The sequence below is a fragment of the Vibrio hepatarius genome, assembly GCF_018860525.1.
GTDB lineage: Bacteria > Pseudomonadota > Gammaproteobacteria > Enterobacterales > Vibrionaceae > Vibrio > Vibrio hepatarius_B.
The window spans coordinates 1-57671 of sequence record NZ_JAHKPM010000050.1; the positions used below are offsets into that span (position 1 = coordinate 1).

At 43.1% G+C, this 57671-nt stretch carries 31 protein-coding genes (1 of these 31 running past the window's edge); 19 read left to right on the plus strand and 12 right to left on the minus strand.

The genetic code is table 11. The features are described from left to right. The coding region (locus tag KO511_RS14120) for a hypothetical protein (protein ID WP_215988055.1) at positions 1-701 on the minus strand (701 nt) is incomplete at its 3' end. Positions 702-1014: 313 nt separating this feature from the next. On the opposite strand from KO511_RS14120, the gene KO511_RS14125 reads away from it, so the two are divergent. The 5 genes from KO511_RS14125 (at position 1015) to KO511_RS14145 (ending at position 33288) form a co-directional block, all read left to right on the plus strand. Continuing rightward, positions 1015-12372, plus strand: a complete 11358-nt coding sequence (locus KO511_RS14125; RefSeq protein WP_215988056.1) for a ParB/RepB/Spo0J family partition protein — start codon at positions 1015-1017, stop codon at positions 12370-12372. Positions 12373-12566: 194 nt separating this feature from the next. Further along, positions 12567-16388 carry a putative adhesin gene (locus KO511_RS14130; RefSeq protein ID WP_215988057.1) on the plus strand — a complete coding sequence of 1274 codons (3822 nt, stop codon included), beginning with the start codon at positions 12567-12569 and terminating at the stop codon, positions 16386-16388. Positions 16389-16528: 140 nt separating this feature from the next. Next, entirely contained in the window at positions 16529-27127 is a 10599-nt protein-coding gene (locus KO511_RS14135) for a M91 family zinc metallopeptidase (RefSeq protein ID WP_215988058.1), read from the plus strand. A 160-nt stretch (positions 27128-27287) separates the two neighbouring features. Beyond that, entirely contained in the window at positions 27288-27692 is a 405-nt protein-coding gene (locus KO511_RS14140; RefSeq protein WP_215988059.1) for a hypothetical protein, read from the plus strand. Positions 27693-27912: 220 nt separating this feature from the next. Beyond that, positions 27913-33288, plus strand: a complete 5376-nt coding sequence (locus KO511_RS14145; RefSeq protein WP_215988060.1) for a hypothetical protein — start codon at positions 27913-27915, stop codon at positions 33286-33288. A 50-nt stretch (positions 33289-33338) separates the two neighbouring features. Here the strand turns inward: KO511_RS14145 and KO511_RS14150 are convergent, their stop codons facing one another. The 3 genes from KO511_RS14150 to KO511_RS14160 all read right to left on the minus strand — a co-directional run bounded on the left by KO511_RS14150 (position 33339) and on the right by KO511_RS14160 (position 35159). Then, the gene (locus KO511_RS14150) at positions 33339-33740 is read right to left on the minus strand and encodes a PPC domain-containing DNA-binding protein (protein ID WP_215988061.1); all 402 of its coding nucleotides are present in this window, start codon (positions 33738-33740) and stop codon (positions 33339-33341) included. A gap of 51 nt (positions 33741-33791) precedes the next feature. Further along, complete coding sequence (locus tag KO511_RS14155; protein ID WP_215988062.1) at positions 33792-34103, minus strand: DUF1496 domain-containing protein; 312 nt, start codon at positions 34101-34103, stop codon at positions 33792-33794. 153 nt (positions 34104-34256) lie between these two features. Further along, positions 34257-35159: a 1-aminocyclopropane-1-carboxylate deaminase/D-cysteine desulfhydrase gene (locus KO511_RS14160; RefSeq protein ID WP_215988063.1), complete on the minus strand. Its 903-nt coding sequence runs from the start codon at positions 35157-35159 to the stop codon at positions 34257-34259. A 408-nt stretch (positions 35160-35567) separates the two neighbouring features. Here KO511_RS14160 and KO511_RS14165 point away from each other — a divergent pair, with 408 nt between their 5' ends. From KO511_RS14165 to fabV, 3 genes are all read left to right on the plus strand, one after another. Beyond that, a complete protein-coding gene (locus KO511_RS14165) occupies positions 35568-36194 on the plus strand; it encodes a TetR/AcrR family transcriptional regulator (RefSeq protein WP_215988118.1) in 627 nt (208 codons plus the stop codon). Positions 36195-36252: 58 nt separating this feature from the next. Beyond that, a complete protein-coding gene (locus tag KO511_RS14170) occupies positions 36253-38544 on the plus strand; it encodes an acyl-CoA dehydrogenase (protein ID WP_215988064.1) in 2292 nt (763 codons plus the stop codon). Between the two features lie 176 nt (positions 38545-38720). Then, on the plus strand, positions 38721-39923 hold the full coding sequence (gene fabV, locus KO511_RS14175) for an enoyl-ACP reductase FabV (RefSeq protein WP_215988065.1): 1203 nt from the start codon (positions 38721-38723) through the stop codon (positions 39921-39923). A 90-nt stretch (positions 39924-40013) separates the two neighbouring features. On the opposite strand, the gene xthA is transcribed toward fabV, so the two are convergent. The 6 genes from xthA to dinG form a co-directional block, all read right to left on the minus strand. Continuing rightward, positions 40014-40820: an exodeoxyribonuclease III gene (gene xthA / locus KO511_RS14180; protein ID WP_215988066.1), complete on the minus strand. Its 807-nt coding sequence runs from the start codon at positions 40818-40820 to the stop codon at positions 40014-40016. Positions 40821-40892: 72 nt separating this feature from the next. Then, on the minus strand, positions 40893-42005 hold the full coding sequence (locus KO511_RS14185; RefSeq protein WP_215988119.1) for a cupin domain-containing protein: 1113 nt from the start codon (positions 42003-42005) through the stop codon (positions 40893-40895). Positions 42006-42025: 20 nt separating this feature from the next. Next, positions 42026-42184 (minus strand): pleiotropic regulatory protein RsmS, encoded by a 159-nt coding sequence (rsmS, locus tag KO511_RS14190; protein WP_215988067.1) that lies wholly within the window; start codon positions 42182-42184, stop codon positions 42026-42028. Position 42185: 1 nt separating this feature from the next. Continuing rightward, positions 42186-42734 (minus strand): primosomal replication protein, encoded by a 549-nt coding sequence (locus KO511_RS14195; protein WP_215988068.1) that lies wholly within the window; start codon positions 42732-42734, stop codon positions 42186-42188. After that, a complete protein-coding gene (locus KO511_RS14200; RefSeq protein WP_215988069.1) occupies positions 42731-43510 on the minus strand; it encodes a sulfite exporter TauE/SafE family protein in 780 nt (259 codons plus the stop codon). Before KO511_RS14200 ends, KO511_RS14195 begins: the two co-directional genes overlap by 4 nt. Positions 43511-43527: 17 nt before the next feature. Further along, positions 43528-45600: an ATP-dependent DNA helicase DinG gene (dinG, locus tag KO511_RS14205; protein ID WP_215988070.1), complete on the minus strand. Its 2073-nt coding sequence runs from the start codon at positions 45598-45600 to the stop codon at positions 43528-43530. A 517-nt stretch (positions 45601-46117) separates the two neighbouring features. Between dinG and KO511_RS14210 the strand changes: the two genes are divergently transcribed. Together KO511_RS14210 and KO511_RS14215 are read left to right on the plus strand one after the other, a co-directional pair. Then, the gene (locus KO511_RS14210) at positions 46118-47146 is read left to right on the plus strand and encodes a porin (protein WP_215988071.1); all 1029 of its coding nucleotides are present in this window, start codon (positions 46118-46120) and stop codon (positions 47144-47146) included. A 74-nt stretch (positions 47147-47220) separates the two neighbouring features. Continuing rightward, the gene (locus KO511_RS14215) at positions 47221-47886 is read left to right on the plus strand and encodes a DUF2057 family protein (RefSeq protein WP_215988072.1); all 666 of its coding nucleotides are present in this window, start codon (positions 47221-47223) and stop codon (positions 47884-47886) included. A 58-nt stretch (positions 47887-47944) separates the two neighbouring features. Here KO511_RS14215 and bioA read toward each other — a convergent pair whose 3' ends face one another. Next, on the minus strand, positions 47945-49222 hold the full coding sequence (gene bioA, locus KO511_RS14220) for an adenosylmethionine--8-amino-7-oxononanoate transaminase (protein WP_215988073.1): 1278 nt from the start codon (positions 49220-49222) through the stop codon (positions 47945-47947). Between the two features lie 123 nt (positions 49223-49345). Between bioA and bioB the strand changes: the two genes are divergently transcribed. The 4 genes from bioB to bioD are packed head-to-tail and all read left to right on the plus strand — an operon-like array spanning position 49346 to position 53016. Continuing rightward, positions 49346-50398, plus strand: a complete 1053-nt coding sequence (gene bioB, locus KO511_RS14225) for a biotin synthase BioB (RefSeq protein WP_215988074.1) — start codon at positions 49346-49348, stop codon at positions 50396-50398. Beyond that, complete coding sequence (locus tag KO511_RS14230; protein WP_252724386.1) at positions 50385-51530, plus strand: 8-amino-7-oxononanoate synthase; 1146 nt, start codon at positions 50385-50387, stop codon at positions 51528-51530. Before bioB ends, KO511_RS14230 begins: the two co-directional genes overlap by 14 nt. After that, the gene (gene bioC / locus KO511_RS14235; protein ID WP_215988076.1) at positions 51530-52333 is read left to right on the plus strand and encodes a malonyl-ACP O-methyltransferase BioC; all 804 of its coding nucleotides are present in this window, start codon (positions 51530-51532) and stop codon (positions 52331-52333) included. Before KO511_RS14230 ends, bioC begins: the two co-directional genes overlap by 1 nt. After that, a complete protein-coding gene (gene bioD, locus KO511_RS14240; RefSeq protein ID WP_215988077.1) occupies positions 52330-53016 on the plus strand; it encodes a dethiobiotin synthase in 687 nt (228 codons plus the stop codon). The genes bioC and bioD overlap by 4 nt, the downstream gene beginning before the upstream one ends. Before the next feature lie 65 nt (positions 53017-53081). On the opposite strand, the gene KO511_RS14245 is transcribed toward bioD, so the two are convergent. After that, on the minus strand, positions 53082-53249 hold the full coding sequence (locus tag KO511_RS14245) for a hypothetical protein (protein WP_215988078.1): 168 nt from the start codon (positions 53247-53249) through the stop codon (positions 53082-53084). 268 nt (positions 53250-53517) lie between these two features. On the opposite strand from KO511_RS14245, the gene htpX reads away from it, so the two are divergent. From htpX to KO511_RS14270, 5 genes are all read left to right on the plus strand, one after another. Then, on the plus strand, positions 53518-54378 hold the full coding sequence (gene htpX / locus KO511_RS14250) for a protease HtpX (protein WP_215988079.1): 861 nt from the start codon (positions 53518-53520) through the stop codon (positions 54376-54378). Between the two features lie 201 nt (positions 54379-54579). Next, positions 54580-54999 carry a nuclear transport factor 2 family protein gene (locus KO511_RS14255; protein ID WP_215988080.1) on the plus strand — a complete coding sequence of 140 codons (420 nt, stop codon included), beginning with the start codon at positions 54580-54582 and terminating at the stop codon, positions 54997-54999. Then, entirely contained in the window at positions 54996-55721 is a 726-nt protein-coding gene (locus tag KO511_RS14260; protein ID WP_215988081.1) for an SDR family NAD(P)-dependent oxidoreductase, read from the plus strand. Before KO511_RS14255 ends, KO511_RS14260 begins: the two co-directional genes overlap by 4 nt. Positions 55722-55734: 13 nt before the next feature. After that, entirely contained in the window at positions 55735-57015 is a 1281-nt protein-coding gene (locus tag KO511_RS14265) for an NAD(P)/FAD-dependent oxidoreductase (RefSeq protein WP_215988082.1), read from the plus strand. 1 nt (position 57016) lies between these two features. Next, positions 57017-57671, plus strand: partial view of a DUF1365 domain-containing protein gene (locus KO511_RS14270; protein WP_215988083.1) — the 5' portion only. It continues 125 nt past the right edge of the window; the window shows 655 of its 780 coding nt (coding positions 1-655); its start codon is at positions 57017-57019; the stop codon falls past the right edge of the window.

Sequence of the window (57671 nt, forward strand, 5' to 3'; positions counted from 1 at the left end):
AATTTTCCAGTTCCCAATTGATCATTGGGTAAAGGATAATTTTGGGGGAAACATGCCGCTTGATTGAAGTATTGGCTAATCGCCAAGTTTTGGCCCAAACCAAGGTAGCTAGTTGAAGAAAGAGTGAAATTTAGATTTCCTACGTTGACATTGAAAAGATCATCGCCTGTTTTCGTTTCATAGGTGATCTGAGTTGAAGCCCCGCCAAGATCCATAATACCCGTTGTTTCCTGGTTATTAGCAAAAGACCCATTGTAGTAGTTGGCGGTTAGCCAAGCATAAGCGCCTTCTGTTTGACCAGTGATTGTTTTAACTCTGATATCCGCATCAGGGAAGCGCTTGGCCAGTGCATCTTTGACTCTTTGATTAACCAAGTTTCTCTCGGTCGCTGAAATGGTTCGCATGCCAGCGGTAGAATAAAAGTACACGTTATCTGGAGTTGTTTTAGTTTCTACAAATAGGCTATCAATATAACTGTCTAAGTTTGCCTCTTTGATAGTTTGTACACCACCCTTGATACTTTGGTGTTTAATTTGTTCATCAATCACAGGTAGCCCTTGATCAGATGATGTGTCTTGGTGGTATTGATATTCGAATAATCTCGAGCCTGAGCTGCCTGCATCAATTACAAACGTACTTTCTGCTAGGGCAGATGACGATACTAATATTGCGACTAAAAAAGATAATTTTCTTATATTCATTAAAATACCTATTACTAAAATTTAACTACCTTGGAGCAAGGTATTACCGATATAACTATGATTTATTTTATAAAACCAACACCCATATGATAATTTCATCAAGAGTCGTTAAATATAGACATTTGGTCAGACCATAAATAACAAATCTCATATCGGCTTTTATCATATAAAAAATATGTTCGCTCACTGGCATATTCTCCTAGTAAATATATCAAATTCCGATTTTGTTACTTGCGCGTTTTATACGCTCTATCATCGTTTTGTTTGGTTATCTTTTTGGCAGTTTTCTCAATTGCAAATTAAGGATAATCCCGTGCCTAACGACTCTAAAGTGCTTGTGCCTTACAACGTTCTGAACACCTCTTCCGATCAAGTGACTCCGCTTCTTTATGCTGGCTCTGGCCTAACATCGATTGAAACCAACCGCGCTGCAAAATTCATAAAAGAAGCAGGGAAGCCATCTCGAGAAAGCCTTACCGGACCTTCAAGTTCCGGTCGCCTGAAAACTCAAGGCAGTCGCGATTTCAACTCCCAGAGAACGGATGGCTCAGCACAAGACGATGATGACATAGGTTCCCCAGGTAAGTTACGCCGCCATTATAATATCGTTTTGCCTGAATCTAAAATACCTGAAGAACTTAAGAAGTTCGATGAAGATGCAAAAAAAGAACAAGCTATAGCCTTTATTCATCAAGGCTTTAATAAGTCTGAAGTTGTCATTGACGATGAGAAGTTACAAAAACTTGAAAAGACAATTCATCAATTGAAACAAGTAAACACACCTAGAGGGATGTCTGATCTCATCCAAGATGCGGAGCAAATACTGCGGTTGGTGAAATCTGGGGTAGCTGGGTATCTTGCCGGAGGACAGGATGCCTCATGGGCACATGTAGTTATTGGGATGAGTGGAGAAGATAAAGCCAGTTTTGTTAAGCGCTTAGAGACCACGATAGACAGTGTTGAAATGGGGTTACGCTATATGGCGTTACATGGTTCGGATAACAATGAGGCCTTGTCCGCTTTATTTCAATCAGAGAACCCAATTAACATTCTGGAGCACATTGACGACCTGGAAAAGGCGAAGGAAAAGGCTGAGGATTATGCGAAAGTTCGTGCTTGGCAAACGTATTTTAACGGAAAGGGACAAACCTTTCCTGATGAATTTTATGACATTTTTAATCGTGCAGCAAAGATGCTTAAACAGGTTAGTCAGGAGGCGGTACAAAAGTTTGAAAATATCGATGTTGCTGACGTATCACAGAAAGTGGGTGAGCTGAACAAAGTAATAACGGATATTAAACTGGGTGAAAAAGAGGGTAAAGAACTTCAAATACCCAAAACTATGTTAGAGGCAGCAGAGAAATTTGCGCTAGACGTAGAGCGAGAGAGTCAATCAATCATTAAGACTTCTCGCGGGCAAGATGGTATTTCTGCAGCAAAAAAAATGCAGCGACGTATCAATGTTGGCATTGATGGTGTCCGGCTATCGCTTGAGGCGATGACGGCGTTAGATAAACTAGGCCGTCAGGTTAAAAGTGATGAAATACAAGATACCGATGTAATCAATGCTCTAAAACCAGCGGAGTCCAAGTGGTTAAAATCAATACGAAGCCATGAAATGCAGGCCGCTGGCGTGATTGATACCCTTAATGAAATGGAGAGCGTACTCAACGCTCAAGCGTATACACATAAAACTCTTGCAAAGGTTGGACTTAAGGAGTGGTGGGAAGTTCCGAGGAAGGAGTTTCGAAATAAAGCGCATGAAATGGATCGCGTTGTTTTTAAAATGCTCGCTACGTCTAGATTGGCCATTGATGTTAAGAAAAATGAGTATGGCCAAGGTGATAAGCCTACGAGTAAAACCAGTTTAGTTGATGATGTTAAAGAAAAGAAAAAAGAATATGTAACGAATATAGAGCGTTTTTTCAATGAGAAGTCTGCTCAGGCTTGGCAATTCGGGCAGGCGTTGTCGTTACCTTTTCGGAAATTGGAGAGTCAACCTAAAGAAGGACTCGTTCATTTAGCAGATAAGATAGCTTTGACCTCAGAGCAACGTGACGATGTTCAATATAGAGACCATAAGGTAAATAGTATTGCTCGTAGTGTCTATTGGCTTTATCAACAACCCGCGTTGAGGGTGCAATACGATTTTATTCCTTTGCTGACTACTGCACAAGAACTGAAGAAAGCTCATCCCAACGAGATTGCGTATTACAAAGATGAATATGCGAAAAGGCTTAGGGAAGCAGTAAATGCTGTAGATTACATATTAGTTGCAATAAATCAATTCCCCTTGGCGCTGGAGACAATTATTGAAACCCATGCTTTTTCCCTCTCCGACACAGACCTAAGTAAATTACAAAATAAAATAGGTGAATTGTCTGAACTGGAGGTAGAGCGATTAAAAATAAAGCATCGTCTTGAGGTGATTTCAGCCTTATCTTCCAAGGGTGGCAGTAATAAAGAAGCAGATCTTGAAGAGGTGATTCATCATACTCGCAAGATCGCTCGGTTAGGAGATGAGCTTATCAAAAAAGTGGGGAACCTGTCGGAGCGTGAAACTGGAAAAAGGTTAGATCCCTTCTCACGAAGGGCTAGAGTCGCCAAAGATTGGGGCATGTTAGCGTACAAATGCGCCCCCGAAAGTGAAGTGCCTACCGCCGAATCCCTTCGCAACCACTTAAAAGACAACGAAATGTTAGAAGGAGTCGTACCCGCAAATGATCCCGACGGTATCCTTTTCGCTACTAGGATGCATCAGGAATGGCTGGATGCTAAAGGCGATAAAACCATAATGCCTTTAAGCCCAGAGGAATATGCCAATCAAGAAAAGTCCTTTGCTGAATTTATTGTTAAGTGGGGGCAATCTCAGGTTACGCGAGGGGCTATATCTGCCACAGTGAATACTGGGCTTGACATCACTTCTGGCCTTATCGTCACCTTAGTAAAAGGGTCTGTGAAAGCAGGTATTAAAATCGCTATTGCATCGGTTAAAATCCCATATAAAGTGCATAAGGCTAAGCAAGGCCTTATGCCTGGAGAGCCGTACCCCTTGGCGGCAGTTAGCTATGTTATCAATCAGCAGATGAAGAAGCTCGGTTTTAAGATCGCGATGGGCTTTGTGCCCCGAGCGGTAAAGGTAGCGGCAGGCGGCCTAACATATCTAGGGGCATTCTCACATAACCACTACCAAAGTCATTTCGGACAGGATGACAAGAAAATTAAAACACGTTCTTGGTTGGAAAGTGTGATGACGGAATTGGCGACGACTGCTATCGTCGCCCCCACCTCTCTTGGAGCGAAGACGTTTATTGCCAAGCCGATAGTCGAGGGCATAAAAGACAGAAAAGAATTGGCACATATCCAATCCCAGCTCCCGAGTATCAGGAAGGATTTCCTCGATTATGTTGGTAAAGTAGAGGATGAATATGAAGAGATGTTTAACACTTGGAAGGAGACGTTTAAGAAGGATAATGAGGGAAAGTTAGATGATAATCTAATCGAAGAAATTCTTGCTCAAGCCGATAGAGATTTCCCCGAGATAAAAGAAGCTTACTTGCTCAACGTCAGGCGGCAACTGTCGAAAGATTTTGATAATCAAATGAAATTGCTGATAGCCAAGGGCTACCCACTTGAATATGAGTCGCTTCTTGGGGAAGAGCAACTAAAAGAAAGCGCAGACCTTGAAGAAGAAGTACTTACTCCTTCTCAAGCTTACCCCTACATTCGAATTGATGGAGATGAAGCGTTTGCAGAGTCGACCATGGAGATCCTCAAAGGTCTACAGAGCACTCCCTCTGGTAGGGAGATACTTGAGCGCATGAATCTGTACGGTGTTGTTATTCGCCAACGGATAACAAATGAGGAAAGTGGCCAGCCCTTAATAGACCCTGCAAGTAGGACGTTGTACTTCAATCCGAATGACAACACAGTTGGCGCACCAGGAGCATTTAGTGGTCAAGGGGCGGCAGAAGTTAGGTTCACCCGAGGAGCACTTCGATTCCTAAATGATACGGACAACCAAGAGCCTTATTTCAACGACAAGATGGTCGAGAATGAAAACCGCTTCCGTGCGGAGTACTCACGGCAGAACCCTGGTGTGGACGTTGGGCAGATTTTGTATGTACAGGAACCAGGCGTAGAGTACTCACTGCCGTATGAGGAAGTCGAGAACGAGGATGAAACGGTAATTAAAAAACCTATTGGCGGCAGCTATCTGGGTATTGAAATTGAGGGAACCCGAACATTCTTCGAGGCTACTATTCAGCATTTCAAGACTCTGCAGGAGACAGAGGTTGGGAGACAGCTTCTGGATAGAATGCGGAATAATCGGATTGTTGTTCGTTATGCTGGAGAGCGTGGGGACAAAAATCTTGTGCGGGAAGAAGGAGGAAGACAGTTCTACGTCAGCTCGGCAGATGTGGTTGAAAACACTATCTATTTCGACCCTTGGAATCTTCTAGCCGCGAGCAGCCCGAATGAACTGGCGGATCGCCCCTTCCTCTATCGAGACCCCTCGATAGCATTGTTTCACGAGCTGCGTCACATTGAGACTCATAATAACCCCGTAACCATTACGGCCCATGGGCGAACAATTATTCTTGGAAGTGACGGGGAAATAGAAGGCAATGATGACGCCCGGAAAGAAATGAGGGAGATGACCGAACATCTAGTTTCTGGGGTTGATTTTACGGACAAAAATGGGAAACGTTGGCGATTTTCTAACCCAGTATGGATGACGAGGTATGCCCAGACTGAGAATGGTCGCAGCACGAATGATTACAGACGAGGTTTTTACAAGCGAAGAAAAGAACCAGTGGACCTGAGAACGGAATATCGTGGGGGGGCCGAGCATTCTGATGGGGATTTTGGTGAAGTAGGCTTTGGTTGGGATAGAGAGTTCCATGCTTCGAGAAACCGATGGATTGAAAAGGTCAAGGATATCTTACGTGAGCAGGGTGTCTTGGGCGATGGACTGGCTCTTGAGGAGTTAGCTTATATTTCTCCTAACTATACTTCTCCGGAAGCACAGGCAGAAGTTATAAGGCAATTTAGAGAGAACGGGACGGGTGAGTTAGCAGAATTCTGGGATGTTTATTCAGAGGACATTGACTTTGAATTTCATGATGCTATCAGGAATGTTCCCCTTCCCGACGGTAGAATTGTAGAAGCTAGATACATTAGTGAATTTATTCGTCAAGCCGGAGGAGTAAAGGCATTCGCTCGCTTGGCTGGGCTGCCTGAGGAGAACCTGACTCCTGATAAGATAAGGAGTATTGCAAGGGCGGCTGCCTATACTCGTTATTACACTAGCCTAAATGCCTCAAACAAGGAGGGATACTATAGAGCGGCTATTATAGATACCTTGTTACAGGTAGAAAATGGCAATAGCCTATCACCTGAACAACGTAGGTTAGTCAAAGATTTTCGGGCAGGCATGATCGGAGCTGTACCTATATCAATTGATGGCAAGGAAGCTAGCAATGCTTTCTTGATTCCTCTCCACCCCGGCGAGAGGAAAGGGATCTTAATAAACCTTCTTGCGATTCCTCCCCAGCCTCTTTACACAGTGGTTAATACGGCAGCTGATATTCCGGATAGCATTGTAGGGAATTTTAATCCTTCTGATAGGGAAGATGTGGCTGATAAGTTGCGGAAGATAAAAGATAGGAACTGGACCTCCTTGAACTTTGAACACTTCCTTCCTGATGGAGCAGATGAAGACGAAGAGCCAGAAGGACGAGGTCTGATGCCCATTTCTATTTATAAAATGCCTAGGGAGCTCGTTACACGTACGGATAAAAGCCTTAAATTAAGTGGAAATTTGACAGAAACAATCTTGCCTGTCATTGCGAAGATTCGAGATCAAGATGCAGATGATGAGAGCACAGCACAGTTATCGGCTAGCTTGCTAATACTTGCAACCAAAATTCGCGATGCGCTGCAAAATAACGATGAGCAGACGGCAGAGGAATTATGCAGAAACATATACTCTCTGGTGAAAAAGAGGGTCGATAAATTCGTTCAGTACAATACTCTTCAGGAAGCCGAGTCCTTGTTCTTAAATTCTGATCCTGGAATGAGAAAACTTAACGCCTTAGCCCTGCATTATTTGTATTCGGGTCAATTCACAAGCAGCAACCCCATAAGACAATTTGTTCATGATTTCACCCCTGATGGATTTCTTCGGAGGTCTTTTCCGCGCCCCGTTAAGTTTAGCGGATATCACCCTGAACCATGGTTTGAGAAGCTCAGTAATGATGACAAGTATCAACCCCGTCACAATTGGAAAAGCGGGCATAAGGATTTAGAAGGATTTAAAACGGCTCTAGCAGGTAAGGGATATACGGGGGAATTCAATGAATACTACTTTGATGAAGTGTACGTTAAACTAGACACAGAAGCAGTGTACTACCCAAAAGGTAACGAGCCTTTTGCTGTATCTTCTAGTGAAGTGAGTAGAACTGACAATCGAATATATGTCTACCGCGGGGTGAGTGGGAAAGACATTCTCTATTCTGCAGCTACTGGGCAATTGGTTGAAGAGCCTTATGATGATCAGGGTAATCCAAACGCTGAGATTGACATAGACTTACATATGCCTACTGGGCGTCCTGATCGAGTCTCTAGTCACTTTGCGTTATCGAGAGATGAGCGTGTAGTCCATGAAGAACACATGGAAGTAAAGGGCCATGTCACAGCAGCTAAGTTGCTTTTGCCGAGAAAGAAAATAATTACCGGGTTAGAAGTTATTAAGGGTAAGCGGAATGATGTTGTGTTCCCATTCTCAAACAGCAGGCACAGGGGTATGGCTCATTATACTCATTTTGATGCGGCGAAATATTACCATGAATACCGTGAGAAAAAGTTAGGGCTTCCACATCAGTCTTATGGCCGTACAGATAATGGTGGTTCTCTTTCGGGAGCATCGACTTGGAGCGTTGATAAAGGTTATGCATATGAATCTCTCGTAAGCCTCTATGATGCAAGGTTGCAAGATATCCCGTATATGCCAATACATGCGGATTCAGATGGGGTACGTAACACGGTTAGGGGCTGGTTGAAAGAGTTTGTCAAGGGGGAGAAAATGGCTCAAATTGGGACGCCATTTAGCCCTGGAAACACCAATACCTTATTCATCCCTTTATCGAGAGGGGACTCGAGTGAGTATTCAGGAGTCATGGTAAACCTGGTCACAGGTTTCGTCATTCCTATCCCTAGAAACCCAGTGAAGCTTGCTGAGCTGTTCAGTTCTGATGCGTTTAGAATTCATTTCCGAGACGGTGTGCCGGGAAGTGAATACGAGCAAGCGCGAATCGATTTAACAACACCTCCTAAAAGGGAAGTTTTTGAGCGCGGAGGAGTAGGCCAAAATGGCATGGGTCATCAATACACTGTCCACATTTCAGTGCATTCTTTGGTCCACTCAATTGATGATGTAGAAAAAGATATCTTATATCTGTCAAGAATGAATGAGGAAGATTGGAACAATAGGTATTTCCCGCTCGTTCAACAATCAGTGCAAAGGTACTTCCAGCTGATTGCACTAGGTCTGATTAGACCGAAGGCCAGTGAGGTTAGAAAGGTTCTCAGTGTGTATAAACTGGCTGTCGAGAATCTAGCTCCTCGTGGAACCTCTAGTGAGATTGTGCCATTTGGCCTGTCAACAGACAAACTAACTCGGGATAGGATGGCCCCAGTATTGCTAAAAGCGTCCGTATCTAAGTTCGATGACGAATTCGATTATAGCACCACCTCTCATGCAGAAGCGAGGATGAAGGAGTTTCTTGCTGATGCATCCGTATCGATGCGTTTTATAGGTTATGGACTTGGAGTAGGACTGGGGATGATGTTTCCGGGGGTGGGCCCAGGTATCATCGCTGGTGTGGTCTCCACCTTCCTGACCAGTACCTCGTTGAGCTTGGTAGAGCTAGGGGTCACTGATAGCGTGGAGGCAAGAAACACATTGATATCAGGGATTTTACAAGAGATGGCCTTGGCACCGATTCAAGAGGTAGGTGGGGTAGGGCTGGGTAAGATGTTTGGTGGACCCTTTGCAAAATTAGGATCTGCTTTGAGAAAGGCGTTCACACAAGAAGCGGGTGAGGAAGCACTTAACAAGGTAAGCAAGGAAGGTTTTCAAAAGGTGATCAGCGCTTTTAAGTCGGGATTTAAGAACATGGTAGATAATGTCCCTTTCTCTGACTGGGTAAGGCAAACGGCAGTCCTTATGATGGCCAGTGAAACCATGCTTGCTATTGAAAAAGCAATAGATGATGACGAACTGACAGGACATCTGTTATGGCAGCTTCTCAACCAGGTTATTGTCCTGGGGATAACATCTGGGGTAGAAGGGGCGGCATTAAGGCAGGGTACTATACCAAGTCGCTGGGAAGCGGCAGTGACGTCACAAGATCCTAACGCTTTATCCACATTAGTGAGAGAGTCTGCTGAGGCTATGGGGATGCCGACAGATACAGTCAACACGCTGATAGAAAAAATTAAGAGCGAGGGGCTCAGCATTAAAGATATGCCTGGGAAAAGTGAGATTTCAGAAACGCTTAGGCAGGTTAGTGATCCGACAAATCTGGAAACAGAAACCATTCATGGACCTAACAATAAGAGTTATGAAATACCCGTTCCAGGTGCATATGATAAAGGCCGAGTAAAAGCGCTTATAGATTTTTTTGAAAAAAGTAAACTTGGAGATTACCCAGAGTTCAGGTTATTTAGGGATTTGTTGAATAGGGGAATGAAACCGCAAGATGTTATCAAGCGTGCTCACCAGATTAAACCCGATTTGGTGGATGCGGATATACTTAAGCAAAACCTGTGGTTGATTGAGAATGGAGTCGACAATGGCTGGGGAAGCTCGCGCCCTCCTCTAGGTGTTGAAGGTAATTCCCCTGTTCCTGGAACAACGGGGCGTTCCCTTTATGGGCAGGCTGTACCATTTCGAAGACCTGCATTAGATGGAGGAGAATGGACGGGTCAATCAGGCACTCTACCAGGTACAGATGCGGACTATTTTGCCTATATTAAAGCGGGGGGCACACCGGAAGGATATTATGCGACTCTAAAAGAGGCTGAACCAGCGGTAACTCAAAGTCTGTTCAGTTTCTTTGGCAAACAATATCAGGGCCGAGTACAGGATGGCCAGTTTGAGGTTAAGAAAGTCGGTAGTGATGAATGGCGAGCTGGGCATTGGTGGGAAGAGTTTACATGGCGTTTTAAAAACCGAGGGGGTCGAGTACAGAGCTCAGCTGAACTTGATAAACGTATCCTAAAGGCGGCAGCTAAGGATCCAGTTTTCAATTTTCTGTGCAATCTAAGTGCGATTAATACTGCACAAGCCAGCGGAGAGCTGCCTAAAGGAGTAGCAACAAGTCTGCAAAGTACTAAGTTTAATTCACCAGCCTATAAGCAGGCATTCAGTCTTCCTGCTTCAGTGACGGAGTCTTCAAGTACTTCTCTGGTTGAAGGACCATTGAGTAAAGACAATATTACCGAATCAGGTTTTATCCATACTGGTGTGAAGGATGCAGATGGGAATGTTCACTATGAACATGTTATATACGCCTATGTCCAAGATGGTAAAGTCACATTATACCAAAGTAATAGCGATACCTTCTATAAAGCCTTTGGTGGAGATATGCAACAACCTAGTAACAATCGGGTTGGTCAATCATCACTCACAAAGATAGAGTGGAGTGAGCAAACCGATACGAAACTGGCCGAAGAGCAAGGAAGAAGGCCGAACTTAGTGTATTCATTTACACCAACCAATCAGGTAAAAAATGTTGCCGACATCAGTGTCCAGCAAAATGGAGATGTTGAGGTTAATGCGGGCGAACAAAAAGAGGTATTTTCTGTCGGAAACAATGCGCAAGAAATCGCAAGAATCCCTTTCATGAATGAAGGTAGAAGGGTAGAAGTGCGAGGTTATACCTCAGAGTTTCAAGGAAAGACTGGCCAAGAAGCGCTTTCAATACATGGGGATCGACAAGGTAATTTTTATCTCGCAAGGCAAAGCCATCCTATGAACGCCCAGCAGCTTGTTGATTATTTAAAATCTCAAGGTGTTGATCTTAAGTCTGGGAGCGGCCCTGTACACTTGTTGTCATGTTACTCAAAGAGCAGCGGCGCTGCGCAAGCACTCGCAGATGTCATTAATCGCCCAGTCATCGGGTACTCAAACCGTGGAATTCAGCTACCTACATTACAGCAATTGACAACAAATCCCGTTGAAATTGGTAGTGAAATGGGCAAGTTTGATCCCCGTAGGTTCCTTGCACAAAGCGATTTTAAACCTGCAACATCTCGTGTGTATTACCCTCGCAGTGATTCTAGTCAGGGGGCTTCCACAAGTGGAAGGGCATCTTTAGAAAAGGCTGGGTCTGGAAGCGGTAGTAATGCGAAGCAGATAGCCTTCAATGCCTTGCCTCAAATGCAGGCCTCACCAAGTTGGTATAGCGCAGACAATATCTACACCCCAAAAACCAGCGCTCACGGGGTGATATTTAAAGATCCTGGTAACCCAGATAGGCTGATTAAATTTTACAAGCGGCCAAGTGACAAGGGTATCGCTGAAAACAACAGAGATGTCATGAATAAACTGTACGGCCAAGATGCGGAATTGATCACTCTCACAGGTTCTGATGGGCAAAGTTATTATGCGGTTAATATGCCCAAAATGAAAGGTGTCTCGATAGAAGATATTAAGGACCCTCAAGTTATGCAAGATATGCTTGATAAAATCGAAGCAGGTGACTTTATTGCCCAGTGGGTCGGTAAGTTACAGGATAATGGTATCCGAGTAGAAGATTTGAACCTTGGTAGTGTGTTGTATGACCCAAGCACCGGGCGCTTCAGTTTGGTTGACTTTGATTCTTCAACGATTTCAGGTTCAGTAAGTAATGCACACTATAAACAAATGTATAGAAGTTTGCACACGCCGATAAGGGACGTGCTTATAAGGCAAGCAAAAACATTATTTGCCGGTCAACAAGATAAGCTCGATCTGGTGAACAGGGTGGAGGGAAAACTGAGTCAACGGTTTAGACACCTCATGGAACTCGATGAACGTGGAGAGGCCAGTTTTAGTACTCGGATGGAAGAACGAACCCCAGCCGACGTTGAAGTAGCTGTTGGTGCGAGAAACCAAGAAGCGGCTTCCGCTGGTCATGCAGATGAGCCAATACAGCTAAGTAAAGGGGACTGGGACAGCATACCGAATAAGGTGGAAATGTTTGGCGCAGATTCTGAGTTCTTTTATGAAGATTTTGATGGTCAAATATACAAGTATGACGCCGGCGATGGAGAAATAACATACCTTGTGAAACAGGATGGAGAATACATAAATTTAAAAAATGACCAAACATGGCAACCAAGGCGTTATAGTGTGGTTGGTCCGAACGCTATCAAAACTTGGCTTACCGGTGATCCGGCAACATTGTATGCGGATACAGATAAGGTGATTGCAGATAGGAGTGCCTCATATGATAACGAAAGGTTGGAGAATATACGAAATGGATTTAATCAAGGCCATTACCTACCACCCATAGATGTACGATGGGATAATGGGGTATTTAAGGTCATTAATGGAAATCACCGACTTAAAGTGGCCAGAGAAATGGGAATGGAGAGTATCCCTTACCGCTTAATAAGCTAATTGGAACTGCCTGAAGGTTTTGTTCGAAAAATTATTGGTAGTATATTTTAATCTATTAGTTATCACCAACACCGCCAACCGGCGGTGTTTTACTATCCAGTTACCAATATTGGCGCGCTTTTTCCAATCGAATCACATCGCTCAGTTATAGCCTGTAGCTAGACAATCATTTTAATATGGCAGCGTATTAGCTTATGGACAATCAATCTAGTAACCAGAATGTTGGGCAATATCAACCTTCACACTCTCGTACTCCCTTAGTAACCACAAGAACAGGAATCCGATCTGGTGTCACTCGTTCTACATCAAACATAGATCCTGACTATGCACGCATGGCCCATTGGGTCCACCAAAGACAAACCGATATTCTCAATGAAATGAACGTCTCTTCTCTCTTCAATACCACTGCAGATTTCTTGCAGCTTGAGTTAATTGCGGAATTAAAACGTCGATGTCCTTATCCACCATGCATCGACTACATCGAAGGTGATTTTGTCTTAAAGGGGCTTAGCGATCGTTGGGGGATCGCTAATATTGCCGAGCATAGTCTAGTCGACGATTTGCTTACGTGGGGTTTTCCTAAAACGGGGTATATGGCAAGTTCCCACAGCCCCGTGATTAGTATTTGCAGCTATGACGATGATTATGAGGGGCAGCGTTTAGGTGGCTATGCATCAGTGATTGTCTCCCTAGGAGAGTTCATTGGTAAAACAGCACAAACCCGTATATCTATGCCTTGGGGTCAAATGCAGATTGAAGAAATAGAGGAATGTGATGCTTATTTCTCTCAGCACTATACCCATCTTGCATCAAGTTTTCCTCCAAGATTAATCGCTATTCTGCCTGCGCTTCAATGGGCCTATGACAAGATCCGCTCAGAGCCAAGAGATAGGGTGTCTCGCCTATTTACCTTAGAAAAGCGTTTAACAGACTTAGAGCGGGGACTTCATAAGCGTTTTCGAATTGATCCACAGCAATTTGATCGAGAACCCGATTCGGCCGATATTGTGGCAGCAACAAATAGCCTGAAAGGTGCGATTGCTTATCTTTCCTATGACTATGCGTTGTTTGTTGGTCGCGCGCCAGAGTTGGAGCAATATGGAGAAGGATATGTTGGCTATATGGCAATGAGGAAAACTGTCAATAGTCTTCAAGCTCAGCTGCGAGGCTTAATACAATCAGAATCAGGCCAAGCATACTTAGCCCCTCGGCTTGCCGCTCAAGCCAAAGAATTAGAGAAAAGCGGCCTAGCAAGCATGGCAAACAATAGTATGGGTGCATTACTGATTAAAGAGGCAAAAAAAGTCGCGGATGAGTATCCGAGCATTCTCAATGCTAATTCTGAGATAGAAATACACAGCAGATATAGAGATGTAGGTAGCGCTAGGATAAGGGTTATCAAAGAAAAAATGTCAATATCTGACATGCTGATGAAGAAAGTGCCATCAGGGGATTGGTATTGCGCAAAAAATTGCAAAGCTAAGGGTAAAATTTCCAATTCTGATAGGGATAACATTCGCTCAACAGTCACTCAAACTCGCTACGATATGGATACCGAAATCCCATTTCAGTTCCAGTTACAATTAGAAGAAAAAAGTGCAGAGCTCAATTTATTATTGGAAACCGCTTTTAAGGCGCATACACAAAACTTTCTATACAGTGACGAAGTACCAAAAAATCAAAAAACGCTCCTGGAATCATTTTTGGCTGGTCACACCCAAGCTCATAAATGCGCTTACGATGAACATACACTTTATGCCTCAGTATTTATTCCTTATGACGCAAACAATAATCAAACAACGGCTGGGGAGATGGTTGAGAAAGATGGCTTATTATACTCGCCATATAAAGGGTTTACTTGGATTCAAAGCCATAATTACAGTTTGAGTTCTGTACAGCAAGAGGCAATATCCAGTTGCCTTACTCCTTCAGGTAAACGTGCTTTTGAGCGGCGGATAAACACAAAATTTGTCGTTGATATAGGGACAGGTTTGAAGTTTCCAGTTGATCCATTACAACACTTAGAGACACAGGTTGGAGGTGAATCCTTTAGCCCAGTGAATCTATCCATATATTTGAAGAACTCAATGTCGGAGTACTTTGATGAAGTGTTTGATGAGCGGCACTTTTCTCTTCAGGAGAGTTGGGATGAAGTCCAAAATAACCTAAAACAAATCATAGGTATTTTGTCTTTGATTGCGATACCTATTCCTCAACTGAGTTTGGCTTTAATCGCAGGCAATATTGCTGTCAGCATCGTTACGTTAACAGATCCTGAATCTAGCCGGAGTGACCGAGCTTGGGCCATAGTAGATATTGGATTGGAAGCGCTCGGAGCAATCGGCGATGTTATTGTCCTGTCAAAACATGCCAGTCGGGCACTAATGGGGACGATGAAGCAAGCAGGAGCCGATTCGCTTGACTTCAAACGTTGTTTGACGAATTTAGCTCAAACCGAAGTTACTAAAACAAAAGGTGGTCATCATAAGCTGCTTGGCTTTATGCACCACTCGAAAAAGGCTGAGATTCCTGTATCCCAGTTTAAAGCCGATCCAAGTATTGGGCAATTTAAACGAATCGAAACGACACCGTTCGAGCAAGCGAAGATTGATGAAATATCGTCCCAGATAACGTCGATATCAGATGTAAAATATTACATTCAGCACCCAAACGAAAACTGTGAGAATGCAGCCAAATCTATCTTTAGCGCGCTGAGCCGCAATACAGATGTCGACAACATACAAATCGGCAATATTGCCATGTGGGATGAGTTTATTGGAAGGTCTGCGGATATGTTCGATAACCATTGGGTGATATTTGCTCGATACCAAGGGGTTGAAATGGCGTCTGATCCTACCGCAGCTCAATTTGCAAAATACGGTATCCAAACCCCTATTTTTGATACTAGAAATAATTGGATTGCTGAATATCAACGTGCCCTTGGTGGATACAAAAACAAAAAAGTACTGGCAAAAATGGTCTATCCAGACAACTTTGGTTCCAAAGCACCTTATCGCTCAAACGCATTCCTGTCGCCGTTTGATCCTGTGACGACAGGCGATACTAAAGTACTTTCTCAATCTCGCTGGTACACTGAAGAGGGTTTTAAGGTTAATTTAAAATCACAGCAAACACGGGTTACTAAAGGTGGCCCGAACGGGTTTTCTTGGCCAAAGTTAAGTGTTAGAAAGCCTGATAGTCAGTCATTAAAGTCATTTACTACGCCTAGTGGCAACACTGCCTCTGTTGTGAGAAATAAGGTGGGCAGTGATTTTATGCTTTACACCGCCAACGATGGCGTTCAAGCAGATACTTTGTTGATATCAGTTCACGGTGGCCATCATCAAAGTGCGTCTTTGACCAGCCTTGCTTTTAAAACGGGAGACATTAAAGTTCCAGATGGGGTCACTATGGAGTTCTTAGGCCCGCATGGAAGGACATTATCCGATCCCTCGATAGAGATTATGAACAACCCTCACTTCAGCCCACACTCAACGGTAACGAGCTCAGGCCATACGTTCAATCCACATAAAACTACAGGTAGCACACATATGTTCCAACGTGATGTCGTTGATGCCTCTGGTTCAAGCGATGTTGGCAATATCAAAGATTATCGAATATTTAAATATCAAGGGCGGCATAGTGGTGGTGCGGAAACGGAAGCTAACATAGTAGACGCGATAATAAATAATCGTCAAGGCACCACAAGGGCCACAGATGTGCTTACCGTTCGTGAGCGAACCTTTGCTTTCTCAGAGGCGAGCTTAAGTGATGTCTTTCAGCAGTTGGACCTGAAGAACTCACAATATAAATACGTGACATTCAGCGGTTGTAGAAATGAGTTGTCGGCGGCGAACCCGCCCAACTACTCAAATAAAAGTGGACGACCTATGTGGATAACCGTTGATGTGTCAGGAGATATCCCAAGAGTTGTTTATGCTAAGCCTATCGCTGAATTGTTGCAGTGGGGGGAGAAACAAGGAGACCGTTTAGATTTCAGTCCATCAGATGAGTGAGACGAGAAATTTAAGATTTTGGCTAGTTTTAGACACCGTCAGCATTGGCGGTGTTTTTTTGCGCGTTTTGTACGCTCCATCGTCGTTTTGATTGGTTATCTTTTGGCAGTTTTCTCAATTGCTCATTAAGGATAATCCCTGTGCCTAACGACTCCAAAGTGCTCGTGCCTTACAACGTTTTGAATACCCCTTCTCTAGATGCAACTCCACTCCTTTATGCCGGCTCTGGCCTAACATCGATTGAAACTAATCGTGCAGCGGCTGAACGTGCAACGCATGAGAGCCCGCAGACTCCACGGTGGCCGATTGGCAATGAGTCGGAACCCTCTGCCCCCATAGAAGAGCTGAATGTGCCGCAAGTACTCGAAAAAAGACGGAGCACCAGTGCCGACCCGTTAGAGGCGGTATGGCAGGCGTGGCAAGACAAATACGAGCAGGCTAAGACCTTTATAGAGCAAGGATACAATGAACAAGAGATTGATATTCAGCGTGACCTAATCACAGAGCTTAAACAGGCCAAAGAAGCAATCACCAATATACCCGCTGAGTTGTCGTCACCCGTTGATGCCATGATAAGTGACGCCAATAGCAAGTCGAAAGGCTGGATTGATGAGTTGGCCGAATCCGATAGGGCCAATGCGTATCAGCTTGCAAGGCACATCGATGGCAGTTTAAAAGTGGTGACTGAGGCGCTAAAAGCCTTTAAACACGACCAAGATTTAGAGTTGGAGACTTGGAAAGAGAAAATTTCTGCCGGATACAAACAAAAGCATGGCCTGACTCAAGACACGGATAACCTGCGCCATCATATCACTTTGCGCAGACATGCCGTTAGAGAACGCCTCAAAGACGTGCGTCATGAACTTGAGTCGAGTAAGAACAAGATACAGCGCAAAGGTTGGCGAAATACCTTCAAACGCGAAGCGGAAGTCAAAGCCTATTTTGAACAGGTGATGAATGCGCTTGAGGTGGTGATAAACGAATTTAAAGGCAAGAAAAAACAGTTTGAACCAAGTTTTAAAGACAGCGCGGCTTCTATGTTTATATCACAAGCCGGGCAAAGCAAAGAAGAAAAGCGTCAGCGTGGAGAGCATGAACAAGACAAGGCAAGTAAAGGCATTGACCTTGCTGAGTTAGAAGTGGCTATGGGTGAGCAGATCCTTAAGTTTGAGGATGCGGCCATCAAAGTGGGCAAGGGTGCCAAAAACAAGATGGCCAAAGTGGTGATGCAAGTGGCCCGTACCCCAACCTATGTGGCGCCTACCGCAATGCATTTATTGCACAAGGCGCGCTCACCTATGGCCAAGGGGGTGAACAAAGCCCTCAACCACAATCTTTCAGATGAAGATCAAATCATTCGCTCTATTGTGCGCAGCTTGTGCTGGACGCTTATCCAACCAGCGTTTCGTATGCAGTATGACTATGCGCCTTTGCTCGGCGCTGCACAATCATTAGCCAAGAGTAAACATAATACCGCCGACAGTGCTGATGTATTGGAAACCATGACTGAGGGCAGTGCAGCGACCTCGGGCATCAATAAAGCGGCGAGCGCTCAATCTGAAGAGGTTTCAGGTGAGGCAGAACAATCTCGTCAAGAAGTGCTGGAGCCAAGCCTTAAGAAAGCGCAGCAAACATCAGAGTCACTGCTAGCGCAAGTGTCACTTGGCGGCAACGGGGCGTTAAGAGAAGTGCTTAATCACTATCAAGCTGACGACTTAACACAGCTCTTGGAGCAGCTCCAAAGCCTGTCACTCAGTGAAGAGACCCCTGACACAAAGATTCGCCCTTCACTTGACAGAGACGTACAAACACTGAAAAACCTATTGGCGCAAGAGCCTTCAAGTCGAGGCGCCCAATTGAACCAAGTCTCAGCCTCAGAGCGTGAACGTCTGGTGAACATCTTATCTACCATCAAAGACATGGGCTTGTCTGAGCAAAGGTTTAAGGAGACGGTGGAGTACTTCCTTGGTGTTGGTCAACAAGTCTTAACCAAAGAGGGACAGGAAAGTCTTGGCAATATTGTGGTGAAAATTGAAGATGCGCTGCGCAAAGGGGAAGCGTACAAAAAAGTGAGGGCAATGGCGCTGAGACTGCGTTCCCGTGCGACGAAAGCATCAGACTATCAAGACAGCAGTCTAGATAGCATCATACACAAAGCCCGCTTTGCTGGGTTAGCCGCTCGAGATGCCTACGATGAACTGGATTCGCTGGCGCTGAAACATACCGGCCAACCGCTTGGGCCTTTCTCGAGAAGATCGAGAGTCGCCAAAGACTGGGGCATGTGTGCCAATGAAGTACTGCGTGAAGCTGGGCATACAGACGCTGCGCTGCTCCCAGACACTGAAATGATTCGTCATGCCTTGACAGAGCGCGATATGCTGACTGGATTGGTGTCGGAGAAAGACCCTTTAGGGATCTTTTTCTCAACCCGAATTGCGGGCGAGTGGCGCTATGCGTATCGCGATAAAACCATTAAACCGATGAGCCCTGCAGAGTACGCTACGCAGGAGAAAACACTGGCCGAGTTTATTGTCGGTTGGTCACAAAAGCGTTTGGCTCGCGGTGTGGTGGTCAGCTTTATCGAGGGCGGTATGGATGTCGTGGGTGGCCTGACGGTTACACCAATTAAAATCGGCGTTCGCGCGGGTATTAAGGTGCCAATTTCTTTGATTCGTATTGGGTATGACGTGCATAAAATCAAACAAGGCGTCATGCCAGGTGAAGATAAACCTTACAAAGTCATTAAAGCGCGTATCACCCACAGGCTAGAGCAGTTGGGCTTTAAGATGGTGATGATCCCTGTTGGCTCCACAGTGAAAACTGTCTTTGCGGCTGGGGTGTCGGCGGCAGCGCACGCCCACAACGCCATGGTGGAGAAAGAAGAAGATAAGGTCAAAATTAGCTCTTGGGCTAAGGTGTTGGGCACAGAAGCTTCGCTTACCGGAGGATCAGTACCGGTTACGCTTGGCGTGAAAACTGCGGTGAATTTAGTGATGGAGCCCTCACCGAAGTTAACCACCGACGAGCAGCAAGTCGTCGAACAAATTAAACAGGCACTGGCGGGTGAATCAGCGTCTGAAGAATTGGATGCTGTAGATGAGTCGAACCCAATCTCTAATGCCTATCCCGACATAAACCGAGGTGAAGGGGAGTACAAAGAGGCGGTCGATGTATCGCTTGCGAAAATCGCCAATACCCCTTTTGGGCGTGACTTAATTGAGTCGATGAATAAGCAAGGGATTAAGATCACTCAGCCTAGTGAGGAAGAGCGTCTTCGCCAACAAGATGGCCAAACGTTTTACGCAACTTATGCCAAGCCAGAGCTAAATACGATTTTCTTTGACCCATGGAATACCCTCGCAGCAGAACACGCTGAGCAAGCGGATGATAAACCTTGGCTAAGGCGAGATCCTTCGATTGCTTTGTTCCACGAAATGCTACACCTTTACTACCATAGTCATCCTGTGAAAGTAAATTACCAAGACGATTGGCTCACTATCGACGAGTTGGGTGAGAAATTGGCGCCCGAAGGGGCAAGTGAGGAAGAAAAAGAGTCATTGAGTCATGGGATCTTTGAACACTTTGTTGCTGGAGCTGACTACGATGCAAATGGCGTTCACTTGCCGTTTTCTGACCCAAGCTTTATAGAACAATCCGCCCAAGTAGACAATGGTCGTTATATCAGTGAAAACGATTACCGCGAGGCTTTTTACCGTGCACAAGGCCAAGCTGTTATCAAAAGGTTGGATTACGGAGATTCGAGTTTCTCCGGTCATGATGGAGACAGGTATGCGCCAAGTTCACAAAGTGGTGAAGACCAAGCAGAAGATTGGCAATACAAGGTGTCAGAAACCCATACTATTGGAATAAAAGGTACCCAAGAATACTTTGATGATGTCTCCGTCGTACTCGATGATCTTAAGGATACCGAACAAGGTAAGAGATTACTCGAAGCAATGAGTAGTCCACAATTCTCGATACGTTTGCCAGCTAAGGAAGTATTAGAAGGCGTTGAGTACTATCCGGCCAGTGCAGATTTGGATAACAGCATTATCTATTTTGATCCTTTAAGTACCCTCTCGCTTAATGGAGAAACTGGTGGTGATGAACAAGCTCAAATAATCCTTTTCCATGAACTCTTACACTTATACGACAACAATAATTTAGCCAACGACAGTTATTCAGATGACATTAAACTGCTTGAGCATATGGTAGTTGGATTACCATATACCCTTGGTGAAGATGTATTAGATTTCAGTGACACGAACATCAAGAAGCAGTATTTACGGGACGGTTCACAAGTCTTTACTGTCAATCAGCTTAGGGAAGAACTGGGTATTGATCCTAGGTTGCATTATAGCGATGTAGAAAATGCGATTGATGGTCGAGCTTATTTCCGAAGACCAATAAGCCGTAATGCCCAATTGCATATCAGCCTATTGCAAAGGGTTGAAGAGCTTGAAGAAAAAATAAGAGTAGCGAGGTGGAATATAAATGATGCTGACAGTATTTTTTCACGGCCTTACCGAAGACGTCAGAGAAAGAAAATAGCAAAATGGGAGAGAGAGCTTAGCAATAATATTCAGCCCAAACTTGATCAATTAGAAAACACCTTACCTGCGATAGAGAAAGTGGCTTATGCCAAACTCTGGACTCGAGACGCTCAAGCGCTAAGGCCTGAAACGGCTTATGTAGATGGAGGTATGGGGAGGCTTTACCAGACGACCAATCAGTCAGAAATTGATAAGGAGCGGCAAAAGGCTAGGCAATACCTCGAAAGTTCGAGAAATGAACTGAACCAGAGAGGGTTAGGTTCGAGTTATACTGGTAGATTCGACAATCAAGTGCGCTCTCTTGATGAGTTTAAAGAGGAGATGATCGAGGACTTAAACCCTGCTTATACATCAGGCGATGTGGTTAAAGTTTATGCTTGGATACTCGCAAAAAAACAATCTCTAAATGAGTTGATAGTCCGAGAGGGTAATACACCATCACTGCGGCAACAGAAGGCGCTATTAGAAGAGGCTGAACGCATAATTATAGGGCAACGCAACCTATCGAGATTACCTGAAGTTCGTCAATTGTTTTTCAACCCTTCTTCAGACCAAACAATGAATTTAGCAGAAGAAATAACCAATGATATTTCTGCATCTTCCGTTTTTGAAGGTTATCGCTTGCCTCTACTTCCCACTGAAATGATGTACCTTGAAAAGCAGGGTTTTAAATCAAAAGAAACCCTGTTGAATAAGATTTTGCAATATCGGCAAGGGCGGGGTGAACTACACGTAAATGTCCAACAAGTCGAAGCTGAGTTTTATGCATCTATGAAGGATATCGTTCAGGATAATGAGACGTATACGGTTGCACAGCAGAGAGAGGAGATTCGATCACATGGGGGGCTTATTGCTTACGAAAGAGAAATCATGAACAAAACCTATATGGCATACTTTTTTGACCGAGTATCACCAGACAGCGCTGCTTATCGATATTGGAAGGAAAATGGCATCGATCAGCCTGGAAAGGTTAAATTTGCGATTGAACATATAGATCGTTCTCCAAGTCAAGTCGATGATTACATACAAGAAAATAAGGGAACAAGTTATCGAGGCTTAGAGCGGTTAATTGGTAAACAAATCACTTATACTTCAGGTTTCAGCCAAGAGCGCTACACCATTGGTTACAAGAATATAGAGTCTGCTTTGGGCAAAGAGTATCTATATTCAGTCAATCAAGAGGAATTGGATAGTGTTAACTGGAGTACGGAGAGGTACACCAAGTTATTACGTGAACGTGTGACTGAGAAAATTGAGTCTATTGCTGATAATAATGAAAGAGAAGTGGCACTTAACTTATTGGATCGAGCGCTAAAACCTGTTCAGTACCGAGAGGATCCAAGAGACATTCCTCACATCATTAAACCTTACGTAGGCTACCCGCGAGAGAGTATTGGTGAGATTATCAAAGGCGATAGTTATCCATTAGAGAACATGATGGTCATTATTGATGGCGACAATTACACTATGATTAGCTTAATGCCTGATGGACAAGTACATAATTTTTCCTCTAGGCAAGATCTGAATCGTTTCTTCCGTAACCCAAGTAATCATGAATATCTTCTTTCTCATGCAAGCTTGTACAATCAAATGGATGGGCGCAGTAAAAAAGGTATGGCGACCATACTGGAAGAGCTTTCTGCATCAAAAGATCACCGTAATGACAATCGATATATTTTGACAAATGAACTTAAGCACAGGATGGATGCAAAAAGTGTATTCTCCTCTCTTGCGGCCGGATCGAAAGGTTATTATCAGAGCAAGTTGTACAGTGAAATAGATCTAGTTACAGCAGTAAAAAAACACTATCGAAAAGGCTTAAGTGATACCGGCTCTGTTATTATCGAGCCAAGTTATGAGCTTCCTGAAGCTTATCAGAATGATAGTTTTAATAAGCTTTATGGAATTCTAAAGCATAAGAATGCTGACCTTCAACCCATGATTACTGACCAGATAGATGATTTTAAGAACAATCATCTAGATGTATTCAAGGGATACCTTAAAACAGAATACAAGAATATAGTGAATAAAGCACAGCTTGAAGGGACATTAAGTTCACAAGAGGCAACAGACATAATCAACCATCCAGAAAGAATGTTTATTCCGTCATTGCGCAATCAAGTAAAGCATTACCCATTGGAAGGAATGTTGATGACTAAGAGAGGAAATACAGTCATCTTGATTAGTCTGCAGTCAAACGGTGGTGTACATAAGTTCGATAGTGAGCGAGATTTTAACTTATTTTTCGCTAATCCTGCGAATAAAGATTATATCTTGTCACATATGAGTGAGCGCAATAAACAGCCTAGAGGGATAAAAGAAAAGGGACCTTCGGAGTTTTTGGACACCTTAGCATCGTGGTCGAATAAATATCGAGGTACAAATTTTGTTGCTGACGAGCTAATTGAGCCTCTCGCTGAGGACAAATTTGCGCCGCATCCAGTGCAAAACCCAGATGAGATCATCAATGTAAAACCCGTTCGTTTTAATGCTGCTGATGATGCTTTTGAGATCATGGCCACTCGTATGTTGGATAGGCTCAGAAGCGATGCGGACACACTTCTTACTTCGCATTCCGAGTGGAAAACAGATAAGTTTTTTGAAATATCAGGTTATGTGTTGGCAGCAGCTTCCATTATGCTAACTGCTGGCGCAGCGGCTGGTGTTGGTGGAGTGTATGTTGCAGGCTCTGCCTTTGTTGTGGATATGATTAGTGCTGCTCATGGTATCACCGAGGGTCTATATGTTGTCATTCACGGTGATACATCGGAGCAGAGAAAACTAGGGCTTCTTCCGTTGGTTCTTGCACCTCTTGATATGTTTGGGGCTGCGGGAGGAGCGGCAGAGTTGAGGCGATTAGGTAAGGCTGGTGGTACAGTGACTGATTCTCTAGCCACTGGAGGCCGCAGATTACCACCAGTAGAAGAATCCAACGAATTTGATGGCATTCGCACACAAAAAAACCGACGACGCTCTATTCGAGCAGTGTTAGATAACTTTGGCCTCACAAGGCGCGGAAATTCGCAAACAAGTGTATTCGACGCCTTGCCCAAAATGGAACAATCACCAAGTTGGTACACTGCTGATAACCTCTATACCCCTAAAACCAGTGCCCATGGAGTGATATTTAAAGATCCTGACAACCCCGATAGATTGATTAAGTTTTATAAGCGACCGAGTGATAGAGGTATCGCTGAAAACAACCGGGATGTCTTGAATAAATTGTATGACCAAGATGCTGAATTGAATACCCTTAGAGGGATCGATGGTGAAACCTATTACGCAGTTAACATGCCCAAAATGAAAGGTATCTCAATAGAGAATATTGAGGAGCCTGACATTATGCTAGATCTACTGAGGAGAATTGAAGAAAGCGATTTTATTGCTCATTGGGTGGGTAAGTTACAGGATAATGGTATCCGGGTCGAAGATTTAAACCTTGGTAGCGTGCTATATGACCCAAGTACTAGGGACTTCAGTTTGGTTGACTTTGATTCATCAACGATTTCAGATTCAGTAAGTAATTCACACTACAAACAAATGTATCGAAGCTTGCACACTCCGATAAGGGATCAGCTTGTAAAGAAAGCCAAGACATTATATGAGGGTCAAGAAGAGATGCTCGATACAGTGAAAAGAGTGGAGGAAAAACTGAATCTCAGGTTTAGAGAACTCATGAGTCACAATGAATACGGAGAAGAAAGCTTCAGCATTTTGATGAAAAGGCAAAATGATGCAGGAGACCGAGAGGGGTGGGGCTCTGCAAGACTTCCAATGGGCGGAGATGCAGCAGGTAGTCAATCTGTTCCATCCACTAACGGCAGAAACATCTATGGTCACGACAACCCGATGTCGAAACCAAGGCAAGATGTCAATTCAGATGGTACATGGGTGGGTGAGCAAGGTACTTTTTATGATGATGTTGATCTTACCGATATCTTGCCAGATGACAGACCGTGGGCGAACTTGGGGACCTCTTCTCGGCCGCGTTCGGTCGATTATGAAGGCAACAGTTATCGAATAAAGTACACAGACGAGAGAAGTGCAGAGGCAGGCAGAACGACTCAATACCGTGCCTCTTTAATCTCCGATTCAGGGGAAGAAATTCCAGTTAGAATCAAAGTGGCAACAAACTGTTCAGAAGCCTATGCCTATGTCGGGAAGAGTGGATCACCTATGAACAGCTACATGCCTGAGCTTGTCGGTGTTACTGATAGTCAAGGACTGCCTATTTCTGATATCGGCCGAGGACAGATACGTGAGGAACCTATTTTTCTTATTCTTAGAGATGAGGTGAAAGCACTGGAAGAGACAGGCTCATCGGTTAGAAAAGTGCTTGATGTGAAATTTAGCGATGTTCGATTAAGAAGCACACCAGCAGAGCGGGCGGTAAATGGCTATCCAGAAAAGAGCTCCCTTTACTATGCTGCTAAAAATAAAGCGATGGATTCATCAGGCATACCTTTCATCAACCATAGCGGAGGTAATGAACTCAATAAGTTCTTAGCTATAAGGAATACCAAGAAAAAGCTACTCAGCGTTTTGAACATGGCTGATAATCTCGATGAGCTCAAAGCTCAACTTGAAAGCTTTCGACAAGCGGTTATGGCTTCGGATTGGGTGAGCTATGACAGTAGTTTGCTTCTCATTGCTCATGCTAAAAATGGTCAGACGAAAATAGACTTTAAGTTTATTGATCCCGCACATCCAGTTACTCGACAAGCTGGCACGAATAGTCAGGCGTTAAACTCAGGAAAATCAGCGATGCAAGATAGCATCAACTGGATGTCAGAAGAAATTGATCAAATCCTATATAGAAGAAGCGCTGCCAGAGAAGGTTTGATGTCTTATGAAAGCCCAACAAGTAGTAGAATACTATCAAGTTCAAGTGCTGAAAATTTAACAGTATTGGATGATATTGTCGTTGAGGAAGGGTTTAAACCATATATAAAACCCAATGGTAGAGACTACATCTATTTCCCATTTATGAATGACGAACGAGTGACCGAGAGGCTGATACCATTACTTAGAGATAGGATAAGTAATGGTAAACCACCGATTGAGGTTGTGTTTAAAAATCAGGAGCAAATAGATACGTTTAGGGAAATCCTTAATCGTGTTTTTCCAGCTAACTCTCGACTGGAGGCTGGCCTTGAGTATCTTTACACGAGCGCTAACAAGATGGATCTTAGTGATTTACGATCTTCGGATACTCTCTATGTCAGTGGGCATGGACAACCTGGTCAAGGGTACGTGTATAGTGCAGCTTCACCAAATGCCGATAAAGTGAATGCTAGACAAGTCGCTAAAGACATTGATGGTATGCTGTTACCCGATGATGTGACAGTTAAAGTTGCGGCGTGTAATAGTGCAAGTGAGCGCACCATAATAGCTCCTTCATCGAGAGTGGACGGCGATTTATATGCTCACATTACAGAACCAGCGAATATGGGGGACTTTGATGCTTCACTGGCAGGGAAGCTTGAGATCGCACTAAAAACCCTTCAAGAAGGTCGGGAGTTGGGTAAGGTCTATGGGTATTTGGGCTATATCACGAACAGGCGAATTCAGACGGGTATGGGTAAAATTCAAGGTGGTCAACTAACATTTGGTACTTCCACTCATGCAGTTGCTGGCTTTGATATATTAGGTGACTCAAGTGCTCGTCTGGTTGATTTTAGGCGGAGTGACATGATGCGTGGTCGGTTTTACGATCCAAACCCTATGTTAGGGAAGCATGGGTTACAGGAATTATATTCGCATATGCCTCCGTTAAATCTTGCGCTGAGGCAGGAAGATCTACAACCTAAGCTCTTAAAACGAAGAGGCTTAGCTCTCATACAAGCTCAAGGCAGTGAGCCAAATAAACAAGTTTACTTTGCCGAGGCAGAAGAATCATCAGCACAACGTGAGGCTTGGTATACAGTATGGGAAAACACCGCGAGGGCTAGTGACACTCCAAATACTGATGTTTTTCTAGCTTACAACGGTAGGCAACTAAATATAGAAGATATAGTAAAACATATGGATAGTGGTGGTTTACAGCAATATAAAGAGGCATCAGGATACATTGGTACTAACCCAGTTTCTTTCGTCAGAGTTGTTCGAGTCTCGGAAGATAGCGTACAGGAGGAGAACCAATACGAGATTACGGTAGAAACTCTGGAAACCCAACTGCTTGAGTAACCAGTTTACAACCTTATGCAAGGATTGAAATGGATTTTAGGTCTTCAAAAAAACACCGCCAATAGGCGGTGTTTTTTTGCGTGTTTCGTACGTTCCACCATCGTTTTAATTGGCTATACTACCTATCGTTTTACAAGTTTAAAATTAAGGGTAATTTAACGTGTCGGATGAGTCTCCAGAACCATCATCACCAAATACAATCAAATCTTTAACTTCTCTTGCAACACCATTGGTGTTTGCTGAATCTGGCCTCACCTCGATTGATGCTAATCGTATCAAGTCACAAGGGCAAAGTTTTTGGCATTCCTTGCAAGATACTTTTGAACACTCAGCGGATTTGTTGAAGCAGGAGGTAAGCCAACAGTACCATGATATTCATGACCAAGTGGAAACGGAGTTTCAAGAAGTTAAACAGACGATAGAGTCTATACCGGAAGAGATATCCAAACAGGTGGATTCTGCTGTAACGGATGTCACAGAGAAAGTGAATGATTACCAACTCGATAAGCGTATTGAGAGTAGTTTTGATTCTTTAAAGAATGCTGTTGATGTATTTAAATGGTAGTCAGCCTATTGAACTGAAAAAATCCTAGCAACAGTGGATATTCCTCCAAAGTAAAGGTAGAAAATTACTTTAAAATCACAATACTGAATTTTTCATTAATTATATGTGAGTGTTTTAATAGAAACCAAATACATTATCCATAGCTATTTACAATCTAGATATTTATATTTTAGATAGGCTGAAAGCTCACATAAATTTATATAATGAGGAGCTTCAGTTTATGACCGAAGAAATCAATCCCCTTAATTCACTACCCCCTTATGTTTTTGGGGAAGTGAGCAATACTAATTTGTCCGTTTCCTCCAGTACTGATCATTTAACAACACCGCTTATCTTACCTTGGAATGGTATTTCAGAGGATGGGACTTCAAGCCGTTCAAAGAGAACACGTCGAGATACCTATGCATTTAATCCAGCATCGAGCCCAGTTCGGCTTGATACAATATCGGAAGTTCATGGTAGGTTAACTCGTAGGCTAGCGAGTATGTCAACGTCAGACCTCAATTCCTTGTCATCTGAAGTCTTTATGATGGATCAGCTTAACTGGCTTCGTTGTTATTTTAGTTCTGACCCAGAGGCATTGAGGTACATAGATGGTGATCTGAGAGCTCGAAGTTTATGTTTGCAGTGGAATGTACATAGTGATACAGATTCTGTTTTACTCGATGATCTGTTGGCAGTTGGATTCCCTGGATTGACTGATGGCGTGAGTGCGACAAGCCCTGCGATCTTAGTCAGTCGAATCAATGACGGTGGAGCACGAACATGGGATGCATTCCATGTACTCCCTTTGGGAAAGATATTTGGCGCCTCCGATGGCATGAGGCTTAAAGCCGCATGGGGGCGAGCTACTTGTCGACCTCTCTATCAAAAATCGGATAAGTATCGTCGAGGGTATGCGTCAGGCTCCACTGGTTTACCGTCAAAGGTGGACTTTATAAAAGGCTCACTACTGTGGGCATATAACCAAATACGATCAGAGGGCACGGACAAAACGATACGCAGCATTACTGCCGCTGAACGCTATGAACAATTGGAGCGAGATATGCAGGCTCGCTTTGGCTTCTCACAGGGAGAATTTGAGCGTACACCACAAGATCCAGAAATATTGAGCACTCTAATTCGGTTACAAGGTGCGGTGGCATACCTAGCTTATGATCATGCCGTGCTTATGGGTAGCAACCCTCGACTAGAACCAGCAGGAGAGGGCTATGCGGGGTATATGAATCTGCGTAACATGTTTACCGCTTTATTAGCAGGTTTGAGGCGGTATTTGGCTACATCAAAATCAAATATGTTGGAAGTCAAAGCCCAAGCGTTAACTGCGGGCACTCTATTAGATACTGTTAATGCGAATATGAAAAACTTACTAGACGCAGAAGTAAGAAAGTTTGTCGCTAAATTTTCGACTAAGTATCCCCGCATCCCTCTTACGGAAGGTTCGACGTTTTTGATTAGAAGTTTGTCGGTTCCCCTTATAGCTCCCGTGGGACCATTGGGGGCAGCGTCTTACCCAATTGGATCGAATCCATATACAACGGAGAGAATGTCACTTTCTGACATGTTGATGAAGCCAATACCAAGCGGTGAATGGTATTACCCAGATGGACGGTCAGTTTCTAATGGGGACAAGGCTTGCATCGTGGATGAGGTCACAAAAACCAGATATGACATGGACACAGAAATTCCATTTCGCTTTGACCAAGTTCTTCGTTCAAAACAAGCAGACTACACTAGTGTGCTGGGAAGTGCGTTAGAACTCCATGCCAACCAGTTTGTTAATAATGAAGCGAATCCAGCACATCAAAGAGAGTTGGTTGAAAAATTTAAAAAAGGTAAGAAGCCAGCCTATAAATGTGCCTTTAAAGGCCACACGGTTTATGGGTCAGTATTTATTCCATATTTAGATGACGATGGTCAAACGAAATACGGTTCGGATTTGAGTAAAAACGGTCTTCTGTATTCTCCATACAATGGTTTTGTTTGGCTTGAAACCGACCGCTTTACGGATATTCAATATGTAGCAATAAGAAATGGACTGAGTATACAAGGAAAGACCGAGCTTGATGCCGCTATGGATGTAAAAAGTCTGCCCACAACAGGCATGATATATCCGGGCTATATGGGGATGGGTGGATATGCTCAGACCCCACCAATTTCAGTGGGACCTTTGCGGTATTTTGATGGTCAAGTGGATAGCGAACATTTGACGTTCAATTACAGTACAACGCCCCTCTATCTGACCAATTCTATTTCAGAGTACTTTGATGAGGTGTTCTCAGCTTCTCATTTGTCATTACAAGATAGATGGGATGAGATAAGAGATCACTTGATGTTAGCTGTCAGCATTCTAAATATCGCTGCAATACCTTTCCCTTATCTTGGTCTTGCATTGATTGCAGGCAACATCACCATAGCTATTGTCACTCTTGCCGATCGCACCTCAACTACAGGAGATAGAGCTTGGGCTATTGCTGACTTAGTCTTGGAACCACTTGGTGCAGTAGGAGACATCTTAACTTTGTCCAAGAGAGGAACCAAAATGTTGACTGATATTGCGCAGACTTCCGGAGCAAACTCTCCAGCCTTTACCCGAAAGCTTATAGAGCTTGCGCAAGTTGAGTTGATAAAACAGCCTAAGAGAGTGAACGATAAGATAGTGGGTATCGTAGGTCGCATTGGTGATAACTCTGATTATCCAAGTTTTGCGTCCGCGACACTCACTCCAAATGTCCCTTCAGAAGGGATGTGTCGAGGTTTAGCATTCAAAGATGCTATCAGCCGATTAAATGGCTCGCCTATTGATAAGCTAACCACAGAGTTTTCTCAAAACTTATCCTTAGCAGATGATGTTCAAGTTTTACATCATACTCAGCCTGTGGTGTTAAATCGTTCGCAAGTACTGAGTAGTCGAGAAGCAAGGCTCGCAACAAGAAAGGCTGTGGGAGCATCAGAGAGGGGAGCTAACTCCGTTAGCCTAGATGAAGAAATGACATTCTCACGAGCGAATGCGGAGATCTTGGTTCAATTAGCTAAACATGATGAGTTGAGTATAGTAATCGGCACTCGTACTCATGCAGTTTCCCTTTCTAAATCTGGAATAGGAGCGAATGCAAAACTGACTTTATTTGACTCAGCGGCAGACCAGCTCTTTGAGTGGCCACTCGGCAATGAAAAGCAAAATGTCGTTGATATACTCAATTATATTGCGTCCAATTATGATAAGGGCGTATCAAGACAACTTGGCGATAATCCACTGTCATTAACCGTGTTAACCAAAAGGCCTGAGTCCCGTTACATATATGTACCCAAAGCTGGAATGGAGTCATTGATGGCTGCCGTTAACCAGCTTGATTTGGATGTTTCACAAGGTAGGCTCATTCAACCGATTATGGTTAAGGGCCCAGCAGAAAAAGCAGCGCTGCAAGCCGAGATTGCAACACTAGCAAGGGTGCAACCAAAGCTAAAGCCTTTGCTTGATAGTCTTGAAATCGAAGAGCTAAAGCCTAATCGATTGTCAGCCTTATCAATAGAAAATAGTGCCCTTACTGTGGTTGGGCAAAGTGATGTACCTGCATCCAATATTGTTACTGATCTCAGCGCGCTACCAAAAGGTTATATCGATGTTCGCTACCTCGATGCCCGCCGTGCAGCAAACGATTCTACGTCGATGAATCACCTTACTCGCCAATCCAGTAGCGAAAGATTAGTCATTGTTGATGGCAAAGATATCAAGGCAACCCCATCTGAAGCATTGGCAACTGCGATGGAAAATGCGGGCTACTCACATACTCGGGTAAGAGATGGAAAGCTAAAATTCCCGCTGGATCGAACTCGAGAAGAATGGAACATCATTGGGTTGGAGCAGCGTGGAAGAGCAAAGAATGTCATTGCACAAAATTCAAATCAAAGTGGTGACTCTAATGGTGTTGCACTTGCTTTACGTGAAAACCGAGAAAGAAAGCTCTTATATCTGACAAGTCCTCGTGATTACAAGGGACATAAGACGTTGCGTTATTACCTTGACATGGGTGTCGGACGAGAACAAATCTATGTGATCAATATCAACCCAAATCAGGAATCACTCCCAGATGATATACAAGATCTGGGCAAGGTAATCATTCTAAACGGACCGCCTAGCTTAGAGCCTAATCAAGTCTATCACGCTCTGACTGGCTCCTTAGGTAAAAAGAAGTCCCAATTTACAGACAAACTGACGGGTTATAAAGAGTTTGAACAAGAGCTAAAGGCGTTTGGTGTCGATGAACCCAGTGATGTTGGCCAAAGTACTAGACACATTGCTGAAGATATCGCGGGTGGTGATTCACAGGCTACAAAAAATTTCTTTACGCGAACTTGGCATGCTTATCAAAACCAAGCAGTGAATGCTGAAGTTTCTCGAAAAATTGATGAGGTTTACAGACAGATCAAGGACAGTATAACTCGAGAAGGGTGGGAAGGTGTCTCTCTAGTATGGTCAAGGGGGTTGAATGGCGAAGAGTATAGCAAATTACGAAGCTTGGGCGACAAGAACAGTCTATCGGTTTCTTCACCAATTGAGCAGGTTGAAGAGGTTAAATCGTTTAAATTGCTTGATGAGCAAAAGAGAAACCCTCACCACTTAATGACACCACAGCTATACGAAACGCTGAAGGAGGTAAATACCAGGAAAAAAATGCTCACTATCCCTATTGGAGATCCGATTGAATATTCTCCGTATCATTCAGCGCTTACGGGTGCAGCTAAACAGTACTATTTAAATAGTGATGTTTCTGATGCATTAAATCTAATTCAGTATTGGAACAAATCGAGTGAGCTAAGGGACCTAAACCACGGAAAGTTTAACCAAGGTGTATTCTTGCAGCAGCTTTTCAAAAAATTGAGTGAAGATGGTATACCACTGCAACAGGTAGGGTTACGTTCTGGTGAGATGGAAAAAGGGGCTTATATGGGGATCCCGACTCTCTATCTTGAAGAACATAATGCCGCTAAAGGTAGTGCACGTTTACTACCCGTTACCAGAGGTGGAGAAGATGCAAGAAAAGTTGATGAAAGCCAACAAGTAAAAGATGATGTCAGTAAAATAGCTCAAAATACAAAGCAAATACAAAAGTTTAATAATGATATTTTAAAGAATAACGACAAGTTATCTAACATGCGAGCAACGAACTCAACCCACCCCGGTATTGCTGGTATCGAAAAAAACATTGAAAAGCTTGAAGCTAATAAGCGGACTTTGGAAGCAGAGGTGGCTCAGCTCGAAGAATCAATAAAAGCATATCAGCTAGATGCCTCTTTTTCGGCTCCCCACCGTGTTGTTATTGAAGGTGACGGCTTGGGTGGGTTACCATACTTTATAAGAGAAAATCTTGAAAATTACGTGGGTCTTTATGCTGCGCAGAATCCTGCGGATATGCAATCACTTCGGCTTTGTCTACGCGACATAGCATTGCAGGACGCGGATACTGTGTTTGAACGTATTCCGGAGCATATTGCTAAAGGAATGATGACGCCTTTTGAGGTGGATATATTCGGAAATTATATAGAAGACGTTATTGCTAATTTCACAGCGTATCGGACTAAATATCTGCCCTAGATAGCTTTAGTCATAGCTAATCCACAAGGAGCCAGTTTGGCTCCTATTTTTTACTCGTTTGTATCTATTACCAATTCACTGTATCCGGTTGTGTTGTCGTGCTGCCGAGAAAATCTCAGGTCTGGATAGTGATGAATGATAAGCTCGGCAGTAGTATCAATGATGGTATTGTCCAGTAAATGCCCACCGATGACCTTTCCCGTTTCGTTGGCAACCGACAAGTGTATATGTTGATGAGTCGGCGTGAGTGTCCCCATCATAGAGACAATTTCAAAGGGTTGAGTCAACGTTATTGATTGTGTGGCGCCAGCAAGGCGCAGGCTGACTTGCTCTAAACTCCCCACACAGGATGCGATGGACCCTGCTTGTAAAGCATGTTTGGTCACCAGAGACTGGATTTGTGTTTTTAAGTCTTGCCCTTTAGTTAACCTTATTACGATAGGCTCAATCATTATTTGTTCTTAACCTTGCGTAGCGAGTATTTGCCAAGTATCTCATACCACTTATTTTATTGAATAGGTTTTAACATTGGGGTCAGCAACTTGTGTCGAAGGTTTTGCTTGATTGGCAGGGTCGAGAGGAATCCATTTGAGCGCGCCGTTAGTTTCAAAGTCATTTGCGCGGTCGCAAGTCATATAATGTTCTCCCACTTGCAAAATTGCGCCCAAAGAATACGCCTGATCTTGGTAGTAACATACTCTTTTACTTGCATTGCTAGCATCGATTGCCACCACAGGCTTACCTGGGGTGGTGACGATATAGGCTAATGTTGACCCTGGGATCAATAATAAAAACGTCAAGATAGCTGAATGCATAGATTTCTCCTTAGTAATAAGAGGCTCTTTATTGCTGTACGAAGAAGTTTAATGTAACAACAATAAAGAGTATTTAGTTTTACAGATCAAGACGACCGGTAGACTAAAAAAATAAATTATATATAGAGAAATAGGGTCAAATTCACTATTTGATTAGGGTTTGAATGAGCCAAACTTTCTCAGATATCTAGGCAGCATACTTTCGTTGCCAAGTACGCCCCCTTGATGAATGTATAGCACGGATTTATCAGCATTACGCGGATACCAGTCAAGCAAACATTGCCACATCATAGGATCGTATAACAAGTCAAATTCTACCTGGGTTTGTTCGAGCAGAGCCGCCCATATTTTGTAGTCGTTGTAATACAACTTGCCAAAGTGGTGTTTGTTTTTTAATTGCAGAATTTGTGGCAGGCACTGAATCTCGAGGGACCGGATTTGTTCAACTAAATAATCACGACCTCCCACACAAGGGCAGGTGATGACATCTATTTTATGTGGTTTCAAAAAATGCTCAAGGTAAGCGCTTGTTGTGCCCGTACCAGAAGGTAAAGCGACAACGACGTTTTTATTCGCTTGCGAATAAACCCAGCCACGAATTTCTTCTGCAAGTTCTTTTATGCCGATTTGTGCTTGTTGTTCTCTTCCACCTTCTTCTAGCACTATACAGCTAGAATCGGGACAACGAATATGTTGGATGAATTGGGTAGGGTGAGAGGTTTGGTTATTAACCGCAATTATTTTGGCTCCAAGTTCTAGAGCCCCACGGTAGTTGCCCATCGGTTTGTCACGCAGCCAATTAGGGATGCGATCAACATAAAACTCTAGTGTCCAGCTTTTGAGGGCGCACAATGCTGCGAGTGAATAGAGCGAATTCGCTTGCGGGCTGCCGTAGCTAATCACAGTCTTGATCTGTGGCTGTTCGTTTTGCAGCAGCGACATAAATTTACGTGCTTTATTACCACTAAATTGAGGGTGAAGCAAATCATCCCGTTTTAGAAAAAATTCAATACCTTCAAATGTATGCGTGGTTATGGGTGAATCGTTTAGCTGCATTGGGACTTCTTTTTGGGTTCAATATAAAAGAGTTTACCTGATTTTGATAGCAAACTTCCGATGGGATTTTTTGCTTTAGCGGATAAAAAAAGCCCAGAGCAATCTGGCTCTGGGCTGATACAAAACATAGGAGTTATATAAGAAAAAGCAGCGTAAATTAGTCACGTAAGTTAAATGTGCAGGTTTATCAGCCTGCAAACTCAATAAAGATTGGCTAACTACATACAATCAGACTCTACTAATTTCGATCGGTTCCATCGTTTTGCAAAATTATTTGAATTTTTATTTCACTACATTGCTCAATAAGCTATCTGGTCCGACCATTTTTGAAAAATGTGATGTTAATAACTTGTTGAATACTTGTTTCGGTTGTATATTTCAAACAGATGTTTAATACGAGCGATTGAAATCTCGATGAGACCAACCACCAAAGACAAAATACTAGATGTCGCTGAAGCCTTATTTGCAGAGCATGGCTTTAACGATACTTCATTGCGCGCAATCACTAGCAAAGCTGGTGTCAATCTTGCCTCAGTCAATTATCATTTCGGTGATAAAAAGACACTAGTGCGAGCGGTACTGAATCGTTATTTAGAAGCTTTCATGCCTGCTGTTCAGGATGCATTAATTACACTCAATTTAAACCAAGCCTATGTTATGCAAGATGTGTTTGAGTCGTTAAGAGGCCCATTACGCGCTTTAAATGATATACGTCCTAATGGAACCAGCCGCTTCATGTTGTTAATTGGGCGGGGGTACACAGATGTACAGGGGCATTTACGGTGGTTTATCACTACTCGTTATCAAGAGACGTTGTCTTTGTTCACTCAATCGGTACTTAAAGCCAATCCGAATCTGACTCAGGAAACACTATTCTGGCGATTACATTTTACGCTTGGAACCTGTGTTTTTACTATGGCTTCGAGCCAAGCACTGATGGAAATTGCAGAAAACGATTATGACAAGCAGATGGACGCAAAGTATATCGTCGATCAGCTTATCCCTTACCTAGCTGCTGGTGTAGCAGCTGAGTAAAAACTGGACTATAAAATTATAAGTTGGACCACCAGCTATGGACAAAAAGGAACTGATTATGTGCTCTCTACGTAGAAAATGGGTCAGTGACCCCGCTTTTAAAATGTTTAAAAAAGTACTGCCACCTCTTTCCACTACGGAAAAAGAAGCGATGGAAGCGGGTAGCGTTTGGTGGGATGGTGAACTATTTTCAGGTAGCCCAGATTTTTCAAAACTGCACAAATACCCTACGCCAACACTATCGACAGAAGAGCAATCATTTATCGATAATGAACTAGAAACCTTACTCGCGATGTTAGACGATCATAGGATGGTTAAGCATGATCGAGATCTTCCACCGGAAGTTTGGCAATATTTGCGTAAAGAGCGTTTCTTTTCGCTAATTATTTCAAAAGAGTACGGCGGACGAGAGTTTTCTGCATTAGCTAATTCTACAATCGTTACCCGTATTGCCACTCGCAGTATCAGTACTGCTGTGTCAGTTATGGTACCTAACTCTCTTGGGCCTGGTGAGTTATTGTCTCATTACGGAACCCAAGAACAAAAGGATTACTGGCTACCACGCTTAGCTGATGGTACCGATATTCCTTGTTTTGCTCTTACTGGACCTGAAGCAGGTTCGGATGCTGGTGGCATCCCTGACGAAGGCGTTGTTTGCTATGGCAGATACAAGAATAAAAAGGTACTGGGTATTCGCCTCAACTGGAATAAGCGCTATATTACCTTGGCTCCAGTGGCAACCGTATTAGGTCTTGCATTTAAGATGTATGATCCAGAAGGATTGATTGGTGATAAAAAAGACCTAGGCATTACCTGCGCACTCATCCCTGCTGATCACAAAGGAGTCGAAATTGGTGAGCGCCACGACCCTATGGGCCTTGCCTTTATGAATGGTCCAACTCGAGGTACAGATGTGTTCATTCCTATGGAGTGGCTCATTGGTGGTCAAGAATACGCAGGAAAAGGCTGGCGTATGCTGGTTGAATGTTTGTCTGCAGGGAGAGGGATTTCTTTGCCTGCACTGGGTACAGCAATTGGTCATCTTACGGCGCGCACCACGGGTGCCTATGCATATGTCCGTAAACAGTTTGGAATGTCGATTGGTAACTTTGAAGGTGTGGCAGAAGCACTGGGCCGAATTGGAGGTCTAACTTACCTCCTTGAAGCAAGTCGAACGTTGACAACGACTTCACTCGATTTAAAAGAGAAACCTGGAATCGTGACTGCTATTGCTAAATATCATATGACAGAAATGGCTCGTACTATTCTCAATGATTCAATGGATATTCATGCAGGACGAGCGATTCAAGACGGTCCAATGAACTACCTTGCAACGCATTACCTTGGCATCCCTGTTGCGATAACGGTGGAAGGGGCGAATATATTAACCCGTAACCTGATGATTTTTGGTCAAGGTGCAACTCGTTGTCATCCATTTGTACTCAAAGAAATGGAAGCTGCAGCCAATGAAGATCAAGAGCAGGGGGCGAATGATTTTGATAAGTTACTGTTTAAACACATAGCTCATGCCGCCAAAAATACCTTTGGCGCATTTGGTGCAGCTCTGACTGGGTCTTACTTTGTTAAAGCGGATATGAGTGGACCAACTCAGGTATATTATAAAGATTTAACTCGCCTTAGCCGTGCCCTTGCGGTAAGTGCAGATATAGCAATGGCAACACTTGGCGGAGATCTTAAGCGTAAAGAGATGATTTCTGCTCGTCTTGGTGATGCGTTGGCGTATCTTTACATGGGCTCTGCGGCACTGAAGAAATATGAAGACGAAGGGCGGCAGCAGCAAGATCTAGATTATGTCCATTACTCACTTCAGCACTGTTTACACAATGCCGCCCAAGCGTTAACAGAAGTATTTAGCAATTTCCCACAAAAAATGGTTGGTGTGCTTCTTAAAGGGTTGATATTCCCTCTTGGCAATCATTTCGCTAAACCAAACGACGACTTAACCGTGAAATTGGCTGAAAGCCTAATGACACCAGGAGTGCATCGTGATCGATTGACTCACCTTTGCTATGTAGGTAAAGAAAAAGATGATGCTGTTGGTTTGATGGATGAGGCCTTCCTCGCTATGTATGGCATCAAAAGCTTAGAGAGAAAACTAATGCGAGCGGCTCAAGAAGGAAAAGTGGATCGTAAAGGATTACTGAAAGATAGACTTGCTCAGGCTTTGGAAGCGGATGTATTTAGTGAAGATGAAGTGGAACAAATTATGGCTGCTGAAGCACTGCGTTACCGAGCAATTCAAGTGGATGATTTTAGCCATGATCTGAGCCAAGTATTGACTGGGGGTAAACCTAAGAAAGGTAAAGCAAAGCTCGATAGCGTTGCCTAATACTATTCAATCTACTAACGGAAGGCACCTACTAGGTGCCTTTGTTTTTGCTCGAAATCTAAAACTTGGATGAAAGACCTCCAACCACTTGCATTTTAGTTACATTTTTACAGAAATTAGATGCGAATAAACGCTGAACCTTTTATCCTAGCGGGGTTTTTTAAAGGAAGCTGAATATGATCATCAAACCTAGAATTCGTGGATTTATCTGTACAACAACGCACCCAATGGGCTGTGAAGCTAACGTAAAAGAACAGATCGCTTACACAAAAGCGCAAGGCCCAATTGCGAACCCGCCTAAACGCGTGTTGGTGGTCGGAGCTTCAAGTGGTTACGGCCTGTCTTCTCGTATCGCTGCGACGTTTGGTGGCGGAGCTTCGACTATTGGTGTTTTCTTCGAGAAAGAAGGTACAGAGAAAAAGCCAGGTACAGCGGGTTTTTATAATGCAGCTGCATTTGAAAAATTGGCTCGAGAAGAAGGTCTGTATGCTAAAAGTCTTAATGGTGATGCTTTTTCCAATGAAGCGAAGCAAAAAACGATTGAGCTTATCAAACAAGACTTAGGTCAGATTGATATGGTGGTGTATTCATTGGCATCGCCAGTTCGTAAAATGCCAGAAACGGGTGAAGTGATTCGTTCATCTTTGAAACCAATTGGTGATACTTACACTTCAACGGCGGTAGACACAAATAAAGATACGATTATCGAAGTGAGTGTTGAGCCTGCTAGCGAGCAAGAAATTCAAGATACCGTGACAGTGATGGGCGGCGAAGACTGGGAGCTATGGATGAATGCTCTTTCTGATGCCGGTGTATTAGCGCAAGGTTGTAAAACAGTCGCCTATAGCTATATCGGCACTGAGCTGACCTGGCCAATCTATTGGGACGGTGCATTGGGTAAAGCTAAGATGGATTTAGACCGCGCTGCCAATGCATTAAATGAAAAACTTGCCACTACGGGTGGAAGTGCCAATGTTGCGGTACTCAAGTCGGTTGTGACGCAAGCGAGTTCTGCTATTCCTGTTATGCCGCTCTATATTGCCATGGTATTTAAGAAAATGCGTGCAGAGGGCGTGCATGAAGGCTGTATGGAACAGATTTTCCGTATGTTTAATGAACGTTTGTACAAAGCAGATGGAAGCGCGGCTGAAGTTGATGACAAAAATCGTCTACGTCTAGATGATTGGGAATTACGTGAAGATATTCAGCAACATTGTCGTGATCTATGGCCACAAATTACCAGTGATAATCTGAAAGATCTGGCTGATTATTCTGAGTATAAAGAAGAGTTCCTCAAGCTATTTGGTTTTGGTGTTGCTGGCGTAGATTATGAAGCTGACGTCAATCCAATGGTTGAGGCCGATTTTACCGCGATTTAACCAGTCCTGAAAATGGTCAAGAATAGGGGGCTAACACATGACTTTGTGCTAGCCCTTTTGTCATTTTAGGCTTTAGCTATGTAATTTGGTTCATTCAAAACTTGACCATATTGGCGCGTGGTCGGAAGGTTTCTCGATGCCACGTAAATCATAATCAACATCAGATTCAATACATTTACTTGCCAAAGATGGTGTTGCTAAAATGACATCAATACGTAGGCCACGGTTATCATCAAACCCTCGTGAACGGTAGTCGAACCATGAGAAGCGCTCGGTCACATCAGGGTTAATAGTACGGAAAGTATCAACTAACCCCCAATCCAAAAGAGTTTGCAGCCATTCCCTTTCAATAGGTTGGAATGAACATTTGCCTGTTTTTAACCAGCGCTTTCTATTTGGTTCACCAATACCAATATCAGAATCCTGTGGACTGATATTAATATCACCCATCACTATGAGCTGCTCTTTGCTGTCATGATGCTCATGCAAATAAGTCATCAGATCTTTGTAGAACTGACGTTTATATGGAAACTTAGTTTCATGGTCGATACTCTCACCTTGAGGGAAGTAACCATTTAAAACAGTAACTTTTTCTCCGTTGGCATCTTCTACTGTCGCCATGATCATGCGCTTTTGATGATCTTCATTGTCCGTCGGGAATCCCTTACGAATTGAAATAGGCTCCTTTTTACACAACATAGCGACGCCATAATGCGCTTTCTGGCCATGAAAATACACGTGATAACCCATTGCTTCGACTTCTTGTAACGGAAAAGCCTCATCGTGAACTTTGATTTCTTGCAGGCCGATAACATCGGGTTGATGCTTGTCAATAATCGCTTGAAGTTGATGAAGTCTAGCTCTTAGGCCATTGATATTAAATGATATAACTTTCATTTGATTAAAGTCCTTGGAAACAGTAATTACTTATTCATTTGGGTAGTTATTAAATTATCGACTCCGCTTGATCTAGTCCAAATACCACAAACCGGCATTGACTAAAGAAACGAGCAGCTCTATGTCGGGCTGGGAGAGTTTACTTTCAATATCTTGATAGAGAATCTCCGATTGGTTACACAAAAGGTGTGTTAGGTGGTTAGATTCTGTAGGGTATACTTCCCCATTGATGTAAACACATAACGCATTACCTTGAAGATAAAGTGTCTTAAGCCCTGATAGTTTTCGTAGGGTGCCAGAGTCTTTTAAGTGGCTTTGGATGTCAATCGCAGTCACTTGAGTATCAAGTTCGATAATATTGAGTTGATGGCGAGGTTGGCTGAGTATTACCCCAATACTACTATGGACATCGTTTTCAGATTCTAGTGCAGAACGTAGCATAGCGGTAAGCATATCTAAATCACTGATTTTCACTTCACCATGATGAGCTTGAGGGCGTATGTTTGGATTATGTAGGTGAACATCCCCTTTATCATTGGCTATCACGTAATCAGCGAAATTACTTAACAGCTCCCGTTCTTTGGGTGAGCGAAAGCCAATAGAGTAGCTCATACTTGGCTCTAAGGTATTACCTTCATGTGGAAAACCCGGTGGAATATAAAGTACATCGCCTGGCATTAAAACCTGATCTATGATGGCATTAAAGCCCGTGATTTGGCGTAAGGCTCCAGCTTGAATAGACTCTTGATACTGACCTTTATCTTTTGCTCCCACACGCCAATGTCGTTTGCCACTTCCTTGAACAATAAAGACGTCATACTGATCTATGTGTGGGCCCACACCACCATGAGGGGCAGAATAACAAACCATCAAATCATCTAGCAGCCATTGAGGAAGAGATTGAAATGGTGCTATTAATTCAGCAGCACCTTCATGCCAGTGATTACAAGCCTGAACGACGAGCTGCCAATGAGATTCAGGCAAATTTGCAAATAAGGAGTCTTCAAACGGACCATGCTGTACAGACCATTTTTCACCTTCATTACTAATAAAGCGTGAATCAATTTCTTCTTCCATTGCCAAACCTGCTAGCTCTTCAGGTGTGATAGGATCGATAAAGTCAGCAAAGCCTGCTTTAATTACAATAGGCTTTTTATGCCAATAATTAGCTAAGAAGTCGGCCATATTGATTTTTAGCGAATAGCTCACTGTTCGGACTCCAGTTTTTTTTCCAAATCAGCCTTAACTATATTGATCGCTTCAAGGGCGATTTTAGTATCTATCTGATGGCTTTCTATGAGGTAAATAAGATCTACGGCAAGTTTGATTTCGTCGGGTGCTTTTTCCAGTTTGGGAGATGACATATTACTGGTTTCGCTCTTTGTAAGTAATGTGTTTTTCTATTTTCAGTTTAGCTTGTTGGCAGCGCTGCAAGCGTCTTTGAGTAGCAGTTAGCTTCTGAGAGGCTAACGCTTTCTCTCTACCCGTAGCATTGCGATATTCTTGCTCATACTGAGATACCATGTTTTTTAGTGACAGTTCCCATTCATGGTGCTGGGCTAAATGTTGATACAGTCGGTTTAGATCACTTTGTTTTGGAGACGGAATGTGATGTTCTTGCTGCCTAACTTGAAATGAACTCAGTTCTTTTTTGATTGCATCAATCTGGCAAATGAGCTTTTCTGATAGGTAATGGGCTTGATGCACCGTCTCAGTCCCTGATTTTAACTGGGCTGCGAGTCTATCAAGGGTCGATTGAGCTTCATTTACATAGGGGTGCAATTGTTTTGCTTGGCAGCGAAATAGACTTTGATCAAAAAGCGCCTGATGGTGTTCCCCATATTTTTGGTCTTTAAGTTTGGCTTGTGACTCCAGCTGAGCCAAAAGATTAGATAGTTCACTTAGTGGTTTCATACCGGAACGAACCATGCTTCATAAGCCAGTTTCACAGCCAAGATGCTCACAACGATGACAAAAACAGGGCGAATAAAATTGGCACCAAAACGGATTGCTGAGTGAGCACCAACGAAGGCACCAGCCATTAAACATATCCCCATAGTGAGTCCTAATACCCAATCAATGTGACCGAGTAATGCAAAGGTAACTAAAGACGTAAAGTTACTGGTAAAGTTCATCGCCTTTGATAATCCAGATGCCAGTAAAATGTTAAGACGATATAGCGCCATTGAGCTGACGGTCCAAAATGCGCCTGTGCCCGGACCGGCTAGGCCATCGTAAAAACCGATACTAAACCCTTGTGCATATTGTTTTTGATTAAACTTTGGGCACGGCTCGGGCATGTCATTACTCATGGTTGTCGGAGTCTTATGGCATATAGTATATATAGCGGCAACCAAGATAATAAGTGGTAAGATTTTCTCCAGCCATTCTGTGCTGATGAGGTCGACGACTAATGTCCCTATGGTTGCACCTATCAGGGTGGCAACGAATGCCCGTTTCCAACACTCTGGTTTAAACAGGCGCTTTTTGTAGTAAGTAAAGGCGGCTGTTGAGGAGGCAAAGCTTGCCGCTAACTTGTTGGTACCAAGAGCAATATGCGGGGGTAAGCCCAATGAGAGCAAAGCTGGAACCGTGAGCATACCACCTCCACCAGCAACAGCGTCGATAAATCCAGCCGTAAAGGCCACCAGCGCTAATACCAACAGTAATGTTGGTTCAAAAAATTCCATATAATATCTTAATTTATTTACTCGATGATAAGTTTAAATGGTGGCAGAGCGTCGATGAGTGCCTGCCCATAGCGCTTTGTAACAATGCGTCGATCAAGAATGATAACTCTACCAGAATCACGCTCTTTTCGCAGTAGCCGGCCGACAGATTGGATCAATTTTTTACTCGCTTCTGGTACCGCAATCTGCATAAATGGGTTACCTCCCTTACTTTCGATATATTCAGCATGGGCTTGTTCTACAGGAGAAGTGGGTACAGCAAAAGGTATTTTAGTGATAATTAAGTTTTCTAATAGTTCTCCGGGTAAGTCTAGACCTTCGGAAAAACTACCAGTTCCAAATATGATGCTTGTTTTCTGGCATTGAACTAATATTTTATGCTTTTTTAGAATTTCTGAGCGCGAATTCTGACCTTGAATTTGTAGTGACCAGCCAATTTTAGCAAAGTGTTGGCTGACAGCATCACAGACTTGGTTCATCTGCCAGTAAGACGAAAAAAGTACTAGGTTAGCTTTACCCTCTATAATCAGTTTGGGCAAATTTTCGACCAAGGCATCAGTGAACTGGGGAGCCTGTGGCTCGCAAGGCATTTTTGGTATCAGCAACTCAGCTTGATTTTGATAATCAAAAGGAGACGCTAAGGCTAAGAATTTTACGCCGTCATCTGTTTTCTCACTAATACCGGCTTGACGACAAAAAAAGCGAAATGAATTTAATGCACGCAGAGTAGCAGAAACCAGCACCGCACCTATGCATCGGCTCCAAATTTTCTGGTCAAGTTGCCATCCGACCTCTAGAGGTGACACATTAACGACAAAGTCGCCTTCTCTCTCGGGGGTTGACGCTAACCAGCGAGCAAGCGGTGCTCCATTTTCTCTTAGTGGCTGGGCCATTAAGTGCCAGACTTGAGCGAGATTATCCATGCGTTGTATAAAGAAACCCAGTTCAGCTAGTGCTGGCTCAGCTAACCGGTTGGCGAGTTCTCCATCTCTAACTCGCTCTGCAATCAAATCGGCAATCTTCGACACCGACTGTACGCCTTTTTGACTTAACGTTTTGAGCTGTTTTGATTCGTCTTCAAGCCAACTTGGCAGTTCACCATTTTCAAACCGATAACATCCATCTTCAAATTGTGAGCTATCAAACCGACTGGCAAGTTGGGTAAGAGAAGGGATAAGTTCTTGAATAGATGTTTGTAGATCGTTACGAAATCGTGCGACTCGTTTTTCATCGGCGAGATTGGTAAATTTAGTCACCGATTGATTAAGTTTCTCCAACCAACTTGCTGCACCTTTTAAACTGGCAGCAGCAGAGGCATGATCTCTTGCAACATGAGGTAGGTGATGAGCTTCATCGAAGACATAGATGGTATTTTCTGGCTCAGGTAGTATCACCCCGCCTCCCAAGTCTGCGTCAGCCATGACCAAGCTATGGTTAGCGATTACCACATCGACTTTATCCAGTTCTGAGCGAGCTTTTTGAAAAGGGCAGCTTCGGTGAGCAGGTAGACTCAGATTACAACTATGTTTGTCACTAACGATAGACTGCCAAATACCATCATCTATGGGTTTGGGCCAAGAGTCTCTATCCCCATCCCACTTGTTTTGCGCCATTTTTTCATACATCAATTGCAGCTGCTTAATATCTTTAGCTTTTGGCTTAGATTCAAACATGGCCAACTGACCACCATCGACACCACTGGCGGCGGCAAGTTTTTCTGCGCAGCAGTATCGTTGCCTACCTTTAGCAAGAATGAACGAAAACTCTCTATCTATTAACCTGCGATATAAAGGCAAATCTTTATTAATTAGTTGCTCTTGCAGCGCAACGGTAGCAGTGGAGATGACCACTTTTCGGTTGTTATATAGTGCGACTGGAATACTTGCCATTAAATAGGAAAGGGACTTTCCAATACCTGTGCCAGCTTCGGCAACGATCATACGGGTTGTTTTATGGTATTCGCCGCATAAGGATTTAGTGATTTCTGCTGTTAAATAATTTTGTGCTCGGCGAGGGATAAAATTATCCAGTTGCGACTGTAAGTTTTGGTAGCTGGTACGAATGGTTTTTTGGATTTTACTGGTGGTCATAGACAAGCCTTAGATTGAGAAAGGCGATATTAGCACATTGTCTAAAGGGCAAGTAGTGCGTTAAATAAGGTACTTTCGTTTCAAATATAGATCTTCTTCACAAAAAAAACTGAACCTTCATAAACTTAGCGTTAACAGTGGCACTTAAAAAGATATCTCTTTATAAGTGTTTTTTTGATAGTTATATATTCTGTTTATTAACATTTTAAAAACAAATTTCGGGTATATATCTGGAGTTTCATGATATTTCTCATTGATGATAATTTGGTTTTTTTGTTCAAAACACACACTTATAGGGGTTGCATATCAGATTAAGTGGTTGTTTTTAAAGTATTTTATGTTTTTTTACCTGTTTTATTTATAGTATTTGACACTGAGATGATTATTTTGCAATCTAGACCCGCAATTTAATGGCGGCAACATCTGACCAGTTAGAGTTCGGAGTTGTCATCAAAAAACATAAAGGGAACCGGATAAGGATTTCCCTCATTCTATAGAAAAGGCAGTGGATATTATTATGAAAAAGACTCTAGTAGCTCTTTCAGTTCTAGCAGCGGCAGCAAGCGTAAACGCAGCTGAAGTTTACTCTACCGATACATCTAAAGTATCACTATCTGGTGAAGTTGATGCTTATGTGGCAACAACTGATGTAAATGACACCAAAAAAGACCCGTATGTTACGGTTTGGGGTAAAATCCAACTTGACGCAGAGCATAAAGTAAGTGACACGCTAACTAGCTTTGCATCATTTGAAATCGAGTCTGACAGCGATGTTTACGCAGGCGAAAACGATAACAATGCTTCATTCGATGACCTACATGTTGGTGTGAAAACTGATACTTGGGGTGTTGCGGTCGGTGAAGTTGGTGATGTAGCAGATTCAATGGACGTTCTTGAAAAGGGCGATATCACTAACGAAGGTAAATACTTAGGTAGTGCAGGCGGCCATCGCTCTGAATCTGAAGGTCAAGGTATTGTATTTAAGTCTAAAATCGGCGAGAGCCTAGTTTTTGTAGCTGACGTCAATACTGAGTCTAGCGATAAGCAAGATAACACTTACGGCGTGTCACTAGATTGGTCTATCAATGACATGTTCACTGTAGGTGCAGCTTTCGACAGTGGTGAGTCAGCAGAAAATATTGATTATTCAGTAGCGGGTGCTTCCGTATCTGCAGAGGTTGGAGGCTTCTTCTTTGCTGCAACTTTTGCTCAGTTTGAAGGTGTTAATCAATGGGGTCTATTTGACAAGACTACTACGTACTATGATGGTGATGCGTATGGTGTTGCAGCTCAGTATACTTACGAAAAGACTCGTCTATACACAACTTTTGATGTAATGGATCTGGATGAAGCTCAATCTGCAACTGGTCCTAACAGCAACGCTAATGGTGATCTAACAAACCTAGTGGTTGGTGTTGATTATGCTTTGTTAGCAAACGTAAAAATCTTTGCTGAATACCAAACAGCTGAAACATCTGATGATTTCTCTGCTGGTGCAAAACAGGATGCAGATACATTTATCCTAGGTACATACTACACATTCTAATTACTTGTTAATTAGAGTATTATTTAAGCCAACGCTTGTGCGTTGGCTTTTGTTATTTTTAGAGGAATACCAGATTGAAAACGATCAACACTCTTTTGCTTGCGGTATTGGCATCCGCTGTTTCTTATTCCGCTTTAGCGGTTGAATTGGATTTAGCCAGTGGTATTTCAGTGCCAGTGTTAAATGGAAAAAAAGTTAAGGATGACAACCTTGATTTTGTAGAAGGTGAAAACCAGCTTGTGTTTGAGTTTGCAGGCAAGCTTAAAGACAACAACAAACGTAAATACTATTCTGCGCGCCCCTATATTGTTACTTTGGACCTTACTGGTGCCAAAACGCTTAAGGTTGAGCTTGTATCAAACAAACTCAGCAAAATAGAGCGCAGCGTTAATAAAAAGCAGCCGATTTTTGAATTTACTATTGATGGTAAACGTGTACAAGATTCACAACAAATGCTGAAACCTGCTGAAGGCGTATTCCCGTATTCAAATGTTCCACTATTAGTAGAAAACTATAATAAAGAGCGTGGTTTGGTATTTGATTCTGGGAAAGTCATTGAGCTTAAAGCTGAGCTAGCTAAGCTAGAACAAGGTGAGCCAGTTGTTTCTGGTGAACGTAAAACCACCACGATTGCAGGCGTTACCGAAACAGAAAGCACTTTGCAGTTGAAGCTTTGGTATTTAAAGGCCAGTAATGAAGAGCGTAAAAACTTCAAACGCTGGATGATTGAACAAGATTAGTATTTTAAAAGGCCTCACTTCGAGGCCTTTTGATTGGTAACGTTCAACAAAATCAGCGTTATTCAAAGCACGAAACTTGCTGAAGCGCTTTTTCGATGGCATTGATCAGAGCTTTAATATGATGCTCTTGGCTGATAAAAGGCGGCATCATATAGATAAGCTTGCCAAATGGCCGTATCCAAACTCCTTGGTCTACAAATAAAGCTTGAATATTTTCCATATTGACCGGTCGTTTGGTCTCCACCACACCAATGGCGCCTAGCCAGCGAACATCCTCCACTAACTCATACTCCAATAGTTTGGGTAAATATGCTGCAAAGTTGGATTCAATGATTTCAACTTGCTGTTGCCAATCTCCTTGTTGTAAAAGTTCGAGACTTTTGCCTGCGACTGCGCAGGCCAGCGGATTGGCCATAAAGGTTGGGCCATGCATAAAACAGCCTGCTTCTCCCGCGCAAACAGTATCGGCGACTTCTTTTGAGGTCAGCGTTGCTGAAAGCGTCATATAGCCGCTTGTTAGTGCTTTACCCACACACAAGATATCAGGTTGGATGTTAGCGTGCTCGCAAGCAAACAACTTACCGGTGCGACCAAAGCCTGTTGCAATTTCATCAAGAATCAGCAACAAACCATATTCATCACATAATGCTCGAACGCCGTGTAAAAAATTTGGGTGGTAGATTCGCATGCCCCCCGCACCTTGAACAATGGGTTCAAGAATAACTGCGGCTATCTCTTGGTAGTGTTGGCTTATTTTGTCTTTAAAATCATCAAGGTCACTCTCATTCCATTGGTGGTGAAAGCCTGTTTTTGGGGAGGTTGCAAAAATATGCTCGGGTAAGAAGCCTTTATAGAGAGAATGCATTGAATTATCAGGGTCAGTGACAGACATGGCTGCAAAAGTATCCCCATGGTAGCCATCGCGCAGCGTTAAAAACTTGGAACGATTTTCCCCTTTGCTGTGCCAGTATTGCAGGGCCATTTTTAAACTCACTTCAACGGCAACTGACCCAGAATCGGCCAAAAAGACTTGTTTTAGCGTATTTGGCACCAAGGAAAGCAGCGTTTTACACAAATTAATCGCAGGAACATGGGTGATGCCGCCGAACATAACATGTGACATTTTACCGAGCTGATCATGTGCTGCTTGATTGAGTTGTGGGTGATTATAGCCATGAATAGCGGCCCACCATGACGACATGCCATCGACAAGTTGCCGGCCATCCTCTAGCTCTATATAAACACCATTAGCAGAAGTGACAGGGTAGCAAGTTAAAGGTGCGAGTGTTGAAGTATAAGGGTGCCAAATATGGCGACGATCAAATTCAAGATCCATGATTTTCCTATAGCTCAAAAAGTAAACACATGTAAACTTTTGATTTTAAAAGTTGTTGACAGTGTACTCCGTGTAGTTAGACTAGCCAAGTCATTCATTCCAACTAACGTATAAGGAAGTCATGTGGAAGCACGTCACAACTGGACTGTTGCTGAAGTAAGGTCATTAATGGCCAAGCCATTTATGGATCTTTTGTTTGAAGCTCAAGTCGTCCATCGTCAGCACCAGCAGCATAACTATGTACAAGTCAGTACACTGCTTTCTATAAAAACTGGCGCGTGTCCTGAAGACTGCAAATATTGTCCGCAAAGTGCACGCTACCAAACCGATATTGAAAAGGAGCGCTTGATGGAAGTCGAGCGTGTGTTAGATGCGGCACAAAAAGCAAAAAGTGCCGGCTCGACACGCTTTTGTATGGGGGCGGCTTGGAAAAACCCTAAAGCGCGTGATATGCCTCATTTAACCGAGATGATTAAAGGTGTCAAAGACATGGGGTTAGAAACCTGCATGACTCTTGGTATGCTCACACCAGAGCAAGCTAATCAACTATCCGATGCAGGACTAGATTACTATAACCATAACTTAGATACTTCTCCTGAGTTTTACGGCAATATCATTACTACGCGAACTTACCAAGACAGGTTAGATACCTTGTCACATGTACGAGATTCAGGGATGAAGATTTGTTCTGGAGGCATTATTGGCATGGGAGAAAGTGCCAATGACAGGGCTGGGTTATTGGTTGAACTGGCAAACTTGCCAACCCACCCTGAAAGCGTGCCAATTAATATGTTGGTCAAAGTTAAAGGCACACCATTGGAAGAGGTGGACGATGTTGAACCGTTCGATTTTGTCCGTTTGATTGCTATTGCTCGTATTTTAATGCCTAAAGCGGCGGTTCGACTATCCGCTGGACGTGAGGATATGAATGAGCAAATGCAAGCGCTGTGTTTTATGGCCGGCGCCAACTCCATCTTTTACGGCTGCAAGCTACTGACTACGCCAAACCCTTCAGAAGATAAAGATGTACAGCTATTTGAAAAACTAGGGATTAATCGACACGAAGTGTTACAGCGACCAGATGAAATTGAAGAAAATGATTTACTTGATCGCGTTGTAGAGCGTGTAGCGGCTCGGCCAAAAGAAAATGATCTGTTCTATGATGCTGCTGTTTGATACGCGAATAAATGATAAATTGGCCGAACGACAGCGTTTAGGTATAACGCGCAATGTACGTACCACTGAAGCTGGGAATACTGCGCGTATATTATACCAAACTCAGACACATACCAATTTTTCAAATAATGACTATTTAGGGTTAGCAGCAGACAAGCATCTATCGTCTGCTTGGCAGCAAGGGATCGACTTATATGGAAATGGTAGTGGCGCATCTCCTTTAGTGACTGGGTTTTCAAAAGCGCATGCCAATTTACAAGCGTCACTGTGTGATTGGTTGGGGTTTGAATGTGCTATTTTATTTGGTTCAGGCTTTTCTGCTAATCAAGCATTATTGTTTAGCTTACTTCAAAAAGGTGATTTGCTTGTGCAGGATAAGCTTAATCACGCTTCTCTGATGGAGGCTGGGGTACTTTCTCCCGCAATAATGAAGCGCTTTCGTCATAACGATGTTGATCATCTTAAAAGTATCCTTACTCAAGGTGGCTTAGTGGTAACAGAGGGCGTGTTTAGCATGGATGGTGATTTGGCGCCGTTGGCTGATATCCATAAGATAACCGGTTTCGATTCTTGGTTAATGGTTGACGATGCACATGGTATTGGCGTGCTTGGCAATGAAGGCCGAGGAAGCTGCGAGTTAGCCAGAATAAAGCCAGATGCGCTAGTTGTGACTTTTGGTAAAGCGTTAGGTTTATCTTGTGCCGCCATTATGTGCAGCCAAGCCTTAGGTGATTATCTTACTCAGTTCGCCAAACATCATGTGTATTCTACCGCTATTCCCCCCTCGCTCGCTTATGCTATCTCCCACAGTATTGAGATGGTTCGTTCTCAGCAATGGCGCCGTGACAAGCTTGAAGAGCTGCAAAATGAGTATCAACAATGCTTTTCTGTATTTGATGGTTATGTTGAAACCAATACGCCAATCAAACCGTTGTTGCTTGGTGATAGCGGTTATTCGGTACACATTGCTAAAGAGCTTAGCTGTTTAGGCTTTTGGATAACGGCGATAAGGCCGCCTACAGTAGCCCAAGATTCCGCGCGGCTTAGAATAACATTGACGGCAAATCACAGCATAACTCAGATCCGAGAACTGGCAAAAGCAATGGAAATATCGATAGAAAAGGTGAATTAATGGAACCTGCAACTTTAGACTACTCTTTATCGCCTGTGAATAAATCAGCAATTGCTGAGGCATTCGGTAAAGCAGCAGGTAATTATGACTCACATGCTGCTTTTCAAAGAGAGGTTGGTGCTCGACTACTTAAATTTTTACCTAGTGATATACGCGGGAAAACGGTGTTGGATTTAGGGTGTGGTACTGGCTATTTCGCGGCGTTATTGCGTCAACGAGGGGCAAATGTAATATGTTGTGACCTATCAAAGAAAATGTTGGAGAGGGCCAAACGGCGCTGTGGTGTTTCAAAAATGCGATATCAGCAAGGTGATGCTGAGTCTTTACCTTTCGCTTCTCAATCAATAGATTTGGTGTTTTCCAGCCTTGCTTTGCAGTGGTGTAACGATCTCTCAGTGCCTTTACGTGAAATGCGTAGAATTTTGAAGCCAAACGGCGGTATTTATTTCTCCACCTTATTGGATGGCTCTTTATGTGAACTTAAAGAGTCGTGGAAGGCAATCGATGAATATCAACATGTGAATGACTTTTATCGTATAGATGAGATAAACATTGCGTTAGCGCAATCTGGTTGCCGTCCCTCTCAGTTAGACTTACCCACCATTACGGTCTGGTATAATTCAGCCTTTTCACTAATGCGAGACCTAAAAGGGATTGGTGCTAGCTATGTGCAGGGGAGATCTCAGGGGTTGACTAGCCGTAGTATGTTGCTACAAGTCGAGCAGGCTTATCAACGTTTTAGAAACCATAAAGGGCTGGTGCCTGCTACATATCAGGTTTGTTTAGGGGTAATTCATATATGACTAACGCATTTTTTGTTGCGGGTACGGATACGGATGTAGGAAAAACGGTGGTCTCTACTGCGATTCTTAATGCGCTTGCGCAGAAGGAAATAAGGACAATAGGGTACAAACCCGTTGCGGCGGGTTGTGAAAATACAGAGCACGGATACCGAAACTCTGATGCACTATTTCTCCAAAAGGCGTCAACACTGGAAGTGGAATATGAGGATATAAACCCTTACTCACTTGAACTTCCTACTTCGCCGCACATTGCTGCTCAGCGCGAAGGGGTCGACATTGAATATACGGTACTTAGCAGTAAGCTTTTGCAACACAAACGCAGAGCGGATGTTGTGTTGGTTGAAGGGGCTGGTGGCTGGCGGGTACCAGTGAACGACGAGGAATGCTTGTCTAGCTGGGTACAACAGGAACAACTTCCTGTGATTTTAGTCGTTGGTATTAAACTCGGTTGTTTAAATCATGCCATGTTGACAGTCGATGCAATAAAAGCCGATGGTTTAAAGATTGTCGGATGGGTGGCCAATAGGATAAATCCAGGTACTGAACATTATGCTGACATCATCTCTATGTTAGAGAATAAAATTGATGCGCCAAAGTTAGGCGAAATACCATATGTGCCAAGTGTTAAACAAAAAAATCTCGCTAAATACATCGATATTTCGACAATGATAAATGTTTCATGACTTATATGTTTTGCATTAGAAATGAAAAAGGCTGCCTCATTGAGGCAGCCTTTTAAATGTTGGGCTCAGCCGTCTTGATTGACACTCATTAATATATGGTGTGCATCCGCAATATGCTTTTGTACTTGCTGCTGTGAGCCAATACCAAGTTGTTGCTTTGCTTCTTCCTCTGAAATGCCAAGATGGCAGCATAGTAGATCAATAGCCATCTGATAGTTGTGTGTCTCAGCCATGATTTTCTGTCCTTTTAGCACATGGGTATTTTATCCTGACCTAATCTAACATGCTTGCTGTTAGTCGCAATAAGACAAAAGTCTAATCTTTGAAATTCATAGTTATGGATGCTGGTTTAAGTATTTGATAGGTGAATTTTTTTGGTGAAAACAAATGTTTCAATTTGTGCCTTCCACTTGTAATTAAAAGGGATAGACTATATCTAATAGAAAGATAATCAGTTCCTAATTTGGAATACAATAAAGAGTTCAGTGTCGGAGAATTGTAATGAAGCGTGTAATGTTGTTTTTGGCAACCAACTTGGCCGTAATTTTGGTCTTGAGTGTTGTATTAAATATTGTTTATTCCGTCACGGGAATGCAGCCTGGCAGTTTGTCTGGGTTGCTTATTATGGCGGCAGTGTTTGGTTTTGGTGGTGCGTTTATTTCTTTGATGATGTCAAAAAGTATGGCGCTGCGCTCTGTCGGTGGTGTGGTGATTGAAAGCCCGCGTAATGAAACCGAGCACTGGCTTCTTGATACCGTGCATCGCCAGTCTCAACAGGTGGGTATCGGAATGCCAAGTGTAGCCGTTTATAATTCAGCTGACATAAACGCTTTTGCAACAGGAGCAAAGCGCGATAAATCCTTGGTCGCTGTATCTTCAGGTCTATTACATAGTATGACACGAGATGAAGCTGAGGCGGTTCTTGCGCATGAAGTCAGTCATATTGCTAATGGAGACATGGTGACCATGACACTAATGCAAGGTGTTGTTAATACATTCGTGATTTTCCTATCACGCTTTATTGCCAATATAGTCTCTTCAAATGATGATGAAGAGGGCGGTAGTAGCATGATGGTTTATTTTGGTGTATCGATTGTTTTGGAATTGGTGTTTGGGTTCCTAGCTAGTTTTATCACTATGTGGTACAGCCGCCGTCGCGAGTTTTATGCTGATGCTGGGGCAGCCGACCTAGTGGGTAAACATAAAATGATCGCGGCATTGGAACGCTTGAAGCTTAGTCATGAATCCCAACTTGAAGGTTCAATGATGGCGTTTGGTATTAACGGTAAACGCTCAATGACTGAACTTCTTATGAGCCATCCTCCACTAGATAAGCGTATCTCTGCATTACGTAACTTATAGAGAACATTTCGGGTTCAATAATATCTCGGCTCGTTCTAATAAATTGAAAAGGCTTGGTTTATAACTAAGCCTTTTTTGATCTCTTTGATGCATGAGACGTATAAGTTATACAAAATAAAATTTGTACAACTGTGTGAAATCGCCTAGAGTTCTTATGTTGTACAATAAAAATTCATGTACAATTTATTGAGAGGTTCCTGAATGGATGTGCAAGCAGTTGGCGAGGTTTATCAGCAACTTAATAAATCCAATCTTCACCTTCTATCTGACGTCTACCACAAAGAAGTCGTGTTTGAAGATGCAGCCCACAAACTTGAGGGTTGGTGTGAATTAGAAAACTATTTTCAAGCTTTATACAGCAACGTCAAACGATGTGACTTTGATATTCTTGAGCATCAGCAATCTGGTGACAGCGGGTTTCTGACTTGGCAAATGTCACTTGAGCACCCCAAGCTCTCTAATGGCTCGACAGTCTACGTCAATGGGGTTAGCCATTTAAAGTTTTCTCAAGACCGAGTCATTTATCATCGTGACTATTTTGACCTTGGTGAAATGTTATATGAGAATTTGCCATTACTTGGTTCTTTAATTAAGGCGATTAAAGTGAGGTTGGGCAAATGAACACGGTTCTGATCACTGGTGCAACATCGGGTATTGGTCTCCAACTGGCTACAGATTATGCTAAAAGTGGTATCAATGTTTATGCGTGTGGCCGAAACCAAGACCGCTTGAGAGAGCTGAGTAGCCAATTTTCAAATCTTCATGCTTTAGCCTTTGACCTTACAGATCTTGAAGCGACCAAAATGGCATTGAGTGGCTTAGCTGATGTACCTGATTTATGGATTTTGAATGCAGGCGACTGTGAATACATCGATAATGGTCAGCTTGATGCTATGTTAGTCAAACGTGTATTTGACATCAACGTCATTGGTTTAACGAATGCTATTGAGGCATGCCAGCCCTATTTTAAGCAAGGTCAAAGGCTTGCGATCGTCGGCTCTATAGCTAGCGAGGTCGCTTTACCACGTGCAGAAGCATATGGAGCATCAAAGGCTGCGGTAAGCTATCTGGCAAGAGCCCTACAACTGGATCTCAAGCCTCAAGGAATTGAGGTATCGATTATTTACCCTGGCTTTGTTAAAACACCTCTCACAGACAAAAACTCCTTTGAAATGCCAATGTTGATTTCCTCTGAACGGGCATCCAAGGAAATAAGAGAAGGTTTGGCTAGAGGAAGTAGTCACATATATTTCCCCAAGAAATTCACATCTATTTTGCGTTTGATAGGTGCTCTTCCATACCGTTGGCAGAATGCGATTACTGCCAAGCTCCTCGCCCAATAATAGGAATAAGCGAATGAATATTGCGATAATAGGTTCTGGGATTTCGGGCTTAACATGTGGTTACTATTTGCATCAAGATCATGATGTGACAGTGTTTGAATCTAATGACTACGTTGGAGGGCATACCGCGACAATAGATATCAATCTCGAAGGGCAGCATTATGCTGTCGATTCAGGTTTTATCGTATTTAATAATAGAACCTATCCAAACTTCATGGCTCTTATGGACGAAATAGGGGTAGAGGGAGTTGAAAGCCAAATGAGTTTCAGTGTTAGAAATGATGCTAATGGGCTTGAATATAATGGCCATACATTATCGACACTATTTGCTCAAAAACGTAATTGGCTGAATCCTAAATTTTATTCCTTTATTTTTGAAATACTGCGCTTTAACAAAGAAGTGAAAGAAATTGCCCAAAAAGATATGATCCTAGATATAACTCTAGGTGAGTTTATTTCCTCTAAAAAGTTTAGCCGTTTTTTTTGCGATAACTACATATTACCCATGGGGGCGGCGATATGGTCATCAACCTTGGCAGATATGAGAGCTTTCCCGTTAACTTTCTTTGCTCGGTTTTTTCTAAATCATGGGCTTCTCGACATTACTAATCGGCCACAGTGGTATGTAATCAAAGGCGGGTCTAGGGAATATATTAAGCCGCTGACTAAAGGGTTTGCAGATAGGATAAGATTGAATACATCAATAGATGGTGTGAGTCGAGATCAAGCTGGCGTCACTATCTATGCGAATGGGCAAAGCGAGCGTTTTGATCATGTAATTTTTGCTTGCCATAGTGACCAAGCATTAAACCTAATAAAAGACTCAAACTCGGCTGAATATGCCGTGCTGTCTAAATTAGCGTACCAAGCTAACGAGGTTATTATTCATACTGATGAGAGCTTGCTTCCGAAACGAAAAGCAGCCTGGGCTGCATGGAATTATAGGCTATCTGGTGGTAATGAAGAGCAAAATCGCGCTCCAACCTTAACCTACAACATGAATATATTGCAGCGTATAGAGGCACCTAAAACGTTTTGCGTGTCGCTAAACAGCAACGAGCAAATAGATCAAGAGAAAGTCTTACGACGCTTTGTTTATCACCATCCGGTATTTAACCACCAATCGATAAAAGCCCAATCAAGGAAAGAGGAAATTAATGGTGTATGTAATACCTGGTTTTGCGGTGCTTACTGGTATAACGGCTTCCATGAAGATGGTGTCAAAAGTGCACTAGATGTTGTGCGAGGACTTAAAGCTTACAGTTCAAACCATCGTGATAAAGGAGCTGCCTAATATGTCGTCGCAGCTTAAAAGTTGTCTGTTTGTAGGTAATGTAAGGCATCGGCGTTTTAGTCCGATAGAGCACTCACTGAATTACAGCTTGTTTATGCCATGCCTGGACCTTGATGAATTTGAAGCGATACAAAGTAAAGTTTGGGGTTTTGGATGTCGATGGTGGCACTGGGCAAGGTTCAAACGTAGTGATTATGTAGGGTCTGGAGACTTAAAACACTCGGTATTAAATAAAGTTTCAGAACTTGGTGGTGAGCAACTTGAAGGTAATGTAAAGGCTGTGATTCACCTCAGATACTTTGGTATTTACTTCAGTCCTGTTAATTTCTACTACATTTATGATAACGAAAATAATTGGCGTTATCTGCTTGCTGAAGTAAGTAACACACCTTGGAATGAGCGATATTACTATTTGTTGGATGCTTGCAACGAAGCTACTTGGGTGCATTCAAAAGCTTTTCATGTTTCTCCATTTAATCCAATCGATCAAGAATATCGATGGAAACTGAAACCGATAAACCCGAATTTATCTATACACTTAGAATGCCACCGCGACGGGAAACAATTTGATGCTACTATGAAAATGACGAAACAAGACTTTAGCTCTCGTGTATTACTAAAGCATTTGGTCATAACCCCTGTACTTGCAGTGAAAA

What these genes read in the sequence shown, in the direction of transcription:
- htpX (WP_215988079.1), top strand. Translation starts at nt 53,518, where the DNA reads ATGAAGCGTGTAATGTTGTTTTTGGCAACCAACTTGGCCGTAATTTTG.
- KO511_RS14260 (WP_215988081.1), top strand. Translation starts at nt 54,996, where the DNA reads ATGAACACGGTTCTGATCACTGGTGCAACATCGGGTATTGGTCTCCAA.
- KO511_RS14160 (WP_215988063.1), bottom strand. Translation starts at nt 35,159, where the DNA reads ATGCAGCTAAACGATTCACCCATAACCACGCATACATTTGAAGGTATT.
- KO511_RS14245 (WP_215988078.1), bottom strand. Translation starts at nt 53,249, where the DNA reads ATGGCTGAGACACACAACTATCAGATGGCTATTGATCTACTATGCTGC.
- KO511_RS14185 (WP_215988119.1), bottom strand. Translation starts at nt 42,005, where the DNA reads ATGGCCGACTTCTTAGCTAATTATTGGCATAAAAAGCCTATTGTAATT.
- KO511_RS14230 (WP_252724386.1), top strand. Translation starts at nt 50,385, where the DNA reads ATGCTGCTGTTTGATACGCGAATAAATGATAAATTGGCCGAACGACAG.
- xthA (WP_215988066.1), bottom strand. Translation starts at nt 40,820, where the DNA reads ATGAAAGTTATATCATTTAATATCAATGGCCTAAGAGCTAGACTTCAT.
- KO511_RS14155 (WP_215988062.1), bottom strand. Translation starts at nt 34,103, where the DNA reads ATGCATTCAGCTATCTTGACGTTTTTATTATTGATCCCAGGGTCAACA.
- fabV (WP_215988065.1), top strand. Translation starts at nt 38,721, where the DNA reads ATGATCATCAAACCTAGAATTCGTGGATTTATCTGTACAACAACGCAC.
- bioD (WP_215988077.1), top strand. Translation starts at nt 52,330, where the DNA reads ATGACTAACGCATTTTTTGTTGCGGGTACGGATACGGATGTAGGAAAA.
- rsmS (WP_215988067.1), bottom strand. Translation starts at nt 42,184, where the DNA reads ATGTCATCTCCCAAACTGGAAAAAGCACCCGACGAAATCAAACTTGCC.
- bioC (WP_215988076.1), top strand. Translation starts at nt 51,530, where the DNA reads ATGGAACCTGCAACTTTAGACTACTCTTTATCGCCTGTGAATAAATCA.
- KO511_RS14145 (WP_215988060.1), top strand. Translation starts at nt 27,913, where the DNA reads ATGACCGAAGAAATCAATCCCCTTAATTCACTACCCCCTTATGTTTTT.
- KO511_RS14130 (WP_215988057.1), top strand. Translation starts at nt 12,567, where the DNA reads ATGGACAATCAATCTAGTAACCAGAATGTTGGGCAATATCAACCTTCA.
- bioA (WP_215988073.1), bottom strand. Translation starts at nt 49,222, where the DNA reads ATGGATCTTGAATTTGATCGTCGCCATATTTGGCACCCTTATACTTCA.
- KO511_RS14200 (WP_215988069.1), bottom strand. Translation starts at nt 43,510, where the DNA reads ATGGAATTTTTTGAACCAACATTACTGTTGGTATTAGCGCTGGTGGCC.
- KO511_RS14150 (WP_215988061.1), bottom strand. Translation starts at nt 33,740, where the DNA reads ATGATTGAGCCTATCGTAATAAGGTTAACTAAAGGGCAAGACTTAAAA.
- KO511_RS14265 (WP_215988082.1), top strand. Translation starts at nt 55,735, where the DNA reads ATGAATATTGCGATAATAGGTTCTGGGATTTCGGGCTTAACATGTGGT.
- KO511_RS14255 (WP_215988080.1), top strand. Translation starts at nt 54,580, where the DNA reads ATGGATGTGCAAGCAGTTGGCGAGGTTTATCAGCAACTTAATAAATCC.
- KO511_RS14210 (WP_215988071.1), top strand. Translation starts at nt 46,118, where the DNA reads ATGAAAAAGACTCTAGTAGCTCTTTCAGTTCTAGCAGCGGCAGCAAGC.
- dinG (WP_215988070.1), bottom strand. Translation starts at nt 45,600, where the DNA reads ATGACCACCAGTAAAATCCAAAAAACCATTCGTACCAGCTACCAAAAC.
- KO511_RS14170 (WP_215988064.1), top strand. Translation starts at nt 36,253, where the DNA reads ATGTGCTCTCTACGTAGAAAATGGGTCAGTGACCCCGCTTTTAAAATG.
- KO511_RS14195 (WP_215988068.1), bottom strand. Translation starts at nt 42,734, where the DNA reads ATGAAACCACTAAGTGAACTATCTAATCTTTTGGCTCAGCTGGAGTCA.